The sequence below is a fragment of the Ferdinandcohnia salidurans genome (genome assembly GCF_042680725.1).
GTDB classification, from domain to species: Bacteria; Bacillota; Bacilli; order Bacillales; family Bacillaceae_L; genus Ferdinandcohnia; species Ferdinandcohnia salidurans.
In genome coordinates this window covers 230,686-288,356 of record NZ_JBHUEK010000025.1, presented here as the reverse complement: position 1 = coordinate 288,356, position 57,671 = coordinate 230,686, and the positions used below count along the sequence as shown (strand labels likewise).

The 57,671-nt window shown below is 37.7% G+C and carries 50 protein-coding genes, 1 pseudogene and 2 riboswitches (1 of these 53 running past the window's edge); of the genes and pseudogenes, 37 read left to right on the top strand and 14 right to left on the bottom strand.

Features of this window, described 5'->3' with window-relative positions; all coding sequences use genetic code 11:
• The 3 genes from ACFSFW_RS15810 to ptsP form a co-directional block, all read left to right on the top strand.
• On the top strand, positions 1 to 645 hold the 3' portion of the coding sequence (locus tag ACFSFW_RS15810; RefSeq protein WP_388039677.1) for a BtpA/SgcQ family protein. Its footprint begins 162 nt before the window's first position; 645 of the gene's 807 nt are visible here — the last part of the coding sequence; its start codon lies off the left edge, out of view; its stop codon occupies positions 643 to 645.
• A gap of 165 nt (positions 646 to 810) precedes the next feature.
• Positions 811 to 1,077 (top strand): phosphocarrier protein HPr, encoded by a 267-nt coding sequence (locus ACFSFW_RS15805; protein ID WP_388039675.1) that lies wholly within the window; start codon positions 811 to 813, stop codon positions 1,075 to 1,077.
• On the top strand, positions 1,077 to 2,807 hold the full coding sequence (gene ptsP / locus ACFSFW_RS15800) for a phosphoenolpyruvate--protein phosphotransferase (RefSeq protein WP_388039673.1): 1,731 nt from the start codon (positions 1,077 to 1,079) through the stop codon (positions 2,805 to 2,807). The genes ACFSFW_RS15805 and ptsP overlap by 1 nt, the downstream gene beginning before the upstream one ends.
• A gap of 254 nt (positions 2,808 to 3,061) precedes the next feature.
• Here the strand turns inward: ptsP and ACFSFW_RS15795 are convergent, their stop codons facing one another.
• Positions 3,062 to 3,502, bottom strand: coding sequence for an SRPBCC family protein (locus ACFSFW_RS15795; RefSeq protein ID WP_388039671.1), 441 nt, complete (start codon positions 3,500 to 3,502; stop codon positions 3,062 to 3,064).
• A gap of 854 nt (positions 3,503 to 4,356) precedes the next feature.
• Here ACFSFW_RS15795 and ACFSFW_RS15790 point away from each other — a divergent pair.
• Both ACFSFW_RS15790 and ACFSFW_RS15785 read left to right on the top strand, forming a co-directional pair.
• A complete protein-coding gene (locus ACFSFW_RS15790; protein WP_388039670.1) occupies positions 4,357 to 4,848 on the top strand; it encodes a hypothetical protein in 492 nt (163 codons plus the stop codon).
• A gap of 282 nt (positions 4,849 to 5,130) precedes the next feature.
• Positions 5,131 to 6,318 carry a M14 family zinc carboxypeptidase gene (locus ACFSFW_RS15785; protein ID WP_388039668.1) on the top strand — a complete coding sequence of 396 codons (1,188 nt, stop codon included), beginning with the start codon at positions 5,131 to 5,133 and terminating at the stop codon, positions 6,316 to 6,318.
• Between the two features lie 329 nt (positions 6,319 to 6,647).
• Here the strand turns inward: ACFSFW_RS15785 and ACFSFW_RS15780 are convergent, their stop codons facing one another.
• Positions 6,648 to 8,711, bottom strand: coding sequence for a sigma-54 interaction domain-containing protein (locus ACFSFW_RS15780; protein ID WP_388039666.1), 2,064 nt, complete (start codon positions 8,709 to 8,711; stop codon positions 6,648 to 6,650).
• Between the two features lie 148 nt (positions 8,712 to 8,859).
• Here ACFSFW_RS15780 and speB point away from each other — a divergent pair, with 148 nt between their 5' ends.
• The 7 genes and pseudogenes from speB to ACFSFW_RS15745 all read left to right on the top strand — a co-directional run.
• Entirely contained in the window at positions 8,860 to 9,852 is a 993-nt protein-coding gene (gene speB, locus ACFSFW_RS15775; protein WP_388039664.1) for an agmatinase, read from the top strand.
• Between the two features lie 118 nt (positions 9,853 to 9,970).
• Positions 9,971 to 10,723, top strand: coding sequence for a creatininase (locus ACFSFW_RS15770; RefSeq protein ID WP_388039662.1), 753 nt, complete (start codon positions 9,971 to 9,973; stop codon positions 10,721 to 10,723).
• A 127-nt stretch (positions 10,724 to 10,850) separates the two neighbouring features.
• A complete protein-coding gene (locus tag ACFSFW_RS15765; protein WP_388039660.1) occupies positions 10,851 to 12,278 on the top strand; it encodes a cytosine permease in 1,428 nt (475 codons plus the stop codon).
• An 18-nt stretch (positions 12,279 to 12,296) separates the two neighbouring features.
• On the top strand, positions 12,297 to 13,019 hold the full coding sequence (locus ACFSFW_RS15760; protein WP_388039658.1) for an aspartate/glutamate racemase family protein: 723 nt from the start codon (positions 12,297 to 12,299) through the stop codon (positions 13,017 to 13,019).
• Between the two features lie 83 nt (positions 13,020 to 13,102).
• Complete coding sequence (gene codA, locus ACFSFW_RS15755; RefSeq protein ID WP_388039656.1) at positions 13,103 to 14,374, top strand: cytosine deaminase; 1,272 nt, start codon at positions 13,103 to 13,105, stop codon at positions 14,372 to 14,374.
• 179 nt (positions 14,375 to 14,553) lie between these two features.
• Positions 14,554 to 15,690: an alanine dehydrogenase gene (gene ald / locus ACFSFW_RS15750; protein ID WP_388039654.1), complete on the top strand. Its 1,137-nt coding sequence runs from the start codon at positions 14,554 to 14,556 to the stop codon at positions 15,688 to 15,690.
• Positions 15,691 to 15,900: 210 nt separating this feature from the next.
• A pseudogene (locus tag ACFSFW_RS15745) lies at positions 15,901 to 16,041 on the top strand (transposase); the annotation flags it as partial.
• Between the two features lie 61 nt (positions 16,042 to 16,102).
• Here ACFSFW_RS15745 and ACFSFW_RS15740 read toward each other — a convergent pair.
• A complete protein-coding gene (locus ACFSFW_RS15740) occupies positions 16,103 to 16,393 on the bottom strand; it encodes a triple tyrosine motif-containing protein (RefSeq protein WP_388039652.1) in 291 nt (96 codons plus the stop codon).
• 361 nt (positions 16,394 to 16,754) lie between these two features.
• On the opposite strand from ACFSFW_RS15740, the gene ACFSFW_RS15735 reads away from it, so the two are divergent.
• The 5 genes from ACFSFW_RS15735 to ACFSFW_RS15715 all read left to right on the top strand — a co-directional run bounded on the left by ACFSFW_RS15735 (position 16,755) and on the right by ACFSFW_RS15715 (position 22,046).
• Entirely contained in the window at positions 16,755 to 16,904 is a 150-nt protein-coding gene (locus tag ACFSFW_RS15735; protein WP_388039650.1) for a hypothetical protein, read from the top strand.
• A 129-nt stretch (positions 16,905 to 17,033) separates the two neighbouring features.
• On the top strand, positions 17,034 to 17,756 hold the full coding sequence (locus ACFSFW_RS15730) for a sulfite exporter TauE/SafE family protein (RefSeq protein WP_388039648.1): 723 nt from the start codon (positions 17,034 to 17,036) through the stop codon (positions 17,754 to 17,756).
• A gap of 400 nt (positions 17,757 to 18,156) precedes the next feature.
• A riboswitch (SAM riboswitch) is annotated at positions 18,157 to 18,269 on the top strand.
• Positions 18,270 to 18,414: 145 nt separating this feature from the next.
• Positions 18,415 to 20,025 carry a sodium:solute symporter family protein gene (locus tag ACFSFW_RS15725; RefSeq protein ID WP_388039646.1) on the top strand — a complete coding sequence of 537 codons (1,611 nt, stop codon included), beginning with the start codon at positions 18,415 to 18,417 and terminating at the stop codon, positions 20,023 to 20,025.
• Between the two features lie 11 nt (positions 20,026 to 20,036).
• Complete coding sequence (locus ACFSFW_RS15720) at positions 20,037 to 20,492, top strand: OsmC family protein (protein ID WP_388039644.1); 456 nt, start codon at positions 20,037 to 20,039, stop codon at positions 20,490 to 20,492.
• Between the two features lie 363 nt (positions 20,493 to 20,855).
• Positions 20,856 to 22,046, top strand: coding sequence for a M14 family zinc carboxypeptidase (locus ACFSFW_RS15715; protein ID WP_388040334.1), 1,191 nt, complete (start codon positions 20,856 to 20,858; stop codon positions 22,044 to 22,046).
• 165 nt (positions 22,047 to 22,211) lie between these two features.
• On the opposite strand, the gene ACFSFW_RS15710 is transcribed toward ACFSFW_RS15715, so the two are convergent.
• The 7 genes from ACFSFW_RS15710 to ACFSFW_RS15680 all read right to left on the bottom strand — a co-directional run bounded on the left by ACFSFW_RS15710 (position 22,212) and on the right by ACFSFW_RS15680 (position 29,831).
• Positions 22,212 to 22,757: a PilZ domain-containing protein gene (locus ACFSFW_RS15710; protein ID WP_388039642.1), complete on the bottom strand. Its 546-nt coding sequence runs from the start codon at positions 22,755 to 22,757 to the stop codon at positions 22,212 to 22,214.
• A gap of 12 nt (positions 22,758 to 22,769) precedes the next feature.
• The gene (locus tag ACFSFW_RS15705; RefSeq protein ID WP_388039640.1) at positions 22,770 to 23,480 is read right to left on the bottom strand and encodes an EAL domain-containing protein; all 711 of its coding nucleotides are present in this window, start codon (positions 23,478 to 23,480) and stop codon (positions 22,770 to 22,772) included.
• 94 nt (positions 23,481 to 23,574) lie between these two features.
• Positions 23,575 to 23,661: riboswitch (cyclic di-GMP riboswitch) on the bottom strand.
• Positions 23,662 to 23,883: 222 nt separating this feature from the next.
• Complete coding sequence (locus ACFSFW_RS15700; protein ID WP_388039638.1) at positions 23,884 to 24,678, bottom strand: LytTR family transcriptional regulator DNA-binding domain-containing protein; 795 nt, start codon at positions 24,676 to 24,678, stop codon at positions 23,884 to 23,886.
• A 622-nt stretch (positions 24,679 to 25,300) separates the two neighbouring features.
• Positions 25,301 to 25,831 (bottom strand): ABC transporter permease, encoded by a 531-nt coding sequence (locus tag ACFSFW_RS15695; protein WP_388040333.1) that lies wholly within the window; start codon positions 25,829 to 25,831, stop codon positions 25,301 to 25,303.
• Between the two features lie 367 nt (positions 25,832 to 26,198).
• Positions 26,199 to 27,614 (bottom strand): PcsB-like coiled-coil domain-containing protein, encoded by a 1,416-nt coding sequence (locus ACFSFW_RS15690; RefSeq protein ID WP_388039637.1) that lies wholly within the window; start codon positions 27,612 to 27,614, stop codon positions 26,199 to 26,201.
• A 217-nt stretch (positions 27,615 to 27,831) separates the two neighbouring features.
• Complete coding sequence (locus tag ACFSFW_RS15685; RefSeq protein ID WP_388040331.1) at positions 27,832 to 28,707, bottom strand: M15 family metallopeptidase; 876 nt, start codon at positions 28,705 to 28,707, stop codon at positions 27,832 to 27,834.
• A 641-nt stretch (positions 28,708 to 29,348) separates the two neighbouring features.
• A complete protein-coding gene (locus tag ACFSFW_RS15680) occupies positions 29,349 to 29,831 on the bottom strand; it encodes a DUF2062 domain-containing protein (RefSeq protein ID WP_388039635.1) in 483 nt (160 codons plus the stop codon).
• Between the two features lie 263 nt (positions 29,832 to 30,094).
• Between ACFSFW_RS15680 and ACFSFW_RS15675 the strand changes: the two genes are divergently transcribed.
• The 7 genes from ACFSFW_RS15675 (at position 30,095) to ACFSFW_RS15645 (ending at position 37,076) form a co-directional block, all read left to right on the top strand.
• Positions 30,095 to 31,069 carry an SIS domain-containing protein gene (locus tag ACFSFW_RS15675; protein WP_388039633.1) on the top strand — a complete coding sequence of 325 codons (975 nt, stop codon included), beginning with the start codon at positions 30,095 to 30,097 and terminating at the stop codon, positions 31,067 to 31,069.
• Positions 31,070 to 31,280: 211 nt separating this feature from the next.
• Positions 31,281 to 32,552, top strand: a complete 1,272-nt coding sequence (locus ACFSFW_RS15670; protein ID WP_388039631.1) for an ABC transporter substrate-binding protein — start codon at positions 31,281 to 31,283, stop codon at positions 32,550 to 32,552.
• A 128-nt stretch (positions 32,553 to 32,680) separates the two neighbouring features.
• Positions 32,681 to 33,565, top strand: coding sequence for a carbohydrate ABC transporter permease (locus tag ACFSFW_RS15665; RefSeq protein ID WP_388039630.1), 885 nt, complete (start codon positions 32,681 to 32,683; stop codon positions 33,563 to 33,565).
• A gap of 1 nt (position 33,566) precedes the next feature.
• Positions 33,567 to 34,421 carry a carbohydrate ABC transporter permease gene (locus ACFSFW_RS15660; protein WP_388039628.1) on the top strand — a complete coding sequence of 285 codons (855 nt, stop codon included), beginning with the start codon at positions 33,567 to 33,569 and terminating at the stop codon, positions 34,419 to 34,421.
• 17 nt (positions 34,422 to 34,438) lie between these two features.
• Positions 34,439 to 35,257: a PfkB family carbohydrate kinase gene (locus tag ACFSFW_RS15655; protein WP_099354768.1), complete on the top strand. Its 819-nt coding sequence runs from the start codon at positions 34,439 to 34,441 to the stop codon at positions 35,255 to 35,257.
• 124 nt (positions 35,258 to 35,381) lie between these two features.
• A complete protein-coding gene (locus ACFSFW_RS15650) occupies positions 35,382 to 36,128 on the top strand; it encodes a GntR family transcriptional regulator (protein WP_388039626.1) in 747 nt (248 codons plus the stop codon).
• 423 nt (positions 36,129 to 36,551) lie between these two features.
• The gene (locus tag ACFSFW_RS15645; protein WP_388039624.1) at positions 36,552 to 37,076 is read left to right on the top strand and encodes a type 1 glutamine amidotransferase domain-containing protein; all 525 of its coding nucleotides are present in this window, start codon (positions 36,552 to 36,554) and stop codon (positions 37,074 to 37,076) included.
• A gap of 340 nt (positions 37,077 to 37,416) precedes the next feature.
• Here ACFSFW_RS15645 and ACFSFW_RS15640 read toward each other — a convergent pair whose 3' ends face one another.
• Positions 37,417 to 37,731, bottom strand: coding sequence for a hypothetical protein (locus ACFSFW_RS15640; protein WP_388039622.1), 315 nt, complete (start codon positions 37,729 to 37,731; stop codon positions 37,417 to 37,419).
• Between the two features lie 389 nt (positions 37,732 to 38,120).
• On the opposite strand from ACFSFW_RS15640, the gene ACFSFW_RS15635 reads away from it, so the two are divergent.
• The 3 genes from ACFSFW_RS15635 to ACFSFW_RS15625 all read left to right on the top strand — a co-directional run bounded on the left by ACFSFW_RS15635 (position 38,121) and on the right by ACFSFW_RS15625 (position 42,044).
• Complete coding sequence (locus ACFSFW_RS15635) at positions 38,121 to 39,491, top strand: phenylacetate--CoA ligase family protein (protein ID WP_388039621.1); 1,371 nt, start codon at positions 38,121 to 38,123, stop codon at positions 39,489 to 39,491.
• Between the two features lie 38 nt (positions 39,492 to 39,529).
• Positions 39,530 to 40,507: an amidohydrolase family protein gene (locus tag ACFSFW_RS15630; RefSeq protein WP_388039619.1), complete on the top strand. Its 978-nt coding sequence runs from the start codon at positions 39,530 to 39,532 to the stop codon at positions 40,505 to 40,507.
• Between the two features lie 82 nt (positions 40,508 to 40,589).
• Positions 40,590 to 42,044 (top strand): APC family permease, encoded by a 1,455-nt coding sequence (locus ACFSFW_RS15625; protein WP_388039618.1) that lies wholly within the window; start codon positions 40,590 to 40,592, stop codon positions 42,042 to 42,044.
• Positions 42,045 to 42,066: 22 nt separating this feature from the next.
• Here ACFSFW_RS15625 and ACFSFW_RS15620 read toward each other — a convergent pair whose 3' ends face one another.
• Positions 42,067 to 43,023, bottom strand: a complete 957-nt coding sequence (locus ACFSFW_RS15620; RefSeq protein WP_388039616.1) for a LysR family transcriptional regulator — start codon at positions 43,021 to 43,023, stop codon at positions 42,067 to 42,069.
• Positions 43,024 to 44,091: 1,068 nt separating this feature from the next.
• Here ACFSFW_RS15620 and ACFSFW_RS15615 point away from each other — a divergent pair.
• Positions 44,092 to 44,685 carry a DUF5317 domain-containing protein gene (locus tag ACFSFW_RS15615; protein WP_388039614.1) on the top strand — a complete coding sequence of 198 codons (594 nt, stop codon included), beginning with the start codon at positions 44,092 to 44,094 and terminating at the stop codon, positions 44,683 to 44,685.
• Between the two features lie 162 nt (positions 44,686 to 44,847).
• A complete protein-coding gene (locus ACFSFW_RS15610) occupies positions 44,848 to 46,686 on the top strand; it encodes a diguanylate cyclase (protein ID WP_388039612.1) in 1,839 nt (612 codons plus the stop codon).
• A gap of 387 nt (positions 46,687 to 47,073) precedes the next feature.
• Here ACFSFW_RS15610 and ACFSFW_RS15605 read toward each other — a convergent pair whose 3' ends face one another.
• Positions 47,074 to 47,910: an isocitrate lyase/PEP mutase family protein gene (locus tag ACFSFW_RS15605; RefSeq protein ID WP_388039611.1), complete on the bottom strand. Its 837-nt coding sequence runs from the start codon at positions 47,908 to 47,910 to the stop codon at positions 47,074 to 47,076.
• Between the two features lie 269 nt (positions 47,911 to 48,179).
• Here ACFSFW_RS15605 and ACFSFW_RS15600 point away from each other — a divergent pair, with 269 nt between their 5' ends.
• From ACFSFW_RS15600 to ACFSFW_RS15565, 8 genes are all read left to right on the top strand, one after another.
• Positions 48,180 to 48,953, top strand: coding sequence for an IclR family transcriptional regulator (locus ACFSFW_RS15600; protein WP_388039609.1), 774 nt, complete (start codon positions 48,180 to 48,182; stop codon positions 48,951 to 48,953).
• 15 nt (positions 48,954 to 48,968) lie between these two features.
• Entirely contained in the window at positions 48,969 to 49,742 is a 774-nt protein-coding gene (locus tag ACFSFW_RS15595; protein ID WP_388039608.1) for an SDR family NAD(P)-dependent oxidoreductase, read from the top strand.
• Between the two features lie 14 nt (positions 49,743 to 49,756).
• Positions 49,757 to 50,659, top strand: coding sequence for a fumarylacetoacetate hydrolase family protein (locus tag ACFSFW_RS15590; RefSeq protein WP_388039606.1), 903 nt, complete (start codon positions 49,757 to 49,759; stop codon positions 50,657 to 50,659).
• A 194-nt stretch (positions 50,660 to 50,853) separates the two neighbouring features.
• Positions 50,854 to 51,849: a 2-keto-3-deoxygluconate transporter gene (gene kdgT / locus ACFSFW_RS15585; RefSeq protein ID WP_304216669.1), complete on the top strand. Its 996-nt coding sequence runs from the start codon at positions 50,854 to 50,856 to the stop codon at positions 51,847 to 51,849.
• A 271-nt stretch (positions 51,850 to 52,120) separates the two neighbouring features.
• On the top strand, positions 52,121 to 53,023 hold the full coding sequence (locus ACFSFW_RS15580) for a fumarylacetoacetate hydrolase family protein (protein ID WP_388039604.1): 903 nt from the start codon (positions 52,121 to 52,123) through the stop codon (positions 53,021 to 53,023).
• A 33-nt stretch (positions 53,024 to 53,056) separates the two neighbouring features.
• The gene (gene gucD / locus ACFSFW_RS15575; RefSeq protein WP_388039602.1) at positions 53,057 to 54,526 is read left to right on the top strand and encodes an alpha-ketoglutaric semialdehyde dehydrogenase GucD; all 1,470 of its coding nucleotides are present in this window, start codon (positions 53,057 to 53,059) and stop codon (positions 54,524 to 54,526) included.
• Between the two features lie 316 nt (positions 54,527 to 54,842).
• Positions 54,843 to 55,745 carry an AEC family transporter gene (locus tag ACFSFW_RS15570; protein WP_388039600.1) on the top strand — a complete coding sequence of 301 codons (903 nt, stop codon included), beginning with the start codon at positions 54,843 to 54,845 and terminating at the stop codon, positions 55,743 to 55,745.
• 307 nt (positions 55,746 to 56,052) lie between these two features.
• Positions 56,053 to 56,307: a hypothetical protein gene (locus ACFSFW_RS15565; protein WP_388039598.1), complete on the top strand. Its 255-nt coding sequence runs from the start codon at positions 56,053 to 56,055 to the stop codon at positions 56,305 to 56,307.
• A gap of 288 nt (positions 56,308 to 56,595) precedes the next feature.
• Here ACFSFW_RS15565 and ACFSFW_RS15560 read toward each other — a convergent pair whose 3' ends face one another.
• Positions 56,596 to 57,294, bottom strand: a complete 699-nt coding sequence (locus tag ACFSFW_RS15560) for a FadR/GntR family transcriptional regulator (protein WP_304216680.1) — start codon at positions 57,292 to 57,294, stop codon at positions 56,596 to 56,598.
• Positions 57,295 to 57,671 lie beyond the last annotated feature (377 nt).

Below are 57,671 nucleotides of genomic sequence, written 5' to 3'. Positions count from 1 at the left end.
CAGAATATGAATGACATGCCAATCAAGCAGCATGCCGAGCCAGAAGCAATTGCCTATATGACTAGGATTGCTTATGAAATTAGAAAAGAATTTCCTTCCATAGCGATGGGTATTTTGATGAATTGGGATGGTGTTGCCGGATTATCTGTAGCCGATGCTGTGGGTGCAGACTTTGTGAGGGTAGAGCATCTTTTTACGGGGGCAAATGTAACGAGCGCTGGCATACTTGAAGCGCAATGCGTTGATATTGCTAGACTCAGAAAAAGAATTAGAACCAAAGTACCAGTTTATGCCGATGTATACGAAGTACATGGGGTGCCGCTTGGTCGTAAACCAATTGAAAATGCCGCATGGGAGGCTGTTCATGAGGCATTTGCAGATGGATTATTTATTGCAGGAAATAGTCCGGCTGAAAGTATTGAAATGATTGAAAAGGTAAGAACGAAATTGCCTGATACTCCTATCTTCTTAGGTGGAGGAGCAACTGGAGATAATATTTATGAGTTGCTAAAATACTATGATGGCGTATCGGTGGCTACATGGGTAAAAAAAGGTGATATGAAAAATCCGATTGATCCTGAACGAGCTCGCATTTTTATGGAAGAAGCGAACAAGGCGAAGGAGTTTAGAAAAAACAAACTTTAAATTTTAGGGTCTGACCTCCACTGATTTTAGGGTTACCGGTGGGGGTCAGGCTATATAAAGATATATATTTTTTGATTGAAAGAGTTTTAGGTGAATAGATTCGGTGTTAATGCCAGTCTTTATTATTTTGAAGTATAGATAGATAGAAAAGGAGCAGGAAAGAATATGATAGAAAAACAATATAGGGTTATTGAAGAAACTGGAATTCATGCTCGCCCCGCGACTATTTTAATACAGGCTGCAGGAAAATTTGATTCAAATATTCAGCTAGAATATAACGAAAAGAGAGTAAATTTAAAATCGATAATGGGCGTTATGTCTCTAGGAATCGGCCAAGGCGGAGAAATTAAAATTATTGTTGATGGTACCGATGAAAAAGAAGCATTACAAAGTATAGAAGAAACGTTAATGAAGGAAGGTTTAGCCGTATAATGAATTCTTTAACTGATAGAACACCTTTACTTAACGGTATTGCGGCTTCAAGCGGTATTGCAATAGCAAAAGCATATCTTTTAATAGAACCGGATCTCTCGTTTGAAGAAAAAAAGATTGAAGACATCGAAAAAGAAATAAAACGTTTTCAATCAGCTATTGGGAAGGCGATAAAGGATCTTGAGGAAATACGGGACAGTGCTAAAAAAGAACTAGGCGATGACGAATCAGCTATTTTTGATGCACACATACTGATTCTAAGTGACCCAGACTTATTAAATCAGGTTAGCGATAACATTAAGGCAACAAGGAATAGTGCTGAATCTGCTCTTAAAAGTACTTCAGATATGTTTATTACAATGTTTGAACAAATGGATAATGAGTATATGAAGGAACGTGCTGCTGATATTCGTGATGTGAGAAAAAGAGTACTTTCATACCTTTTAGGTGTAGAAATTGTAAATCCCAGCATGATTAAGGATGAGGTAATTATTGTTGCCGAAGATTTAACTCCTTCGGATACAGCACAATTAAATCGTGCTTATGTAAAAGGGTTTATAACGGATATTGGCGGCAGGACATCTCATTCTTCTATTATGGCTCGTTCAATGGAAATTCCTGCTGTTGTAGGCACTAAAACTGCAACTAAGGCTATTAATAACGGAGATATTGTGATTGTGGATGGTTCAAGTGGGGAAATACTTATTAATCCTTCTCAAGAAATGGTTTCAAAGTATAAGAAGAAACAAGCAGATTTTGAAATACAAAAAGAAGAATTGGTTAAGCTTGTGAATGAAAAGACTGTAACTATAGATGGCCATCATGTGGAATTAGCCGCCAATATCGGAACACCTAAGGATTTAGATAGTGTTGTTCAAAATGGCTCTGAAGCAATCGGTTTATATCGGACAGAATTTCTATACATGGACAAAGACCAGCTTCCCTCTGAAGAAGAGCAATATCAGGCATATAAGGAAGTTTTAGAAGGAATGAATGGAAAGACTGTAGTGCTACGGACTCTTGATATCGGTGGAGATAAAGAATTGCCATATTTAAACCTCTCAAAAGAAATGAATCCGTTCCTTGGCAACCGGGCAATTCGACTTTGCCTTGAAGAACAAGGGATGTTTCGAACCCAATTAAGAGCTCTCCTAAGAGCTAGCTTATATGGTAGCTTAAAAATCATGTTCCCGATGATAGCGACACTTGATGAATTCCGTCAAGCTAAAGCAGTTTTAGAAGAGGAAAAGCAAAAATTAGTTTCTGAGGGGATTTCGGCCTCTGATTCTATTGAAGTTGGAATTATGGTGGAGATTCCTTCAACGGCGATTATTGCTGATCAATTCGCTAAAGAGGTCGACTTCTTTAGTATTGGAACGAATGATTTAATTCAATACACAATGGCAGCTGATCGTATGAACGAACGGGTTTCTTATTTATATCAACCATATCACCCAGCTATTTTACGACTTGTTAAGATGGTGATTGACTCAGCGCATAGAGAAGGAAAATGGGTAGGAATGTGCGGAGAAATGGCAGGAGATGAAACTGCTATTCCGTTATTACTGGGGCTTGGTCTTGATGAGTTTTCTATGAGTCCCACATCTATTTTAAAAGCACGTTCACAAATTCTTCGCCTTTCCAAAAAGGAAATGGAAGGTTTAGTAGAAAAGGCATTACAAATGAGCACAACTTCTGATGTGGTGGAAGCAATGGTGGACGTAAAGTAAGGTCACAGTGACGCCTAGAAGTTTGTCGAAAGTGGGTCTGTTCATTTCACACATATGAAATATATAAAACATTATCTAACCTCTCATATGCCTGGTTTTATTCTTAGGGGGATCTTCCTCAAAGGGTATGGGACAGAGGGACAGGTCCCTCGTCCCAACATTCAAGACCTGAAAATGCATCAGTCTATCATACTCTTTCCCCAACAGTGAGGGATATGTATGGTAGGGACTAAAGCGATTTTCAACTTCGTAGTCTATGAGAATACTGGGATTTTACGAGCAATCGATTCTGTTAAACGAGTTGCTACTTTTGGAACAGCCCATTTAATAATGGGATTTAGCACCGCACCCGATAATCCGCCTGCATGGACTTCCACGGTACAAGTCATAATTGTTTTCCCACTCACAACTTCCGCAGTAAAGTTACCGCTTCCTGTAAAGTTATCTGTTAACCCTTTTAGTTCAAACTTAATATTAGAAGGTTCATTCCATTCAGTAATATCTACCTGCGCTTTTATCGTTTTTTTAATCCCTTTCACACTACCCTCAAATGTCCAAATCGATTGCTTGTCATTTATGATTTCATGTTCTTTATACGCTGGTACTGTCATTGCCCATTTTTCAAGATCACTGACATAATCCCAAACTGCTTGTACATCTACTGGAATTACTACTGTATGAGTTCCTGTCGCCATTCTGATTCCTACTTTCACTATGTATGAATTGTAGATTTAGATATCTACCAGAATATTATTACATAATAGACATGAACTTACATTACTTTTGTAGGAGCCTAACCCTCACTGATAAAGTATCACAGTGTTGCTGGACAAAGAGACAGTTCCCGTGTCCCAGATCGAAGGGTCACTGGGGCGTTTCAAGTTTGTCGAAGATGGTACAGCTTGTCGTAATGTGTTGGAATAAAATGTTGCCTGGTTTTTCAGCTTTCATCTGGAGCTCCGATAGTAAAGAATATATTAGTTTGCCATGTTAAGTGAAATATACACCGTGTATTTTCCACATTTTATGTGAAAAATAACCGTATATGAAATTAAGATGGTGACTACTATGAAAACGGTGGGGCTGTTTCTATTTTTAGCAATTATATCTTTTGCTTCTTTATACATTTTGATGAAGAAGAAGAATGTAGCTTATGTTCTGGGTTGCTATTTTTTATCTAATATTCTTATTACGAATACAGGTGTCATCATTAATTTAAATTTAGAATTGACAAAGCAAGACCCCTCAAGTCAATTAATTTTTTGGACGCAGAAAATTCCCGAACTGTCACTCAAGCCAACATTACTTTTATGGTTCATTTATATTCTGTTCTCTAAGAGAACGATTTATAGTAAACTGATCTATCTTTTTATTTTCCTAACAGTACTTGTTTCGATTGAAATCTATTTTGTTCATATTAACTATTTGGAATGGGTACATTGGAATGTTTTTTATGGATATATAAGATACTTTTTCATTATCTTACTATTGGCTCTCTACTCATTTTATTTTAAAAGACTAATTTATAGAGATAAAAAGGTGAATACACATGATCCTACCTCTTCCTGAGAAATTTGATGCAAATGAAGTATTTATAATCATTTCCACAGTGCTATCTCTGTCCCTTTTGTTTCTAATACCTAGACGCTTGTCGGTTGTAACCATCCATGTTATTTGGACATTTAATGTATTTGTGGCTTTGTTAGCTGATATTACAATTGGTGTAAAACCAAATCAGTTTTATTTTACAATTGACCATAAAACGCATGAGCTATTTGATGTAATCCTACACTTTATCACGTACCCTACACTTCCTTATTTTGTAGTAAACATCTATCAACGATACAAACCAAAAAATATAAAGCTTATATTTTATCTTATTTTTTGGGCAGGGGCTGCGATTGCTTTAGAATGGTTTTCGGTGAAGTTTCATGTTTTTACCTATACGGGGTGGAAATTGTCTTTATCCTTTATGGTTTATTTGGTTGTATTTGCTGCTAACATTTGGCTTGTGAACATTGTAGAAAAGAAACACCCTTAGGTCACAGTGACCTCGAAGTTTGTCGAAGTTTAGACCGCAAGCAACATCTAAAACCCCATAATCCAAAAGTTACAAATCTACCTGAAAAACTAGGTATTTCCTCATTTTCAAGAGATAGGACCATCTATTCATTTTTAATAAATACTTCGGTTTTCGAAGGATTTTGATAGAGATAGCCAAAACTAGTACTTTTTCGACAGCGAAAAGCGACAAAGCTAAATCTACTAAACTCATACAATCTACTTGTATTCATAGAAAAAATAGTAGAGTGGAGTGGTGGTAGTGAAGAAGAAAAAGGTTATTTCGACGTTAGGGGTTATTGCATTGTCGGCAAGTTTGGTAACGCCGGTGTTTGCACAACAACCGGAAACATCGCCTGGTACACCTGAGCAACAAGTTTTATCTGTAGAGGGATTCACGAATCATGAGCAGCTAGGGAAAAGACTGCAGCAAATTGCAAAGAGCAGCCAAGGAAAGGTTCAGGTTGAGGTAGCGGGCTACTCAAACCGTGGTAGAGAAATCTACAAGGCGACTGCTGGCCATGGAGACAAGGTAATTTTAATGGAAAGTGAAATTCACGGAAATGAACCGACTGGAACGGAGGCACTACTCAATATTTTACAATTTTTAGGTTCAAATTCTCCGGAGGCTCAAAAGATTCGTGAGGAGGTTACGTTTGTAGCGTTACCGAAAATGAACCCAGACTCGTCTGAGTTAAATCGTCGTGGAAATGATTTAACATGGGAAGAGGTAGTAGAGGACTTCCCACAATTAGCAGACGCATCACCAACATGGAACTACTATACATATCAGAATCGCACATTTGATTATGCTTCACAGCCAGGTTTTGATGTAAACCGGGACTTTAATCCAAACCTTGATTATGTCCCGCAGCCTGAGGACTTCCCAGGGAATTCATCTCAACCAGGATGGTTCATTACACCTGAATCCCAGGTCGTTCGTGACGTATATAAGGACCTTCAAGCTGAGTTTGGCAAGGTGGATGTATTTGTAGATTTACACCATCAAGCGCCATACTATGAGGTCGATGGAACAGATGATCTAGTCACGTTCTCAATCAGCGGCCAATTCGTTCCGCATCCATCAACACCGGAAGGTCAAAAATATGCGGAATATGCGGATACATATGACTATGACTTTGCACGCCAACTGAATGTTGCGGTATTTGATGCATTACAAGAAAAAGGCAATTCAAACATTACCCTATATCCACAAGGCCTTGACTTACCTGGAACAGCGTTAGGAACATTTGCGTTAAATGGAAGTGGATCCGTATTGTTTGAAGTAAGAGGGCAAACACACAGCATGGGCCAAAAGAAAAAGGGTGAATTAGTCAAAGCAGTGGAAAGAGGTCTATACGGAATTATCAATGGCGTAGCTAATGGGACTGTTTACGATATTGATCCTGAAAAATACGAATCTATTCCGTTGACTGAGGGGAGACAATAGTTGGGTCACAGGGACAGGTCCCTTGTCCCACCACTAAACTAAACCACTTTCAAATTCATAAATCCATAAAGGGTACTTTTTCGAAACTAATAAACGCTTGAATTGAAGTAATGTGTCCAATTTCAGGGATTACATGATTCTTGTAGATTTGTATGGAAAATGCTAGTTCTAACATTCAGCTTAATGTAGCAATTTTAAAGCCTAATTTCTGAAAAATTTTGAGAAATTAGGCTTTTTTATATTGACATTCCTAAACTTGTATATCTCCCTGTTTCTAACGCCATTACTTGATGCATTATGCCATTAAAAAATGCGAAAAAACATTATATTTAAATATTGTATTTTTGCATTTTCCTTACGATTGTAGATTGATTTACCTGAAGAACTTTTGCTGCTTCATACGTAGTTTTATAGTCTGCCAATGCTTTTTTAATCAATTGACTTTCAAGTTTTTCTATAGCCTCTTTTAATGGAGGAATATCTTCAATCAAGATGTCAATATTTTCATTTGAAGTTACCCCAGTTGGAGTTGGGTGAAGTTCGAAATCAGATGCTGAAATAATGTTGTTTTGTGAAGTTACCATAATTCGTTCAATTGTGTTTTCAAGTTCTCTTATATTACCTGGCCAATGGCAATCCGTTAATTTTGTCATAGCTTCTCTACTAAGCGATTTTTCCAGATGGAACTGCTGATTAAATTTATGGATAAAATTTTGCACCAATGAAGGGATTTCTTCCTTACGGTTTCTTAGTGGAGGAACATGGATAGGAATAACATTTAAACGATAATATAAATCCTCCCTAAACAATCCTTCCTTTACCATTTCGATTAAATTGCGATTGGTTGCTGCTATGATACGACAATCAACATGTATTGTCTTTTTTCCACCTACACGCATGATCTCCTTTTCTTGAATGGCTTGTAAAAGTTTTGTTTGTACGTGAAGTGGAATTTCACCAATTTCGTCCAAAAAAATTGTTCCTTCATGTGCCAGCTCAAATAACCCTTCTTTACCCTCCTTAACTGCTCCAGTAAATGCTCCTTTCTCATACCCAAATAACTCTGATTCAATAAGAGTTTCAGGGATGGAACCACAGTTTATTTTAATAATCTTCGCTTTGTTACGCGGGCTTAGTTCGTGAATGAGTTTGGCAATGACTCCTTTACCTACACCAGATTCCCCTAAGATTAGGACATTGGAATTTACTTGGGAAACTCTTTGTGCTGTATTAATGACATCATGCATAGCGGGAGAATCTATCGTTATTCCTTCCGTCATTAATTTAATTTTAGTTAGGTGATCTAGATCTGATTTATTAAAACTTGGTGAAGAATCTTCGAGTCTGTTCATTATATTACTTAGTTCTGTTAATCCACGAGCGTTTATAATAACATTCTTAACTTGATTTTGATTATTAAAAATAGGATTCCCAGTGACAATAATTTTTCTACCTGTACTGGTTGATTGTATGCTGGTAATTCTTCTTTTTTCTTTAATTACCTTATGACTTATGCTTGATGATACTATTCCTTCGCTTTCAAGCTGTTGCGCTGTTTTTCCAATTAGTTGTTCTTTGGATAATCCATAAAATCGTTCACAAGCTTTATTCACAAGGGTACAGACACCTTCTTTATTAGTTACAAATATTTCATCATAAGAATGATCTATTACATCATATAACTCCTTTATTTTACTTTCCATCTCTAGTAAGTTAATTCTATACTGTTCTGCTTTTGTTATATCAAAGATACAAATTGCGATGTTTTTTACTTTCCCATCTGACTCTATAGAATAAAAGGTCCATTCTAGGGTTCTGTCTTTAAACAATTTCTTTACCTTTTTTTTTTTGAAGTCTTCTAAATAATTTCCAGGATAGCAGTTGTTAATATGCTTTCCAAGGATATTACTTCCAATCATAGATTGACAGAGTTTATTGTGATGTAGAATTATTCCCTCTGAGGTTACAAGAAGATAACCGAAATCGGCATTTTGAATAAATGTATCACTTGTTTTAAACATATCTGGTGTTTTTTTTCCTAGTTGTTCATGTAAGTATACCAATTTATTAAACAAGCCCAATGGCTTATTCTTACTGTCTACTACAATGATTGGGATATTTTCCTTTATTGAATTTGCAAAACTATTTTCATTCAATCTTACAGTGATAAAGTTTTCCTCCATTATTGATTCTAAAGTCCATCCTAACTGTGCTCCCAAGTTTATTACCTTTAGTAAGTAGGTCATTTTAACACAACCAAAGAACTTATCATTTTGGTCTACAAGAATTAGATAATCGGCATAATCAAACTTTTCGTATATTTGCTCCGTTATATTTCGAATTTTTACTTCCTTGTTAAAGATGGGTAATGGAATAATTAATTCTTCTTTCATTTTTATCACCATTACAATTGGAATTGACAGTATTTTTTAAATTATACAACGATTTAAAACAAAATGTAAAATTGCATTAAATTTTTTCTTTTATATTGGCACGGATATTGCATTTATAAAAAGCGAATACAAAAAGGAGGAATGTTAAATGGTTAATAAAGATGAAAGAGAAATACTAAATTTACCTTTTGTGGGGATTTGCTCCTTCGGGAAATATCCGATCTGTGAAGATTTAGAACAGTTAGAGGCAGATGTTGCAATTTTAGGTGCTCCGTATGATATGGGAACTCAATGGCGGTCCGGAACTAAAATGGGGCCAAGGGGGATTAGGGAGGCTTCTACTCTCTATAGTTTTGGATTAAAAGGTTCATATGATTCAGAAAGGGATGAAATGTATCTCGCTCCGCCAACACGTATTGCTGACTGTGGAGATGTAGATATGGTCCACGGAGATTTGGAACAGTGCTTTGAAAATATTGAAACAACTGTTAGAAAAATAATTTCCAAAGGGGCTATGCCAGTGGTTTTGGGTGGTGACCATTCTATTACTATTCCATTTGCCCGTGGGCTAGAGACGCTTGGCCCATTTCATGTTGTTCATATCGATGCCCACTTGGACTGGGCAGACCACCGGTCAGGTCAAAGGTTAGGGCAAGGAAGTCCAATTCGTAGGATGTCTGAAATGAGCCATGTAAAAGGTATCACTTCCTTAGGAATAAGAGGGGTTGGAAGCAGTCGTAAACAAGATTTTGAAGATGCTAGAAATTACGGAAACGCTATTATGTCACCTAGAGTAATGAGAGAGATAGGCATAAAAGAAGTAATTAACCAGCTTCCTAAAGGTGAACGCTTTTTTGTAACCATTGATATAGATGGTTTAGATCCCTCCGTTTCCCATGGAACTGGCACACCTTCACCTGGGGGACTATTCTATGACGAAGTCAATGAAATTCTTGAGGGGATTGCCAAACGTGGGGATGTTATCGGCTTTGATTTGGTAGAAGTTGCTCCACCATATGATCCAACAGGTGTAACCTGTATAACAGCTGCAAGGTTAATTATGGACTTTATAATGTTTATCACGAAGGAAAGGGAAAGAAAAGGGCAGTTAATTGGCCAAAGCCAATCATTAGTAAAATAAGGTTTAATAAATTTAAAAGGAAAAAATATAAAAAACTATGGGCTGCTTTGAATATAAGGGTATCAGACTAGTCTTCAAGCGGCCTATTCATATATAAAATACATTAGGGGGAATATCAATGACGGTATTAATGTCTGAAATGACCTGGGTGGAGTATGAAAAGAGAGTAAAGGATTCTGTTATATTTTTGCCGGTAGGGGCTACAGAACAACACGGCTATCATTTACCTTTAGGAGTGGACTTCTACCAAATACATGAGCTTTCAAAACTGGTTGCTCGTGAAGTAAATGGAATAGTTGCACCAGCTATTCCTTATGGATATAAGTCTCAACCACACAGTGGCGGGGGTCAAATCTTCCCAGGTACCACCAGTCTAAGTGCTCAGACTCTAATATTATTAGTTAAGGATATTCTTTTGGAACTTGTTAGACATGGGGCTACGAGAATTGCAGTAATGGATGGTCATTATGAAAATAAAATGTTTTTGGCCGAAGCAATTGATCTAGCATTAAAGGAGACTGGGCGGAGTGACATAAAAGTGGTTAAATGTTGCTTTACGGATATGCTAGACGAAGAAGTAGTTGAAGAGTTATTTCCGAATGGATTTCCAGGCTACGATCTTGAACACGCCGCACTCATCGAAACGGCAATGATGTCATATTTTTATCCAAATCTAGTACAAAGAGAAAAAATCGTATCGGAACAGGCAGATAATTTACCTCGCTACGAAGTGTTCCCTCAACCAGATGGAATCGTTACAAAATCTGGTGCACTTGCTGATCCTACTCATGGCAATGCTGAAGGCGGGAAAATTATCATCGAGAATCTAATAAAGAATTATGTTCAAATGATAAGAACAGAGTTTCAGTGAACGTAATAAAAAGTCTAATAAGCTGGCAAAAAACTTAATTAATCTAATAGAAGAATCAAAGTAATTGGAAGAAAAAAATTGCCCGACACTTTGATGAAATAAAATTATGAATAAAGGATGTGTGTCTATGACCGAATTTAAAGGTTCTTCTGAACATGACCTCTTAAGTCCAGCTCTAGCTCCAATAGATATAAAAAATAGGGATGTAACAGCCAGAGGATTGGGGATTATTTGGTTTGGTATGGCTGTTCAAATCACGGTTTTTGCTGCATTAGCCCAAATGACAAATTATTTTACCATAGGTGAACTGATTTTGATTTATATAATTGGTTCTATCATATTGGCAATTTCCTGCCTTATAGCCCAGGATATTGGTTTAAAGTACGGGATTAGTTTTGCGGCTTCTATTGTTGCTTCCTTTGGCTATCAAGGTGGGAAAATCGTGAGTGTAATCCGAACGCTACCTAGTTTGATATTCTTTGCACTTAACGGATATATCGGTGCCCAAGCTATTAATGAGATTTTTAAGATAATTTTCGGGTTTGATAATATTTACCTAAGTCTTTTAATAAATGTTATAGCATTGATTGCAGTAACGATAAAAGGCGTCAAGGGAATTGAAAGGTTCAGTACATTCATTGCACCTTTATTAGTAGCAGTCGGAGTCTACATGATGTACATCGTTTTGTCTGCATATAACGTTTCACTTAGTGATACGTTTAGCATGGGAAAGACAATGGAAACTAGCAAACCCTGGATCTTTGGCTTTGCAGTTGTTGTTGGTCTTTTTTTCAGCGTGGTGATGGGTATAAACGATATCACTAAAAATTGCAGAGTTGAAAGCACTAGCAACACCTGGGTGAGAACCAATAAACGATACTTTACTGTCAGTGTAATAGGCATTGTTCCATTTTTGGTGTTTTTTACAATACTCGGGAATATTACAGTCGTCCTCTCTGGACGATTAGATGTACTTGTCGTTATATCCGAGTTAATCCAGAAACAATCTATTATTCTTGCGGTACTTATTCAACTGTTTATTGTAGTAGCGCAAATGTCTACCAATACTGCTGCTAATTTATTACCTTCTGCTTATGTGGCTTGTAGTCTATTTCCGAAAAGGCTTAATTTTAAAGTGGCAACCATCTTAGTTGCATTTCTTGCATGTATTATTCAGCCCTGGAATCATATGGATAAACTTGACTTGGTTGTTTCACTATTTAGTACAACTGCCGGTCCGGCACTGGCTATCATCGGGATGGACTATTATGTTTTTAGGAAAAGACAGTTAAGTCTCGATGATTTGTTTAATTCCAAAGGAAAGTACAAATATTTTAAAGGTTATAATCCTGCGGCATTGATTGTATATGTAGTAGCTACTGCTATCGGCTTCTTCTTCTTTATAGATTATAGCTTTTTTGTCTCTACTGGGTTAGCTGTTGTATTGTATTATATTGCGGCAAAAGCATTTGGAAAAATGTTTCCAGTATTAGTTACTGAGGAGTCAGTTATTCCCCCAGTTACTGAGTCGGAGAGTCATGTACAAGTAAATTAATAAGGATGGTGTTCTCTTATGGTTCCTAAAAGAATCTTAGCTTTAGGGGCAGATGTTATATTTCCGGAACATCTGCGAGTTGAGCGTGAAGAATATTTAAATAGCTTGGTTAGTCCTGATTTTAAAGTGGAAGTTAAATCGATTAAAAGTGGTGCAGATTATTTAGAATCTTATTATGATCAATGTATTTCTAGCCCCAGTATTTTATCTGAGGTTATCGAGGCTGAACAAGAAGGATACTCAGCAGTTCTTCTACTTTGTATGAGCGACCCAGCTATAGATTCTTGTAGAGAGGCAGTTGATATCCCGGTTATTGGTACGGGGCAGGCTTCTATTCTAAATGCTGCTTCATTAGGAATGAAATTTTCCATGATTACGATTTTGGATGATATTATTCCGTTAATAGATAAGGTAATCAGAACTTCGGGATGCGATTATTCTAGTGCTGCTTCGGTAAGGGCCATCAACCTTACGATTGCAGAAATGACTGATAATAAAGAAAAAGTAATAGAAAAATTTGTTGAAGTTGGCCAAAGGGCTATTACTGACGACGGTGCTCACGTACTAATTATGGGTTGCACTGAAATGGGCGTAGGTGTGAAAGAAAGGCTAGAAAGTGAACTAAATGTTCCAGTGGTAGAGCCAAATGCTGCTGCGTTAATGATGGCTATTCATCAGGTTAAGTGCAATCTAAAACATAGCCGTAAAACCTATCCAAAGAAAAAATGTATTAACGTTTAGTGGGTATTGAAATAAAGGGGTCACTTTTAGCGGACCTCTTCTATGTGTTAAATTAGCTCGATTTTAAAAGTGGAGGTGAACCAATGATTATTAAAGATGCACTATTAAGGGAAAAAGAGGGTTTATGGAATATTGTAATCGAGAACGGGGAGATTACGGAGATTACAAAGGAGTTTTTACCACAAAATGGGGTTGAGGTAGTTGATGCTAAAGGAAACCTGGTTATTCCTCCATTTATTGAACCTCATACTCATTTGGATTACGCTTTAACAGCTGGAGATCCAAGTTGGAATATTAGTGGCACACTTTCAGAGGGACTTGATATTTGTAAAAAAAGAAGAGAAAAGTTATCAAAACATGAAATTAAGGAACGAACACGCACAGCCTTAAAATGGCTCATAGCTAATGGTGTTCAGTACGTTCGTACACATACCAATATTTCCGATCAACAGTTAGTAGGGTTGCAAGCCATGCTAGAGATTAAAGAAGAGTTTGCTAATTTCCTTGAATTACAAATTGTTGCGTTTCCACAGCAAGGGATATATACAGATTCCGTGATGCTTTCACGTTTAGAGGAGGCTCTTAAAGAAGGAGCAGATATAGTAGGTGGGGCACCTCACTTTGAATTTACAAGGGAAGACAGTGTGAAATCTGTTAAAAAGATTTTTGAACTTAGTCAAAAATATAATTGTATGATTGATATCCATTGTGATGAAACCGATGATGACCATTCAAGGGCATTAGAGGTAGTCGCTTCAGAAGCATATCATATGGGAATAGGCCATTTAGTGACTGCAAGCCATACAACTGCCTTCGGATCGTATAATAATGCATATGCGTTTAAGTTGTTAGATTTAGCAGAGAAGTCAAGGATTAATTTTATAGCAAACCCGCTAGTAAATATTAATCTGCAGGGTCGTTATGATAGTTATCCAATCCGTAGAGGAATAACAAGAGTAAAAGAATTATTAGCAGTTGGTATAAATGTATGTTTCGGTCATGACGATTTACTTGATCCTATTTATCCTCTTGGTACAGGAAATATGTTACAAGTTCTATTAATGGGTGTACATGTCTGTCACTTAACAGGATATGAACAAATGAGGAGATCCTTGGATTTAATTACCTATAATAGCGCTATAACTCTTCAAATTGAAGATAAATATGGAATAGAAGTCGGGAATCCTGCTAATTTAATCATTTTACAAGCAACAGGAGATTATGATGCTCTTAGAAGACAATCGCCAGTCCTTTATTCGATTCGATTTGGTAAAGTAATCGCTGAGAATAATATGTTACAAGCTACGTTACATTTAGGTAACCAAGCTGAAAAGACAAGTTTTTCATTTAATTGAATAATGTTGTTACTATTAAGTCTGATGAATGACAGCTTAACGAGTTGGAAAACGAGACAAGAGAATTCAATATGAAATAGGGTATTAAAGTTGGTTGTGAAATTGCTGAAAATAACATATCAAATGCAGAAATAAATAACGATTCTACTGTTTAATAAAAACATTAGGAGGAGAAACGAATGATTATTGGAGTGCCAAAAGAGAATAAAAATAATGAAAATCGTGTGGCAATAACACCAGCAGGAGTTATGCAATTTATAAATGCTGGGCATCGTGTTTTAGTTGAAAAGGATGCTGGTGTCGGAAGTGGATTTACTGATGAAGATTATCTTCATGCTGGTGCAGAAATTGTTATAAAAGCACAGGAAGTATGGAATAATGCACAAATGATTATGAAAGTAAAAGAACCACTGGAGAGTGAATACAGCTATTTCCGTGAGGGATTAATCTTATTTTCCTATTTACACTTAGCTGCTGAGCCACTCCTAACTCAAGCCCTTAAAGATAAAGGGGTTAATGCTATAGCTTGTGAAACTATCTCAGTCAATCATACATTTCCACTACTTACACCAATGAGTGAGGTTGCTGGCCGTATGTCTGTACAAATCGGAGCTCAGTTCCTTCAAAAGTCAAACGGTGGCCGAGGAATATTACTAGCCGGTGTACCAGGAGTTAGCGGTGGAAAAGTTACCATAATCGGTGGTGGTGGTGTCGGAACGAATGCTGCGAAAATGGCTGTTGGTCTCGGTGCAGACGTTACCATTTTAGATTTAAGTGCTGAACGCTTGAGAGAATTAGATGATATCTTTGGAAATCAAATCAAAACGTTAATTTCAAATCCATTTAATATTGCAGAATCGGTTAAAGAAGCAGACCTATTAATTGGTGCAGTATTAATTCCAGGTTCTAGAGCCCCTAAGCTCGTTACAGAAAACATGGTTAAAACAATGAAAAAAGGCTCAGTAATAGTTGACGTAGCTATCGACCAAGGGGGTATTGTAGAAACAATTGATCGTGTTACTACACATGATAATCCAATATTTGAAAAACACGGTGTTATCCATTATGCTGTTTCAAATATGCCAGGTGCAGTTCCTAGAACATCGACAATCGCTTTAACAAACGTATCTGTTCCTTACGCTTTACAGATTGCCAACAAAGGGTTTAAAGGAGCAATCTGGGAAAACCAGGCTCTAAAAGTAGGTGTCAACACTGCAAACTATGAAATCACTTACGAAGCAGTGGCAAAGGACCTTGGTTATGAATATAAGAAAATTGAAAGTTTATTTGAAAAAGAATTTTCTTTACAGAAATAAAGCTAATCTATTAGGACACTATGTACTTAGATTAAAATATCTTTTCAATTTTAAGGGAGTAAATCATTCAATGGGGATGATTTACTCCCTTATTGTATCTTTTGAAAACCCCTGGCTATGCCGGGGGTTCCAGAGAGCTTATAGCGAGGTATCAAAAAAAGCCTCACTTCGTGATAAGTTATAGTTGGTTTCCCGACCACTACATCCAATATACGAAGGAGGCATGTCCAAAAGCAGGACAAGAACAGTTTAGCACATACAACATGGAAATGTAAGTATCACATAGTGTTTGCACCAAAGTACAGAAGACAAATTATCTATGGAAAATACAAACAAAGTATAGGGAAAATTTAAAAATAGAGGGTCGGAGGGATAGGTCCCATGACCCACTTTTTTTGCTGACATTTTGGTCCTATAGTATTTTCTTTATCATGATTGTACCCGTTTTTTTGATTCTCACTGATGATGGTAGAACAGCATCAAGTGGTATTGACCGGAATACGATGTATGGGATTTCGTGTGCGTCATCGAATTGGTTGCTTGATAACCTGTGTTTTATTTGTACTTTAATTTTGTATGAACCAGGTTCAGTAGGGTTCCAGGTTATATTGTTCAAGTTTGAGTAGCTTTGACTTTTAATTAAGTGTGTTCCTTTGAATATTAAAAACCGATATTCGAGATCTTCTTGGTTTTGTGCTAACATTTTTTTGGGGCCTGACCCCCGCCAAGGTAAAGTTTTACAGGGGTAAAGTGAATGGGGTTTCGTAAAACAAGGGGACGGTTCCGCTGTTTCCCTATTTTTTTCCTGTGATTTAGAAGTGAGCCTAAATTTCGGGGCCTGCCCCCCAGTCAATTCTCTTGTTTTATCTTAGTAGTAATCCTTTTCTTTTTAGGGGTTGCCCTTTGGCAAAGTTTATGTCGTTTCAAATATGACCTTTATTCTTATTCAAGGAACGCTCCTTTACTTCAAAAAACTATTCCATCTTCTTCCACAAAAAAGGGTAACTGATGTAAAATTAAAGTAGATGTTGATAATTCCCAATAGGAGGAAGGAGAGGATTTTAATGGTTGTCGGCTTAATTGTAGGGGGAATTATTCTGTTGATTTTAGGATTTTTAACCCCTATTGCTTCGGGAACAACTATTTTGATTTCTGTAATTTTATTTATTTTAGCCATCGTTCTTTCATTCAAAAAAGAAGGATCAAATACCTGATTATTAAACAAACGGGTAGCTTTACCTCCAACGAGGGTAAGCCCCTTTCTTGTTCAACGATAGGGGTAGGATTGTTTAATTAGAAGGGATAATATAATAACTAATTGCATTTAATATAGGGAGGTAAAATTGGGTACTGCATTATCGTTTTTATGTATTATATTAGTGGCTTCCGTTCTACAAACAAGTACAGGTTTCGGATTTTCTATAATGGCGACACCTTTCTTACTAATGTTATTTTTTCCGCATGAAGCCATACAAATAAACATAATTTTATCTTTATTAATTTCAGTTTCATTAATATGGAAAATAAGGGCAGACATTGATTTTACCGTTATAAAGAGGTTTATTATCGGAAGTATAGTGGGGGTTCCTTTTGGAATATTTATCTTTATTTCCATTAACATTAACGCTTTTAAAATGGTAGTTAGTGTATTACTCATAGTATTAACACTGCTATTAATATTTAACTTTAGGGTAAAGCCAACTCCTATTAGAGATTTCGTAGTTGGTGGGTTATCGGGTCTCTTAACAACAAGTATTGGTATGCCAGGACCTCCGTTATTACTTTATTTTACAGGAACTGATACTGAAAAAGGGAAGCTAAGAGCAACTACTTTAGCTTTTTATTTGTTTATATATTTTATCAGTCTAATAACTCAAATAATCTTTACCGGTACTAATAAATTAATATGGGAATCAAGTCTTTATGCAATTCCAATCGTATTTTTTGGTTTGTTTTTAGGTCAAATTATTTTCAAATGGCTTAATCAACTGATTTTTAGAATATTTACATATATCCTTTTAAGTTTTGCAGGTATTTATCTTCTTATAGAAACTTTAAATTCATAAAATAGTCATTCTTAAACAAAACGGTGCAGGTTTGTTTAAGAAAGATAGTAAAACTTGACGTGGGAAAAGTGAGGGATAAATTAATGAATTTACGTTAAGTAATTTAAGGGGTGGTTAAATGGCTTATTTCTATACTTTATTCGTTATCTCTGTAATTGGATTTGTAATTTATCGAATGATTAAGAAGAAATCAATACCATCTAACAGATATGTGAAACAAGGGGACGGTTCCGTCGTTTCCCTATTTTTTAGGAGAACAGGAGAACCGTCCCTATGTTTTCTTCTATGTTTTCTTTGGAAAATAAATATTTCTATTAAGAAATTTATTTTATAAAATTAAAAAAATATTGACTTTTCGAAACTCAGGCTGTAAATTAATATTTAATATAATACGGAATAATCCTTATCAAGAGTCAGGGGAGGAAATTGGTCCTGCGATCCTGCGGCAACCTGTTATTTTTATGAGAATAACAAGGTGCTAATTCCAACAGACAAAAGTCTGATAGATGAGGAAGAGAGTAAAAAACCTCTTCCTTTTGGGAGAGGTTTTTGTTTTAATACCTCCACCTCCTTTAATGGAAAATTGATTTGGGTTAAACCGACTAAATTTATTGGTTTAGTTATATTATCAAATTCGCATTAAATAGGAGGCATTAAAATGACAAGTGTTGGATATTGGTTTATTGGTTTTGCATTGATTTATACGTTTTATCTTATCTTTGTTAGTCAAATTGTAAAGCGTAGGGCTGTTGATGGGAACGGTTTTTTTGTTGGGGGTCGAGGGTTTAATACATTATTGGTTACCGTTTGTATTACTGGTTTGTTTTCTGGTTCCTCCTATATCGCGATATTGGAGCTTAGCTATCTAACTGGTATATCAGCCATCTGGTATGGAGTAGCGGAAACCATCCATGTTTTAATAATCGCGCTAGTTCTGATTGCTCCTTTTCGTAAAAAAGCGTTGGTCACGATTTCCGGATTATTAGGAGATCGGTACGGTGAGAAAGTACGAGGAGTTGCAGGTGCGATTACAGCATTTACATTTCCGATGTGGTCCGTCGCCACTGCCCTTGCCTTTGCTTCGGCTCTATCCGTTTTCACTGGAATCTCTCTAATTTGGTCGGTTGCATTAACCGCATTGCTCCTCTTAATCTATTTGCAATTTGGTGGAATGTGGTCAATTGGTATCACCCAGTTAAGTAATGTCATTGTCTTTTTCATTATGTTAGCAATAGGGACCTATGCATTTTTCCTGAACCCTGGAATTGATGGATTGAAAACATTATTTGAAGAAAAGCCACAACTGGCCTCGCCAGGAAATGCTGGCATTCAAACGATACTTGCTTGGTTTGGAACCTTTTTATTTAATGTCATACTCGCTCAGGCTGCTTTTCAAATGGCGTTATCCTGTAAAACACCAAGGCAAGGTCGAAATGGATTACTTTATGCAGCTTTACTTGGGATTCCTCTAATTATTGGAGCTGTAGTATTTGGGCTTGCGGCGGCTCAGGTGGTCCCAAATGAAACAAGAGGTCTTGTTGCGGTTCCACTTTACCTAATGGATACTTTGCCAGCACCGCTCGTCGGGTTGTTTTTCTTAGGATTTTGGGCGGCTGCATTAAGCTGGGGTGCTCCTTGCCAATTCTCTGGTGCCACAAGTCTAGGGCGTGATGTCGGAAGTGCTTTGAATCAGAAGGCTACTGAGGCACAGCTCATCAAATATACGAAATGGTCACTTGTATTTTTAACCATCCTTATGGTCGGATTTACCCTATTACGTTCCGAACAATCTGCATGGTGGAATGTTTTAGCTTGGGTGACACGAAATTCAGCAACCTTCGCACCAGTTGTCGCTGCCCTGTTTTGGCCGGTTGTAACAAGAAAGGCAGCCCTTATTTCTCTGTTTACCGGATCATTTTCAGGTTTACTCTGGTACCACCTAAGTGATTGGTCGGTGAATGAATTTTATCTAAATATTCATCCGGTTTGGATTGGAATGATTTTTAACATCATCACGATTATTGTTGCGAGCTTGATTGACAATGTTGGAAAGTGGGAATGGAAAGTTTCCTTTAATAGTGTTGGGCTTTATACGTTTTTAGCTTCACTACTATTACTCTCGATTCTTCCGATTGCTTTTTCATTCCTTCATCAAAATGGGCTAACAGGACTTGTCTATATGCTCATTACTTCGGGTATATTTGTAACTTGCATGAGTTTTATTAAGGAAAAAACACCAGTAAAGACGGTTCAAAGAAAAATTATTTAGGAGGAACTAATATGACAGTTACATCTGATTTACGAAAAATTGAGGTGCAAACAAAGTGGAAGAAGAATGTTCAAACCGAACATTTTGTACGTGGGTTTCAGTTTTTAGTGGATGAACCATCAAAAATCGGAGGAGATAATGAAGCCCCTACTCCTCTTGAATATGTTTTGGGTTCGTTTAACGGCTGTTTGCTAGTTGTGATTGATTTGGTCGCAAAGGAATTAGATTTCCAGTACCAAGATATTCACATCAATAGTTTTGCTATCGTGGACAGACGTGGTCTATTCGGAACCGCTGATGTTTCACCCTACTACCAAACTGTCGTCAACGAAATTAAATTCGAAACAACACAAACCACCGAAAAACTAGAAGCTGTAAAAGAACTTGTCATTAAGCGTTGCCCTTTATACAACCTTCTCAAAAACGCAGGAGTTGAAATCAACTTAAACTGGTCAATTGGGGCCTGACCCCCGCTAAGGTAAAGTTTTACAGGATTAAAATAAAACACGGGGACGGTTCCGCAGTTTTCCTATATTTTAGGAGAACAGGAGAACCGTCCCTATGTTTCTATTGCCGTATTAATATGTGTGTAACTAGAATCCCATAATCCAAAAGTTACAACCCCACCTGAAAAACTAGGTATATCCTCATTTTTTATCGATAGGACCTACTATTCATTTTTAATAGAAACTTCGGTTTTCGAAGGTTTTTGATAGAAATGGCCAAAACTATTACAGTTTCGACAGCGAAAAACGACAATGCTAAATCTACTAAACTCATACAATCTAGTTGTATTCAAAGTAAAATTAGTAGAGAGTGGCGTGGTGGTTGTGAAGAAGAAAAAGGTTATTTTGACGTTAGGGGTTATTGCATTGTCGGCAAGTTTGGTAACGGCGGTGTTTGCACAACAACCGGAAACATCGCCTGGTACACCTGAGCAACAAGTTTTATCTGTAGAGGGGTTCACGAATCATGAGCAACTAGGGAAAAAACTGCAGCAGATTGCAAAGAGCAGCCAAGGAAAGGTTCAGGTTGAGGTAGCGGGTTACTCAAACCGTGGTAGAGAAATCTACAAGGCGACTGTTGGCCACGGAGATAAGGTCATTTTAATGGAAAGTGAAATTCACGGAAATGAACCAACTGGAACGGAGGCACTCCTAAACATTTTAAAATTTTTAGGTTCAAATTCTCCTGAGGCTCAAAAGATTCGTGAGGAGGTTACGTTTGTAGCGTTACCGAAAATGAACCCAGACTCGTCTGAGTTAAATCGTCGTGGAAATGATTTAACATGGGAAGAGGTAGTAGAGGACTTTCCGCAATTAGCGGGCGGAGAACCAACTTGGAACTACTATACATACCAGAATCGCTTTTTTGATTATGCATCACAGCCAGGTTTTGATGTAAATCGTGACTTTAATCCAAACCTTGATTATGTGCCACAGCCTGAGGACTTCCCAGGGAATTCATCCCAACCAGGATGGTTCATTACACCTGAATCCCAGGTCGTTCGTGACGTATATAAGGACCTTCAAGCTGAGTTTGGTAAGGTGGATGTATTTGTAGACTTGCACCATCAAGCACCATACTATGAGGTGGATGGCACAGATGATCTCGTAACATTCTCAATCAGCGGCCAATTCGTTCCACATCCATCAACACCTGAAGGCCAAAAATATGCGGAATATGCGGATACATATGACTATGACTTTGCGCGCCAACTCAATGTAGCAGTATATGATGCACTACAAGAAAAAGGTAATTCAAACATTAACCTCTATCCACAAGGCCTTGACTTACCTGGAACAGCGTTAGGAACTTTTGCACTAAATGGAAGTGGCTCCGTGTTGTTTGAAGTAAGAGGCCAAACACACAGCATGGGCCAAAAGAAAAAGGGTGAATTAGTAAAGGCGGTTGAAAGAGGTCTATACGGAATTATCAACGGCGTAGCTGATGGGACAGTGTATGATATTGATCCGGAAGAATACGAATCTATTCCGTTGACGGAGGGGAGACGGCTTTAGGGGCCTGACCCCCACCGAGGTAAAGTGTTAAAGGATAAAAAGATTCTGACCAACTAATTTTTATCTGGTCAGAATCCTTTTAAAATTAGAGCTTACGTCCCTTTTTATAAGTGCCTAAAAATAAGGTGAAGAGTTCTCTATCCGCAGTACCAGTATTAATCAACACTAGCTAATTTTGTGTCGGTTTTTGGCTTGATAGTTGTGCAATGCTATGTTTAGTCTTGTGATGTCTCGGACAGTTAAATCGACAAACTCAACACCATACGATGTGGCTTGGCCTTTAACGTGATCTTCTCTTCTAATAATCTTTCCCTTTAAATTAAATTCTTCCCCGAAGAAGTTAAAACTAATTTTTAACATAATGTTGTATTTCACCGGGAATTCGTATGATGAAAAAAACTTTAGACCACCGATACTAATATCTACGATTTCCCCAGTAAAATTCTTATCTCGTAGTTTGCCTAAAGAATGATTACTGAAGTCTTTTAGGGTAAAAATACTTTCAATGGGAGGTAGATTTAATCTATAGGTATTTCTTTTTTCCTTGGGACTGGTTTTTTTCACAATCGTGAGTTCGTTCTTTAGTTTTTTATTGTTACTATGTAAAGTCTCTATGTGTTTACTTTGCTTTACGATTCGTCGTTGCTCTTTAATAAATAAAAAGAGTAAAAAAATGATTATTATAGATTGAAATACTACTATATAGTTCAATACGCTTCACCTCTATACAACTAACAGGTTTTTTGGTCTACCCAATATATAGCCTTGGCCATAAGTAACCCCGATATTTCTTGCAATAGTCACATCCATTTCATTCTCTAATCCTTCTAACACCAATTGAATACCATGGTTATTGGTGTAGTCGATAATCCGTTGGATGTATTGCTGTTTTTTTGGATACCTATATAAATTATTGGAAAAACACTTATCTAACTTTATAAAGTCTGGTTTCAACTTAATTATTGATTGAATACTAGCATTTCCTTTTCCAACATCATCGATTGCAAATCGAAAGCCATAGTGTTTTAATTCGGCCATCTTTTTCTTTAGGTATTCAAAATCATTAATTGCTTCCATTTCATTGATTTCAAAAATAACATGTTGACTAATATAGTTATTTACGGTGATAATCTTTCTTATAAAAGGCAGGAAATTTGTATTTGTAAGGGTAGATGGAAATACATTCAAAAACAAATAGCCGTCCTTTTTGGAGTACCCTGCTGAATGGTAGGTTAAAGCAGCCCTATGGATAGACCGCGAATCTAATTCATAGAGCTGTTTTTCTTTTTTTGCCAGATGGAAAGTATCCTCGGGATTTTGAAAATGTGAAGTTCTAAGAAGTCCCTCGAATCCAACCCTTTGCCATGTCTGGAGATCAATAATAGGTTGGAAAAAGTGAGAAAAAAGTTCATTTCTAATTATATGTTGTATCATTTTGCTTTCACCTCCTTTATCTAAGATCAAATAATAAAATAAAAAAAGATGACTGCACCGAAATAGAAACGGAAGTCATCTTAGTCTCACTAATTTCGGAAACCCGACTACCATTGCCAAAAGTTGCATTAGGTTCGTAGCTTTGCGTCCTTACCTTTCGATAAGTTTGCCATTATCATGTTATGTGTTGGATTAGTACTATTTCCTTAGTGATATACGTAGAAAGTACTAGATAATATGCCTATCGTATTATCTTTGTAGAAAACTGTCAATTTATGTTCGGACGCCAGTTTAGCTGTTTTCATACACTTTTAGCATGATTTCATGCGGATTAATAGTAGTTTCAAGCAGAAAATTTGATAATTTACAGCAAAATTCGACAAATTTAAACAATTTGTTTTTATTAGTTGTTAAAGAATGTTTTATAGTCTTGAATCAATTTAATTTTATTTTTTGTTATCTTTGCTTTTTCCTTATAATCCTTGAAAGAGCCGATGCATATTTGGCCAATAGTCTCTATTTTATAAAGTAGGTCCATATTAATAATATTTGAACGATGTGATGTCAGAAAGCGCTCATCCACTTTTTTCTCAAGATTAGATAATGGCTCATTTGTTTCGTATTGACCAGTGACGGTATGAACTATGGACTTGCGATCATTTTTCTCGATAAAATAGACGTCACCCATAGGAATAAAGATATGACTATTATGATGCTTAATCATTAAGTCTCTCTTTTCTGTTCGATCGATTGATAGAGAAGCTTCTATCCTTTCAAGTGAAACGCCCTCTGACATTGGGAGTAAGGGCATAGATAAGTTTTCAATTTGTTGATTTGCCTCTTCGAAAGCTTTTCTGTCTGAAATGTTTATACTTGTACCAATTACCTCAATTACCTTTCCATTCTTAAATAAGGGCCTTAGAGTCGTGATATAACTAAAACCATCTATATTACATTCAAACGCACAAAAGTTTCCATTCCATGCTATTTGGTAATACTTCTGTTTCTCAGCAGCGTAGTCTTCGGGATAAAAGTCGAATAGAGTATACTCCATAATATCGTCAGGTTTAAAACCTAATTTATATAATAATTCCCCGTCACAAAACGTGTGGAAAAATCCACTCTCCTTCTTGACAAACTTAAAAACCATACCAGTATCATTAAAGGTATGTTGAACTTTTCTCAAATACTTACTCATGATTCTCATTCTCCTTACTTTTGGATCAGTAGGGTCAGGTTCTATTCCGAAGTTTCCCCTTGGCCAGATGCAGAGCTTTAAACGGCCCGGGTTTAGATGAAAGGAAGATACGATGGCTATAGGATGGATGGAGTGATGGATTTCATGCGCCAATTAACCTTGCTTTGAGTAGTACGGTTGGCAAAAATGAAAGACCAGCAACATCTTTGGGAAGCAACAATTTTGATATGAAGTGTAGTTTTCGTGCCCTAATTTTATTTTTCTAGGGTATCTTCTGTAGCGTCTCGAACTCTTCCTATGAATTGCAGAATAGAAAGTAGGCAACCTCCTATCCAGCTCCACGCCATGAATAGAAAAGTTACCATCTAATGTAATTCTTTTAGTTTCGTATAAGGGTAGCTGTTCATTTGAGAGTTGGCTTGATAGCTTGGTGTATCAGACCTGTATATTACTATTATAAAGCTTTTTTTATTATACATAATACTCTTTAGAAAATGAATTGTAAAAAATTAGGTGGGGTATAAAAATGGTGGGTATTATTAAGGGGCCTGACCCCCGCCGAGGTAAAGTGTTAAAGTAATAGTAAAAAGGGGCGATCGTATCGCCCTTTTTCATTATCATTTTACCTCGTTGATACAATTGACTGTCTTTTATATAACAAGGAACCCAAGATAAAGGCAACTCCACCCCAAAGGAGCATGTTCCCAAAACCAAGCCAAAGAGGGGATGAAAGAATAGGAGTATTGTAGACCATACTGTCTCTTAGGCCGTCTGCAAAATAGGTGAGCGGGAGAATGTTTGAGATAGGCTGCAGCCATTCAGGCATCGTTTCAATTGGAAAGAAAATGCCACTTACAAACATCATGAGAAAGCTGGTAATGTTTGCAACTCCCATATAGGCCTCATTTGTATTGCTAAAAGAAGAAATAAAATAGTCAATTGCATTGAAGGCGAGAGCGCCCATTAAGAAGACTAGCAGTAGACTAGGAAAGTTAATAAACAGATTAGCCCCGAATACAAATACGCCAATTAAGGATAAGAGAGTGATTTGGATGATGCTAAATACCAGGCGCATGATCATATCACTAAGGCCGAAGATACCCATTTTTGCGGGGGTCATACGCAACCTTTTTATTACTCCTTTTCTGCGCATATCCACTAATTCCGAACTTCTAACACACTCATACTCACATCACCTTTCCCTTTAAACCGTACATTTTTCGCAAATGCCCTACACCGAAAGTAGTACCACGTTTATTCCTATGATGTGAGCAAGGGGAAAATTCGTAAACTTTAGGTGGAAATTATGGATGGAATAGGGAAACATAGGGACGGTTCCATTGTTCCCTTGTTTTTTCCAAATGAGTTGATTAGGAAAAGGAGGTGGCAAGTAGGGAAATATTTTCAATCTTTTTAGATTATAAATAAAAAAAAGAGATTAACCCTATGAATGATAGGTAATCTCATTTTGCTTTAGTGGTAAGCTTGTGCTCCTACTTTATTTGGTAGTAGGTCGATATTTATTGAATTCTGATTACACGGCCGTTAAATTTTTCCTTCCAATACCCTACAGTCATATCAGCAATAGCGACACCTGTGGAGCTTTGCGATCCTAAAAACTTTCCTCCACCTAAATAAATTCCAACATGCCCATCTATTTTGTATGTATCAAAGAATACTAAATCACCAAATTGCATTTGAGTTGATGGAATTCTAATGCCTTCATTTCTTAAGGTATCTGTAGTTGATCCGACTTGGATACCTGCTTCTGAAAAAACATGGTTAACAAATCCAGAGCAATCAAATCTCCCATTTTCGATATCAAATGGATTCCTTCCCGCGCCGAATATGTAAACGGAATTACCGATGTAGCTATAAGAGTTAATAATTGCCTCTACTAAGCTATCACTAGTAGTTGATGTGTTCAGTTGACTAATATACTCAAGACTTTCTAGGGTTGATTCAGATGTAATTTCAAATTGACCGTCTTGCTCATTTAAGAATTTATCCTTCATTGCTTCTGCTTCTAATGCAAGTTCTCGATTATTTTTATATAGTTCTGCCATGAAATCTAGACTTTCTTGTTCCTTCCGTTTCACGGTTTCCTTTAGTACTTCTTGTTGCTTTTGTTGCTCTAAAATATTAGTTTGCATTCCCTCATATTCAACTTTCAATGCAGTTAATTCTTCTAGTTTTGCTTCAACGGTAGCTTGCTTTTCTTCTAACTTTTTTAAATCTGTCTTTTGCTGTTCAATCAAGCTTTCATCGGCTTTCATTAATGTTGTGACTCCAATTACACGGTCAACGAAGTTACTAAAGCTTGTTGATCCAAATAATACATTCAAATATTCTACCTTCCCACCCGTTCTTTGAAGGGTCCTTACTCTATTATGTAAAATTTCAAGGCGTTTTTGGATACCCTTATTTAAGGAATGTATTTCTTTCTCTAGCCTTTGAATCTCTTGATTGCTTTTGTTGATTTTTTCCTTTGTCTCATCGATCACCTTATTATTTTCTGTGATTGCTTGCTCAAATTGTTCAATTTGTTTATTAAAATGTGCAATTTCGGTTTGGATTTTTAAGAGCTCTTGAACGGTTTTTTCAATCTCTGTTCGAATCTCTTCGTGTTCCTCTTTAATCTTATTGGTGACTTCTTCAAACTCATTCATTGAATCCACCTGGGCTTTTTGCTCAGATTCCTTTATGGGTTCGGTTTTTGTATCGTCTTGTAATTCTGTGTGATTATTCGTTGCTTCTGTGGGAGACTTTTCACTTTCGGTCTTCGTATCATGAAGTGGATTTGTTGAAGGTGTGTTTGGCAACACAGTTTCACTTTTTTGATTTTCACTTGTTTCCGCAAAAACTACCGGGCCAGAAGAAATACTTCCTATACTAACAACAATTACCGTATTTAAGATCATGAACCTCTTTTTCAATCTCTTACCTCCTTTCTTTGAACGAGGGGACGGTTTCGCTGTTCCCCTAATTTTTTCCACCTAGTGTAAACGTTAAACTAGAATTCGCAATTTTTCAATAAATAGAGTTCAACAGAAATCTACAAAAAAAACAGAAGACAAGAAACATTAGAAGCGTCACAGTGACGCACCGAATTTTGTCGAAGATTAAGAATTCTAGGTCATAGTGGGGCTTGAACTACTGATACCTTGTCACGATGACTCCATCTACGTTATTCCCAGAAATCTCATATTCAGAAAGGATAGGTTCTACAATTTCCAGCGTTTCTGAAACAGGGTGGTAGGAGATGTAATAATTTATTCCGTCAACCGTTGTCTTCACGGTCTTTTCTTTTTTCAGAAATTCTATGTATTCTTCTAACACGAGGTTCTTTTCCTTCATAAGCGCACTATGGGGCAAACCTACATAGCGAAAGTGCCAAGGCTCGTATTCAATTCCGGTGATATCTGTTTTGTCCTTTGGGTATCGGAGGATAAACCCGTATTCCCAAGCGTTTTCTGCCATCCATTTTCCTTCAGGGGCATTTTGCATTTTCATCAATGTCGAACCAACATCGAGTGATAAACCTAAGTGATGTTCACTATATCCCGGTGGCAAGGCGTAACTAGATCCCATCTCTTTATAGAGTTTTGCTTGTTCCTCAAAGTCACGAAACCCACTATTCACCGAAAAGTGAACCAATCCGTCCTTTTTAGCAGCCTCCATCATCTTAGAGAATTCCAGTCCCGCCTCTTTTGATAGAAAAATAGTATCAATACTAGTCCCGAATTGTTCGCCAAGCTCCCCGATTGACGATAAGGGTACAATATCTTCTTTTATACTCATTTGTTCAATCGGATAGGTATTGTTAGCTAACAGCAAGTCACCTTGGTAAATCTGGTTCTCATTGATATTAATGGTTTTGATTTTCTTTACCGGAGGCTCTCTTGTAATCAGGTTAGAAACAATTATTGACTCAGAATGTGTGTTTTCATGTTGCTGAAGAAACGGAATCGAAATCACAAAGGCAGCAACAATCGTAATCAAGACCGCCGGCAATATCCACTTTTTCATCCGCTGCATTTTTTCTCCTCCTAAAATAGTCACAGTGACGCCCCGAAATTCCCGAAGTTTGTCGAAGACTCGTTGGGCAGACGCCTCCTTATCAATTGTACAAATATCTTACTCTTTTATTATATTCGTTACTGTGGTATTCAAGCTTATTTAACATTTTCTCTCAAGCTTTGGATCCCTGGCGTCCCTGGTTAAATGGGCGTAATACCTCATCATAAGAAAATGCCAATATTTAAGAATCATTTTCTTTCCACCTTACACTATACTTTTAAACATTATATCGACAAAAACCGACATTGTTTTAATGGGACAGAGGGACAGGTCTCTCGTCCCAGAACCATCGTAAGAAAAAGAAATTATTACGGTACTATTAATTTACTGCAACCTGTACTAATCGCAAAATTTTATTTCAAACAAACGTTTGATTAGCGGTCTAATGTTACAGTACCAAGTTTTTTCAATTTCAATCAAACGCTTGATTGGACGACTTTTTGGGTGGAGAAAAACTGTTGTTATAGTGGTGGGATGAGGTGGATTGCTATTCTAAATCTAGGGTGCATACACCAAAGAGGCGTATGTGAGGCGTTGGAGGGAGGGAAACCTGGCTTTTTAGAACAACAGGAGTAGGCATAGATATGTTCTTATAACTTCCCTCTGATCCTACGTAATAAACCTTTACGGTACATTTTAAAGAGAAATTTGACGATAAAGTAAATGAATATAGAGAAGAGAATGGTGTTAATCAAAGCCCCTTCTAGAAATGTAAAACCTTTTGAAAAAAAGCTATTTACTCCATCTAACGTATGTTCCAGAGCATCTGCGTAGTCAACTTCCTCAAGCTCATCTACTTTTGTACTCTTATCAAATAGAAGACTACCAACTTTATAATTTAACAAGAATAACACTGGCCACAATGGAGCTCCAAGAACACCACTTACAAGGGCTGCCACTGTATTACTCTTAACTAATTTTGCTAGGCCGACCGAGAGAATCACACCAAGTCCAAAGGTAGGATACCAATTTGGTATAAACCCCAATGTAAACCCAAGTGCCACCTGATGAGGGCTATCGTTAACTCTAAGTATACGCACAAGATTATATTTAAACTTTCGACCTAAATTCATATCGGTCACGCCTCCAAATGTTCAAGACAAGCACTTTATCCAGCTATGTATCTAGTGTATCATACGCTAAAAACTTAAATGAGGAAAAGTACAAAAGGGAAAAAGACGATTGGGGAGAAGTGGGACAAGGGACCTGTCCCCGTGCCCCATCTCAATAAAAAAAAAGTAACAGAAAATTTAAAAAGTATTTGACATTCGATAATGAAGGTTATATATTTTTATTAAGACATCATATGATGTTATATAAAACGGAGGTGCTAGAAATGAAACAAGAACATGTTAAGCAAATTTCTGATGTGGTAAAAGCAGTAAAGGAAATCGAGGTTAAGAATTTTTATTTTGTAGCCTGTGGAGGTTCAATGGCCTCATTAGGAACGGGAGATTACTTCGTAGATCGTGAACTTGATATACCAACTAGACTCTATACATCAAATGAATTTGTTCACAGTGCTCCTAAAGGACTAGGAAAAGGTAGTGTGGTTATCCTACGTTCGCATTCTGGTACTACACCTGAAACAGTAGAAGCTGCGAGATTTGCAAGGGAACAAGGTGCATTAACAATTGCTATTTCTATGGATGTTGAATCTCCACTTTGTAAAGCGGCTGAATACACCGTACATTACAACTACAAAGATGGTTCAAATGCAATTGATGGGGAAGTTGGAATCTATTTCAGTCTTATTTTTCAACTTTTACAAGCGCTTTCTCCGAATGAAAAATATGAAAGAGTGTTAAAACAGTTAGAGAATTTAGAAACACTTTTAGATACAAATAAAAAACAAACGATTGATCGTGCATTTGAGTGGGGCAAGGAAAATAAGAGAGAAAAACTAATCTATACCATGGGAAGTGGTGTATACTTTCACCAAGCCTATTCCTTTACTAGCTGCTTATTAATGGAGATGCTCTGGATTCATTCAAATGCTATTCACACTGGGGAGTTCTTCCATGGACCATTCGAAATCACGGATGATAATGTTCCGTTCCTAATTGTGAAAGGTGAAGGAGCCAATCGCCCATTGGATGAAAGAGCGATTACGTTTGCTCAAAAGTTTAGTAAAAATGTAGAAGTCGTGGATGTGGCCGAACTGGATTTCACTGGGATAGATAAGGATCTTAAAGAATACTTTGGACCAGCCATTGTAGGTGCCGTATTACGCCAATATGCGGACGGTCTAGCTGAACATACAGGTCACCCACTTTCAGTACGTAGATATATGTGGAAAATGGAATATTAATTAGTGCGGTATTAGAGTTTTCTAGAATAATAGATTGCTAGCATTATGATTCAATACACTTGTGATTCATAGGAGTAGTTCCTTGTGAGACATTACAATCGTGGTCATACATACCGAGTGACGATGGGTATGACTGGAATAGACAGCTAATGAACTCACTCCTGCCTAGAATTATCTGAATAGATAAATAATTTAAAGGGAGTGAATATAGATGAAAAGGTTTCTGTCGCTTTTAGCCATTTTGCTAATACTAGTTCCGGTAGTAACAGCTTGCTCTGATTCATCATCTACAAAAGAAGCAGAAGGAGATAAGGTTGTGATAGACTTTTTTCACAGATGGCCAAACGAACCTCGTAAATCTTTTTATGATGAAAAAATTAAAGAGTTTGAAGCTGCTCATCCAAATGTCAAAATCAATGTTGATGCCGTCTTAAATGATTCCTATAAGGAAAAAATTAGAGTCCTAGTTTCAAACGATGACCTTCCAGATATTTTCACATCTTGGTCTGATTCATTTGCTATGAATCTTGTATCTTCCGAACGTATTATGGCTTTGGACGAAATCATTAATGAGGATACGGAGTGGTCGGGAAAGATTATTGAATCTCAATTTTCTGGTTTCACTTTTGATGATAAAACGTATGGTATTCCATTTACAATTGATGGGAAAGCATTTTTCTACAATACCAAGATTTTTGAGGAACATAATCTCAAAGCACCTACAACCTATGATGAACTAATTGATGTATTAGATGCCCTTCAAGCTGCTGGTTATGAAACACCACTTGTTGAGGGATTAACAAATGGTTGGGCAATCTCTCATTATCTAGGAACGATTTTCCAACGGGTATTAGACCCTACTGTAACCGCTACTGATTATGTGGACGGTTCAGGCGAATTTACTGATCCTGGTTATATCCGTGGGTTAGAAATCTTTAAAGAACTCACATCTTACATGGGCGACGTTTCAACTGCGATTGATCATGAAGCTGCACGTAATATGTTTGGTAATGAAGAAGTTCCAATTGTATACATGCAATTTGCTGAAATCAAAATGGTAGAAGAAATGGGTCTAACGAACATTGGTTTCTTTGATTTCCCGGCGATTGATGGTGGAAAAGGAGATTCTAAAGCATTAACAGGTGCACCAGAAGGTTGGATGTTAAGTAAAAACGCGCCAAAAGAGGCAGTGGAATTCTTGAAATTCCTCACATCTGAGGAAACGGCGTACGATTTTACAAAAACAGATGGTCAGTTGAATGCCATTAAAGGAGCCGTGGATGCTGAAAATACATCCGAGACAAGGATGGCAGCATATGATATCGTCCTAAACGCAAGTGCAACTGCTCCATGGTTTGATAATGCAGTGAATATTAATATAGCGGATATCTTTATGAGAGGCGGACAATCGTTAGCAACTGGAGATGCAACACCTGAAGATATCATGAAAGAAGTTCAAGCTGAAGCAGCTAAATTAAAATAGTGACCGCTTTTATATCGAAACTTAAGATTCAGTATCGCACTCTGAATCTTAAGTTTCACTTCAAATAGTAGATAAAATGATTCTTAAGAGAATATTCCAGGCTAATTTGATTGTTGGGGGTGAAGCGTATGTTAAGAAAGAGAAGTATATTGATCCCTGTACTCTTCTTACTACCGAGTATTGTTTTTCTTACCACTTTTGTCTATTTTCCTCTCGTTCAAAATTTCTACAATAGCTTCTTCGATTTTTCTGTTTTTTCACAAGAGAAGACTTTTGTAGGGTTTGAGAACTTTAAAAATTTAATAGGTGACAAAGTCGTTCTTACCGCTATTGGTAACAACTTCAAATATATGATCATTTCCGTTATTCTACAGGTCGGGTTTGCACTAGTGTTGGCGTATATCTTAGAGGATAAAATCTTTCGAAAAGCTGCTCCAATTTTGAGAGTCATCTATTTTATGCCGGTTATGGTGTCTATTTCTGTAATCGCATTGCTATTCGGGTTTATCTATAATCCACAAATGGGTATTTTAAATAGTTTTTTAGAATTAATTGGTTTAGAAGAATGGGCCAAGCCTTGGTTGGGTAATTCTAGTACGGCGATATATGCAGTAATTGCAATGTCACAATGGCAAAGTATTGGTTTTATCATGATGCTATTCATCGTGGCAATTCAGAAAATACCTCAAGAATTATATGAAGCCGCTGATATTGATGGGGCGGGGAAAATTCGCAAGTTTATAAGTGTTACGGTTCCCCAAGTCAGAGAGACTATTTTCGTTAACACCCTCATCACGGTAACAGGGTCGATGCTCGTGTTCAATGAACCATACATTTTGACAAACGGTGGTCCTGGTTTTAGTTCTATCACGATGTCTGTTCATATGTATCAACAAGGTTTTGTGAAGGATAATATGGGGTACGCCTCGACGATTGCGATTGTTATTTTTATGATTACGGCCATGCTTGCAGTTATCCAAATACGATTGTCGCGTACAGGAAAGGGTGATTAATATGGGGAATTTAGTAAAGTCCACTCGTAGATACCAGAGATTCGGTCTTGGTGAACTTTTTATCACGATCGGATTAATTGTATATGCGGTTATTATCCTTTATCCTCTTTTCTGGATGGTTATTTCCTCCATGAAAAGCTATAAAGAAATCTATAATAATGTCTGGGGATTTCCAAGTACGTGGCTCGTTGAAAACTATGCAACCGCTTGGTCGAAGGGAATATCAAGCTATTTCGTAAATAGCTTATTTGTTACAGCCATAACAGTGATTTCCGTTGTATTGATTGGGTCAATGGCGGCATTTGTATTAGCAAGATATCGGACAAAACTGATCGATTTTGCCTTGATTTTTATCATTGGTGGCATGATGATGAACCCAGAGGTTGCCTTGATACCGTTGTTTAATATACTTAGTAGTTTGGAATTAATCAATACGCACTGGGCACTCATTTTTACGTATATTTCCTACCGACTTCCCTTGGCGGTTTTACTACTGCGTGCTTATTTCTTGAGTATACCTCGTGAACTAGAAGAATCAGCGATTATCGATGGATGCAGTGAATTTGGAATCTATCGCAGAATCTATCTTCCAATGTCTGTACCAATTATCATTACTGTTATAGTATTAACTTCATACTATGCTTGGAATGAGTTCTTATTTGCTACCATTTTTATCGAATCAAACGACTTAAAGACGATTCCATCAGGATTGATGAACTTCCGAGATGCGTTACGTACGGATTGGGGTGTTCTTCTAGCAGGTATGGTTATGTCTGCTGCTCCAATGGTTTTACTGCTTATTTTTCTTCAGAAATATCTAGTAAGAGGGCTATCAGAGGGTTCTGTAAAAGGTTAATAGAAAGGTGAGGTATGATGAAACTAATTGCAATTGGTGATAATGTAGTAGATTGTTATTTGGATCAGGGGTTATACTACCCAGGTGGAAATGCTGTTAATGTTGCGGTAAATGGCAAGCGCTCAGGTGCAGAAGAGGTAGGCTATATTGGTGTGTTTGCAACAGATGATAAAGCCCAGCATCTTAAAGCAGTTCTTACGAAGGAGGGTATTCGTTACCACCGCTCAAGAGTGGTAGAGGGTAAAAGTGGGCAACCACGTGTCAACCTAACAGAAGAAGGCGACCGAGTTTTTGTATTTAGCCCGAAGGATACTGTTCAACATCTCGTTAAAATGAGGCTAGTAGAGGGAGATTATGACTATATAAAATCCTTTGATGTATGCCATACAAGCTGCTATTCATGGCTTGAGGACGAGTTACCAACCCTTTCAAAACAAATCGATGTCTCGTTTGACTTCTCGGAAAATAGAGACCCAGAATACTTGCAAAAGGTCTGCCCGCACATTTCCATCGGCTTCTTCTCAGGAGCAGACTTACGTGATGAAGAAATCGAGAATCTTCTTGCAACACTAGAAGGGTATAATCTGAAAGTAGTTGGAATCACGAGAGGTTCCAAACCAGCGATCTTCGCGCATAATGGCAAGCTCTATAAACAAGAGGTACTAAAGACAGAAGTTGTGGACACAATGGGAGCGGGTGACAGCTTTATCGGTGCATTCTTAACTTCCTTTTACAATCATAATAGTATGGAAGACTCATTATATGCAGCAGCCCAAAGTGCAAGTACTACCTGTACATTTTACGGTGGTTTCGGTTATCCGAATAAATTGGAGTAGGTAGAGGGTACAAACAAACTGAAAGGTCTTGGTTTGGTCAAAAAGTCTAAAGAGGATATGTTTGAAAGACAGTAAAACATTAGGTATATTTAAATTGTAGGAATATTTGTAAAAGAGGTAGCTTATGAAAAATGACAAATCCGTTAGTTCAGAGAGTCGCGTCCTATTATATGAACAAGTCATGCTTGGAATCAAAGATATGATCGCTAATGGAGAGATCAAGCCAGGACAAAAATTACCCAATGAACAAGAACTATGTACTCTGTTTGATACAAGCAGAATTACCGTCCGTAGAGCTTTAAAAGAGCTTGAGAACGAAGGAGTCATTGAAATTCTGCATGGAAAGGGCACCTTTGTCAAAAGTATCAAGCAATCCCTTCATATCTTAAATCTAAAAGGATTTACAGAAGGGCTTTCGGCAGGGGAAGAGAACAATTTTTCAAAAAAGATTATCTCCAATAAAATCATCACCGCAGATCGTCATTTGATGGAAATCTTCAATCGGAACGAGGCCTTTGAAGTCGTCGAGTTAGTACGTATCGTACATGATGTAAACGGTGTCTTTAGTCTTGATTATGCATATCTTCCAAACGACATCTATAAAGGAATTTCTGAAAAAATTAAAGATAACGTCTCAACTTTTCAGCTCATTCATAACGACTATGGCATCGAATTCAAACGCGTACAGAAAAACATAGAAGTCGTCATGCCAACAAGCGAATTAAGCAATTTAATGGACATCACAAGAATTGATCCATTAGTTCAAATCACCAAAGTAATACAAGGCGAAAACGACGAACCCGTGCACTACTCCAAATACTACCTACTCGCCAGCCGGGTCAACTTCTACATCGACATCGGCATGGACTAGAGAGACACGGGTGTGTGACAGAGTACTGGTGGGACACAGGGACAGGTCCCTTGTCCCAGAGTAAAGGATTAAACGACATGTTATATTAGAATACCATTAGCCTGATTGTACAGTAACCTGTACTAATCTGGCCATTTTTGATTTTTGCGATTTCAAACAAACGCTTGTTTAACCACCTATCTCATTGATGGCGGAGAACTGTTAAATCAATCAATCGTTTGTTTGAATGGGATTGATAGGGAAAAAGGGGTTATTGAAAAGAGCTGTTATACTGTGGATTTAGTATCCTAAAATAGGGACGGAGGGACAGGTCCCGTGTCCCAGAGAAAAAATGATGGGACTATATTCAAACAAACAGCTGTTTAAGAACCCTCTAGGAAATGATACTATTAATAATACTATAAATGAAAGGATGATTATGTAATGCGTTTAAAGGGAAAAAAGATTATCGGTCTTGTTCATCACGACTTTGAAGATCTAGAGCTATGGTACCCAGTGATGAGGCTTAGAGAAGAAGGAGCTATTGTTGACCTCGTTGGTGAAGAAGCGAATCAGAAATACATAGGGAAGTACGGAGTGCCTGCCGTTTCCGAATTTGCGTATGGTGATATAAAAGCAGAAGATTACGATGCCATCTTAGTGCCGGGAGGATGGGCACCAGATAAAATCCGTAGGTTTCCTGAAGTATTAACTATGCTTCAGCAAATGAACGATGCCGAAAAGCCTATCGGACAAATTTGTCACGCAGGTTGGGTATTAATTTCAGCTAAGATTCTTGAAGGGAAAAAAGTAACGAGTACTCCAGGAATTAAAGATGACATGGAAAATGCAGGAGCAATTTGGTATGACGAACCTGTTGTCACCGATGGACATCTCGTCTCAAGTCGCCGTCCACCAGACCTACCAGACTACATGAGAGAATTCATTAACGTCATGGAACAAAAATAATGGGACAGAGGGACAGGTCCCTCGTCCTAGAGAATAAGGCTAACTGACATATTATATCCAAATACCAATAGCCCGATTGTACATAAACCTGTACTAATCGGGCTATTTTTGTGACTACCGATTCCAGACAAACGTTTGTTTAACGGTTAAGATCAAAGGTCGTAAATCCATTAATTTAATCAATCGTTTGTATAAATTATTCTTGTTAGGTGAAGGGGCATGTAAGTTAAATTGTTACACTTTAATATTGGTATTCTAATATAGGGTCGGAGGGACAGGTCCCTTGTCTCAGGGAAAATATTGTAGGTCAAAGAACCTCTTGACCCACAACAAATTACAGTTATCCACACATCTCAGTAGCTCTACTTATTTTCCGCCAAACATCTGGAATAATTTCGTTTGTTAGCTTATTGAAATCCGGGCCAGAAACACTTACAACTTCGTAATATTTATATGGATCATTATCAAATTTCAAATGGAGAATAACAACTGTATGACCATCAGGGGTTAAGGCCGTAACTGCTCTAGAATGGTTATTTATATTTGTATATCTATTAGGATAATACCCTAACTCCCTCGCTATGCACGCTTTATGGCGTTCAATGTCAGAATACCTGTTTATTAATGCATGATAATTGACCGATGGATAAGCCATGAATCTTCCTCCTCAGAACAAATTTATCCTTATCATATTCATAAGATGGGCATTTGTTACTCTGGAGAAATGTTACACATCCGTTGGATAGGCTGAATTCAACTTAATTTGTTTGGGTAGGGTCAGAGTGCCAGGTTCCTTTCTGTATGGAAAAAAATGGTGGGACAAGGGACCTGTCCCCGTGTCCCGAGGGATGAGCCCCGCGACCCGCTCCGGACGACAAGCCATTCCTTAGATATAAGCAACCCTTATACCTGCATTACTTTCATTAATTTTACATAAAGCTTGTTTGAGTTTAGAATTTTAATTATAAATATTCTGAATAATTAGAAATGAGGTGCTGATGACAATTATGATCTATGCACTAATTCGCCAAAGGAGGTACACATGTGAACATTACTGAGAGTAAAACAAAAAAGGTCACGTATACCAATCCACTTTTCCGCTCTATGTCTGAGGAGGAAATCTATGTATACCAAGAGAACTTATTAAAAAAGCAGTTACGATACATTTATCGCAATTCGGAATTCTATCGAAACAAGTTTAATCAAATCGGTGTATTTCCAGAGGACATTAAAACAATTGAGGAGTTTCGTCAGTTACCGGTATTTATGAACAAAACGATAGAGAGGGAAAATCAAAAAGAATCAAGGGAACGATATGGACATCCGTTTGGTACGCATTTATGCTGTTCACCAGATGAAATTGAATTCACTGGAACCACAAGCGGGACCTCTGGAAACCCAACATTTACGTATACTTTTACGAAGGAAGATTTGAATTTTTTAAATCGGTATATTGCCCACATGTTGGAGTACGGGGGAGTGTATCCTGGTGATCGAGTACTCTTCAGCCATTCGTTAGGTATTTATGCAACCTCATCCATTTTGTGGGGAATCAGGTCCCATGGTGTTTTGCCGATTGATGTAGATGTTCGAGCAGGTAGCAAGATGATTTTAAAATACGCAGAAATGACAAAACCAAGTGCGGCCATGATGACCCCGTCACTTGCTGAATACTTAATTGATAAGGCTCCAGAAATCATAGGGAAGGGTGTCGGTGAATTAGGGTTGTCGGCATTATTCACTGTCGGAGAGTTAGGAATCGGAATACCTGAAATTAAGGAGAGAATTGAAAACGCTTACGGTTGTAGAGTGTATGATTATTTAGGAGAATTGGGCTTTTCCTGCGATTCCGATGAATATTATGGGATCCATTGCGTTGCTCCTGATTTCGGTCTATTTCCAATAGACTTGGTTGATCCTGAAACCAAAAAACCAATCGAAGTGACGGATGGAGTGATTGGGGAGGTTATTGATACCGAGATTAATTTAAAAGCCCTACCAAGAGTCCGTTATGCGAGTGGCGATGTGGTCCAAGTATTCACAAAAGAATGTCCGGGATGTGGATTTAAGGGTAAGCGGATAAGAGTCGTGGGTCGTTCCGATGACATGTTGATTATCAAAGGAGCAAACGTCTATCCCGCATCCATTAAAAAGGTCATTGCAAAATTTGCCCCAGATGTTACCGGAGAAATCCGAATTGTGCTGGATACCCCTCCGCCAAGAGTGGTCCCGCCTTTGAAGGTAAAGGTTGAATATGGATATCATGTTGATCAACGATATTTGCAGGATTTAGAGCAAAGGATGAAAAATGCTCTCCATACGGAGGCGAGAGTAACCCCAGAGATCATTTGGTGTGAACCGGGTTCTTTAGAAAAGGCGATGACGAAAACACCTCTGTTTGAAAAAAATTACTAAATGAGAATCAAGACCCTATGATGTTAGGAGGAATACGAATGATCATTGATTGTTCCAATACGTTACCGGAGTTTGCTTTTATGGAAGGATCGGAATCGAACACAAAAAACGAGAACTATGTGAAACTATTTAGTCCTCGTTGGGCACAACTTGTCGGTTGGTCAAGGGAAGAATTTAATAGAAAACTAGAGAGACAGTCATCAAAGGATGTCATGGATGAGTTGTATGGCGTATTAAAAGAACGCTATTCTATGGATAACTTTTTAAGGATGTTACAAGAATCCAATATTGCCTATCATGCCATTCATAATATGGATTATGGTCGGGATGGTTCTGAACCTCCGGCAGATCATGACTACATTGCTACTATTCTAAAGCAGTACCCGAATCGCTTTATTGGTTTTGCCGGCTTTAATCCTCATAAAGGGACTGAAAGTTTAAAAGTGGTACGTAAGGCAATTACGGAACAGGGTTTTAAAGGAGTCGTGTTGCCACCATACGAGCATGGAGTAAAGGCTGATGACCGAAAATATTATCCGCTTTACGCCCTTTGCGATGAACTGGGAATTCCTATCTGGATTCATTCATCAATCAATTATTATAAAGAAACATCCGTGTATATCGACCATCCTTCAAACTTAGAAGCACCATTAATGGATTTTAAAAACTTAAAAATTATTGCTGGACACGGAGGCTGGCCGTGGATACCAGACATGATGGCAATGCTATTAAAATATAAGAATTTATATGTAGATACTTCTGCCTTCCGACCAAAATATATTGCGGAGCCAAATACAGGCTGGGATATGTTTATGCACTATGCAAATAGCTTAATCCAGGATCAGATTGTATTTGCAGCAGATTGGCTGACGATTGGAATGCCAATTAAAGAGTATCTAAGGGAAGTAGAAGACTGGCCACTAAAAAAGGAAGTACGAGAAAAGTTTTACTGGAAGAATGCCAACAAATTATTTAAGTTGGGCATTGAAGAAGAATCGCCAATCATGTCTAAGTAATAGCTACGTGAGTAGTCGATAGAGTTCCGCCTAAAACGTTTTTTGAATAACCATTTATTCTATGACCTGAGGAGTTGTTGGGATGAAATTAGAAAGAAATGATACTACTGTAACCATCGCTTCAAACCCAAATACACAATTAAAGAAAGCTCTCAACAAGTGGGATTTACTAACGATTGGCGTTGGGGCCGTTATTGGATGGTCTTGGGTTATTTATGCAGGTGTATGGTCAACCACTGCCGGTAGTTTAGGGGGAGTTCTTGCTTTCCTAATTGGCGGAATACTTTGTTCCTTTGTCGGGCTCGCCTATGCAGAGCTTGCCTCTTCCATGCCAAGGGCTGGTGGAGATATCGTTTATACCTTCAAGGGGTTGGGTGATAGGTGGGCTTTTATTGCTGGTGCGTGTGTTGGCTATAGCTTTCTTACATTGCTTGTTGTGGAAACGATATTGCTACCGGTTATTCTGGAAGCTCTGGGATTCCCAATACCCAAAATTGGTGCCATTTACACCATTGGTGGGGAAACCGTGTATGTATCCTATATAGTGGTTTCCATTCTTATGAATTTATTCTTTGCTATCTTGAACATAAAGGGTGTTGAATTTTCAAAGGTATTCCAAACCATTACTGTGGCTGTAATATTAGTAGCGGCTGTTTTTTATGTAGTGGTCGGTGTGAGCTTAGGTGAAGTTTCGAATGCTATGCCATTCTTCACTTCTTTGTCCGGACTTTCCTTAACCTTATTATTAGTTCCTGGGTTTATGTCAGGGTTTAATGTTGTGGCACAGGCGGCAGAGGAGGCTAATGTTAATCCTAAACTTATTGGCAAGCTTGTGGTAATTACGGTCTGGGCAAGCGCTATATTTTACATTTTGATTATCATTGGCACGGCTTTTGCAGCGGATTTGGGTACTAGAGAAACGGCTTCAATTGTAGTCTTGGAATCTCTTACTCAGTTATTTAATGGATCAAAGGCGGCTATGATATTTGTGGCAATCGCCTCCCTAATTGGAATGTTAACTACTTGGAATGCTGCTTATATTGCGGGTAGCCGGGTCCTATTTGCTTTAGGAAGAGCTAAATATATTCCGAAAGGCTTTTCGGAACTTCATGCTAAGAATCGAACTCCGATGAAAGCCATTTTGTTTTTATTTGCGCTGAGTAGTCTAGCTGCTTTTCTGGGAACTAGCCAGATGATTTTTATCAATATCGTGAATATTTCTGGCTTTATGATGATTTGTGCGTGGTTACTTGTTGTTCTATCCTTTATGGTTTTAAGACAGAAGGCACCTAACCTCAATCGCCCATACTATGTGGCGTATGGCCGATTTGTGGGAGTATTAGCAATTGTTTCACTGATTTTCTTCTTGTTTTTATATACGCCATTCAATCCCTTAGGTGGTTTAACGGTACCTGAATTAAGTGTTTTAGGGGTAATCATTGTTACCATTCTTGTCGTCTACTTTAAAAATGTCCACCATAGTAAAATTAGCAAAGAGGAAAGGGGAAAATTACTTTTCGAAAATACAGGTGAATAGTATAAAGGTAAAGCCGGTTTCGTTAGGATAACCGGCTTTTGTTATGTTCCTTAGCTTTGGCCAATCCTTGATTTAACGTGTTTTGAAAATGGTGTTTAAATAGTTTCATAAACTCTTTAACAACAGGTGGATTATTTGCCCTTTTAACTCGTACGAAACCTAAATAACTTTCGACGGCTATTGTATCAGCTAATGGGATAGGGACGATTTCCCCTTTATCTATATATGGATTATTAATCAGATCAACTTGAGTGTCGATGGTAATGGCAATACCCTCGCGGATGGCTTCTCTTATGGTTTCTGTATTATTTGACGAAAACAGTAGTTCAACCTTTCCATTCTCATTGACAAACTTTTTGAAGTACCAATTTAAAAATTCACCATTGAACATGATGAAGGTTTGATTTATTAATTGGTCATAGGAGACGCAATCATATGCAGTAAGCGTTGAATCCTTATGAGTAAAAACAAACATATCAATGTCGGTTAAATATTCCAAATGAATTTTATCTTTTTTCTTTAATGTATTTTCATAGACAGCAATTACACCAATATGAAGTTCTTTATTGATTACAGCCTCTGTAATGTCCACGGAACTCTTTTCTATAATGTTAATCGTCTGATGGGGATATTCCTTTTTTAATTGCGAAATAATAGAAGGAAGGAATGGTAAATGTAAGCCTGAAATGACTCCAATATTGATGTCATCTTGGTCGGTTTCACTTAATTCAATTACCTTATTTTTTAATTGTTCCCACTGTTTTAGTACCTCTTCAGCATGATCAATTATTTCTTTCCCTTTCTCTGTCGGGATAACACCATAGCGGGTGCGGTGAAATATTTCGAAACCCAACTCCTCTTCCAGCTTTTTAATGGATTGACTAATAGCCGATTGCGAGACAAATAATTTTTCTGCTGTTTTTGAAAAGGATAGGGTTGTTGCGACAGACACAATAAACTCCAATTGTTCAATATGCACACAGAATTCCCCCTTTCTTAAAAATAGAGTTACGCTTCTATTAATCTATTCAACACAACTAGGTTTAATCCCTTTGAGACCCGGTCACAGTGACGCCCCGAAGTTTGTCGAAATTGTGCTGCTCGTCGCGTTCCACCAAAATGTAGAATCACAATCTATTAAGAGATTTAACACATTACAATATGGGAATAAGGCCATACTAAAACTAAAAAAATCCAGTCTATTTACTGGATTCAGGGTTCGTTAATTCCGAGTTATTTTTTTCGAAGAATTTCTGAAAAGCATAATTCAACAGAGATAGTGAGTAGGAAATAAGGAAGATTGTTTTAGAATTAAACTTTTTTAATTTATAATGACCGATCTTTTGAAAGAGTGCACTTAAGGGAAAGGCAAAAATTAAATCCATGATTAAATTACATAATGCATATAACGAGAATTTCCCATAAGTAAAGTGAAACACCCACAAATTAATTGTAAAAAAAGGACCAAATATAAAGGCTAGAGAATCAAATACCATGTATTTGGTACCTCCTTTAACCTTCCACCAGTTGAAAATGGGATTCAGAAGTGTCTCTATTAACAAGAGACACGAACAAAATAAAGTAACTGGCAAAAATCTTTTAAAGGATTGTTTTGGAAGGAAGTATATAACAATAGCCCATAACACAACTGCATTTGCAATTCTAAAAAAGTTTGCCATGAAAGTAACCACCCTAAAATTTTTTATTAGGGTGTGTTATTTATAAACTTTATATTCCGAAAAAGAGTAAAAGTTTAATTGAAATTTGATATGCGATGGTCTGGCTGCTTGGTTAAGGTAATCAACCAAGCCCTGGTTCAAGGGACCTGTCCCTGTGACCCAAGGACACGTCTTGACTGAACCGCCGTGACCCAACCACGTTTCGGCGCACACCCACGCCCAAATTTCGTCAAATTTTTCCCGTAAAAGTTGAAACTTTCTGATATAATTTGTAGTATATTGTTGAAATATGTACCTGCTCCGCTTTTAAGTAGTAGGAAAGTATAACATATGAAATCTTAATTCTAATAAAATGGTGGGTTAAAAAGATGGTTTTTGATGGTATTCTCATTGCGATAATTGTAGGTTTTTTTCGAAAAGGTAGTTTGCGAGGATTAGCTGATTTACAGTTAAAATACGGATGGATTTTTCCTATCCTTGTGCTACTTCAGCTCTCGGTCTATTTTTTGCAGAATAAGTATGAAATGCTAGGATTCCTTAGTGGCTATATTTATATGTTTGTCTATGTGATTGGGATGGCGTTTCTTTGGGTGAACCGGCATAATTCAGGTTTTACTCTTATTTTAATCGGGACATTCCTAAACTTTATTGTCATGGCTTTGAATGGTGGAAGAATGCCAGTATTAGAATCTGCAGCAACTCTGCTAGATCCACATTACTTAGATACATTAAAGAGTGAACTTTATGCGAAGCATACACTACTCACAGAGAGTAGTAGATTAGGATTTTTAGGTGATATAATACCTTTAACAGATCCATATCCTCGTTCTCAAGTCATTAGTATTGGAGATGTTGTGATGAACATTGGCGTCTTCCAATTTATCCAATATTTAATGGTACATAAAAATAGAGATACGTCACTAGAAGGCGAGACCTCCTCATTGAAGGAGGTGAAATCATGAAAACAAAAGTAACTCGTATTCTATTAAACGCAATTATCCTTGGATCTGTAGTACTTGCTTTTACTTCTGGTTGGAAACTAGTATAATCGACTAATCTAGGAGGAGGATGTTGCATATCCAACGTATTCCTCCTCTACCTTTTAACCTGAGGAATGATAAAATATGAAATCAAACTTTAAACCATTACATATATACACGGGAATTACCGTTCTAGTAGGGGGCTTTTCATTCCTCTATTTTTATGATTATAAAAATATTACCCTATCAGATTGGGTAATCATATTTGTATTAATCGGTTCTATTACTCTATTAAATTATCACGTTATCCATATCCCACCTAAGGATAATTCACTTTCATTAGATTCTTCTATATATCTCGCTAGTTTGTTTATGTATGGGCTAGACATAACCCTTTTTGTACTGGCATTATCCAGTATGGTGTATGTTTTTGTTCAACGGAAAATTGCTTGGTGGAAGCATTTATTTAATTTTTCGATGTACACGATTATGATTATTACCTCCTATTTTTCACTTGTTTTTGCTGGTGGAACAGTTGGAGAAATCGATACACATCATTTACTGCCATATATTTTATCTCTCTGTACTTATTTTATTTGCAATATGCTCTTTATCATTTCTTATTTCTTTCTTTATGGAAGTGGTAGTATTGAGAACGTCATTAAAGGGGTCACCTCTGATAAAACGTTTGTGATTAGTTATTTTACGACTCTGTTACTGCCTTTGATTCTCGGAATTTTGCTAAAAGCTGAAGGTATATTTGGACTCTTTTTATTCGTATGTATTGCTTTACTGTTATCAGCTGCATTTGATCAGCACTTTAAGCTCTATCAAGAGATTTCAGATAAGGCAAATAAGGATTTCTTAACAGGTCTAAATAATCATGGTTATTTTAAAGAATTATTTGATGCTGAAATATCAAGTGCTCGGGAAAATGGAACGCCTGTAAGCTTAGCGCTTTTAGATATAGACGATTTTAAAAAATATAATGATTTGTATGGTCACATTCAAGGAGACCATTTACTAACATTCTTCGGTTCAATCTTAGAAAATGAAGCGGACTCACATGACTATATCGTTGGGCGATACGGTGGGGAAGAATTTTCGATTGTTATGCCGAACACAACGGTGGACGACGGATTGGCTTTCGTCAATTTATTGCGAAAAAAAGTCAATAACAGCTATTTCAAAGGTGTTGAGGCACTTCCATATAGCTGCCTATCTTTTTCAGCAGGCGTTGTAGAGTGGGAAAAAGGTATGTATGACGCATCCGAATTATTGAATAAAGCCGACCAAGCGATGTATTATGCGAAAGCACAAGGAAAAAACATTGTTCAGGTATTCGATGAGAACTCTGAATACTTTGCAAAAAATGCGATTAATCTCGATCATGAGTTAAACGAAGCTGAACAACAACTAAAGATCTTCTTATCGAAAGATGTGTATACCTATCGTCATAGTAAACGCGTGTTCCAATATGCGGTTGATTTCAGTAGTAGACTAGATTTAAGTGAATCTGAAAAGAGGACGTTAATATTAGGAGCCCTTATTCATGACATCGGTAAACTTGAGATTCCTCGAGACATTATCAATAAAAAAGGAAAACTCGAACCTCATGAATGGGAAATGATGAAGAAACACGTAACCTGGGGGAAAGAAATTATCTCAACCAATAAAAAATTGGAGCCTTTGATCCCATTGGTCGAGCTGCACCATGAACGTTTCGATGGAAAAGGCTATCCACATGGTTTACAAGGTGAAAAAATTCCGAAACTGGCTCGAATTCTATGTGTCTGCGATTCCTTTGACGCGATGACAACAGAGCGCCCATACCAAAAGACAAAAACCTTCACCGAAGCCATCGAAGAACTAAGGAAATGCTCAGGAAGTCAATTTGATCCAACATTAGTCGAACCCTTTATCGGCATGATTGAAGAGAAGTATGCAAACCAAATAAAAGAAGAACTTGTAGTAAGTTCGTGAAAACCAGTGGTCGGTGGCCGCTGGTTTTGTTTCGGTCACAGTGACGCCCCGAAGTTTGTCGAATGGGACAACTTAACCTTCGAGGAATAGGATTAAAATAAAAATTATACTAAAATATCAAAAGCCCAATTAGCAGAAATCTGTACTAATCGGGCTTTTTTTGAATTTGTCGATTTCAAACAAACGTTTGTTTAATGGTCTTAATCAGCTATCGCGTGAAACAATCAATTCAATCAAACGTTTGTTTGAATTGGTTTTGTTAGTGAGGCGGGTTTGTGAGCCAAACTGTTATACTGCGAATTTAGTATGCTAGCATAGGGACGGAGGGACAGGTCCCTCGTCCCAGATGAAAATATGTTGGGTCAAGGGACCTGTCCCCTTGCCACACTATTTCACCAAACTGGATACCTCACCATAAGAAAGGACATCTTCTGTCATTTTGCTAAATGTACGTTGGTTAACGATTTCGTCGCCGATCAGTTTCAAAAGGGATACACTGGCTCGGAATGGACTTGATCCGGTGCTTACTCTTTCAATACCAATTTCAGATAACTCTTCTATCGAAGGAAGACCAGGAACTGCTAGTAAATTGATTGGACAATTGACCGCATTTCGTAGTTTTTTGATTTCGTCTATATTTTTCAAAGCAGGTACAAAAACACAATCTGCGCCAGCTTCCTCATAAAGCTTTACGCGATGAATAGCTTCGTCAATACGAGATTCTGGTTTTCCTACATTCAGCCAAAAAATATCCGTACGTGCATTTATAAACAACGGAAACCCAATTGAATCACAGTACTCTCTAATGGTTGAAATTTTTTCCTGCTGCAGTACTGGATTATAAATTGGTGAGTTAATATCACCAGTCCCATCCTCAAGATTAATACCAACTACTCCTGCAGATATAACTTGTTCTATTGTATGTAAAACTTCCTTTGCAGATTTTCCATAACCTGATTCAATGTCGGCTGATACTGGTACGTCAACCGACTCAACCATATTCTTAATTACACTTAACATCGTCTCAAATGGTATCTCTTGTCCATCAGGATACCCCAGTGACATTGCAATCCCTGCGCTTGTTGTCCCAATTGCCTTACATCCACATTCCTCGAACATTTTTGCGCTGATTACATCCCACGCATTCGGCAAAATGAAGGTATTCGACTCCTTGTGAAGAGTACGAAATCGATCCGCTTTAGCTAGTAACTGTACACTTATCATTGCTAATCCCCTCTCTAACTTTTGGATTCAACTCATATATTTTAATTTTAACTCATTTTTGGGACAGAGGGACAGGTCCCTCGTCCCAAAAGGGAAAATTAGGTGGGACAAGGGACCTGTCCCCTTGACCCACTACGAAGGCTAATGCAAGATTAGTTGAATTATCTAAAATAAAAGAAATTATTGACTATTTAAAATAATAATGATAAATTGGGTTTTGGATACAAAATCAGGTTTATTATAATAAACCAACAAAAGGGGGGACTAGATTGGAAAAGAAATATTGGGTTCCAGCTTTAGAGCGAGCAGATAAAGTACTCGACCTGATTGCGTATCGTCCACACAAGTATAGATTAATAGATTTGTCCAAGGAATTAGATATGAACAAGAGCTCACTCTTTTCATTGTTGAACACTTTGGAGAGCCTGGGTTGGGTCAAAAAAGATAAGGATGATACCTATTCATTGGGCATGAGATTCGGCTTATTTAGTACGTTGTATGTCAGTCAGTTTGATTTTGTTGATACATTTTTGGTTGAGTCAGAGATTACAGTGTCAAACCTAGGCGAAACTGTGCAGCTTTCAGTTCTGGACGGAACGGAAATTCTTTACGTCGCCAAAAAGGAAGGATCCTCTCCGATTCGGGTTGTATCAGGTCCTGGAATGAGATTTCCTGCCCATGCAACCGCAATGGGAAAGGTACTGCTGTCCAAGTATGAGTATCATGAACTTGAGGAGTTATATGCCGGGAAGAAGATGGAAGCTAAAACTCCATATACAATCCAAACCTTGGATGAGCTTTGGCAACAGATCAGGTCCTTCAAGGAAAACGGATATATAAGGGAATTTCAAGAGGCTGTTGAGGGTTTCACTTGTATCAGCGTTCCAATCAGAAACAGTAAGGGAGAAATGATTGCAGCAGTTAGCGTAACGATGTTGCCGGTGAACTGGGAACGGAAGCAAAAGCAGGTGGAGCAGGAGATTCTGGATCTAGCCCGCAGGATTTCACTAAAGGCAGGATACAGTATAACTCAAAATACTTAAAAAAGGAGTGGTTAGATGAGACTTCAAGGAAAAGTAGCACTGATTACTGGAGCAGGTTCAGGTATTGGAAGAGAAACTGCACAACTATTCGCCAAAGAAGGGGCTTTGGTAGTTGTTAATGATTATTCCGAAGAAGGCGGTTTGGAGACGCTAGAGCTTATAAAGAACAATGGTGGAGAGGCAATATTCATTCAAGCTGATGTGACAAAAGCGGATGAGGTTCAGCGAATGGTTGAGGAAATTATCAGCCGAACAGGGAAGATTGATGTTCTCTTCAATAACGCTGGTATCTCAGGAGTTGGCATGTTACATGAAACGAGTGAAGAACTCTGGGACAAAGTTGTAAACGTTAACATTAAGGGAGTCTACATGACGAGCAAGTATGTCATTCCGCACATGATCGAGAGAAATGAAGGTGCAATCATTAACATGTCTTCTTGTATCGCGGAAATTGGATTGAAGCTCAGAGCTGTTTATGCAACAACTAAAGGAGCTGTCTTGTCTTTGACCAAATCTATGCAGGTCGACTACGCTCCTTACAATATTCGGGTAAATGCTCTACTTCCAGGTACTATCCTAACACCTTTCGTGGAGAACTACCTTAAAAACTCGTACGATAATCCAGAAGAGGCTATTGAAGGGATTAAAAAGAGGCAGCTAAGTGGTAATCTAGGACGTCCAGATGATGTTGCAAAAGCAGCACTGTTTCTAGCATCTGATGAATCTTCGTTTATGATGGGCTCACCGCTATATATCGATGGTGGAGTCGTATTTGGAAAAAATGCTTAACTGGAGGGCTTAAAATGAAATTAGGAACATATCTATACAACCAGCAAGAAAGACTGGCTGTTAAATTAAATAATTCTTTAATTGATGTGGAAAAGACAGCGGAACAGAATAACTGGAATGAAGTACCTGACGATATTATGAGCGTAATTAGCTTGCCATCGGATAAGCTAGAGCAATTCGAAGAACAGATTAAACAAGCTGTACATACTGGGCAGGCCACAGTGGTCAACGAAGATGAGGTAACCTGGGGCCCATGTGTCACTCGACCACACAAAATTATCTGTGTTGGTTTGAATTACAAAAAACATGCAGATGAGACAAATGCACCTTACCCTGAAGTTCCAATTCTATTTAACAAATTCGACAACACACTGACCGGCCATAATGCCGAAATCGAAATTCCGGGAGTTACCAATGAATTAGATTATGAAGTTGAACTTGGTATTGTAATTGGCAAGGAAACGAAAAACGTATCACTGGAAGAAGCTCTTTCCCATGTATTCGGATATTGCGCGGTCAATGACTTATCCGCTCGGGACTTGCAAATGAGAACGCCGCAATGGCTGCTCGGGAAATCTTGTGATGGCTTTAGCCCAGCGGGACCCTACCTAGTCACATCAGATGAAGTTGGAAATCCAAACGATCTTTCACTTAAAACGTATGTGAATGGTGAACTTAGACAAAATTCAAACACATCGGATATGATTTTCTCATGTGCAGAAATTGTGAGCTATATCTCTAAACATATGACTCTAGTGCCAGGGGATATGATTTTAACAGGAACACCAGAAGGCGTAGTTCTCGGACTTCCGCAAGAAGAGAGAGTATACATCCAACCTGGTGACGTAGTCACAGTTGAAATCGAGAAGCTTGGAACACTAACCAATAAGTTTGTCGAAGAAAAAGTTCTCGTTTAATTGAAAACCCTTACTTAAAAAGTAGTTTAGTAAGTGATTGAAATGGATGGCACGCATCTACAGGAAAAGCAAACATTGAAAAGACCAACTAGAGTAAAACAGCTAAGAAGACTTACTGGACCATCATGTAAAGTTATGTGCACGAAAAGAAAAAGAACCTTAAATTATTAGCTGTTTAAAAAGGAGGTCAAATTATGAAAATTAAAAAAACGATTGATAGAATTCCTGGTGGTTTGATGGTCGTTCCGCTCTTTATAGGAGCATTGCTGAATACGTTCTTCCCTAACTTAAGTAAATCTTTGGGATCCTTTACGTTTGGTCTTACATCTGGAACGGTTCCAATCCTGGCTGTCTGGTTCGTCTGTCTAGGAGCATCCATTCGCTTGAAGTCTACTGGCGTTGTACTCAGAAAATCAGGGGTACTCTTGGTAACAAAACTGAGTGTTGCATGGGTTGTTGGTTTTGTAGCATCTCATTATCTCGGTAACGGGATGATTGAATCCGGATTCTTCGCGGGTGTTTCTGCTCTAGCCCTAGTGGCAGCGATGGACATGACGAATACAGGTCTTTACGCTTCTTTAATGGACCAATATGGAACAAAAGAAGAAGCGGGCGCATTCGTCCTCATGAACCTTGAATCTGGTCCACTGATGACTATGATCATTCTTGGTACTGCAGGGGTTGCAACATTCGAACCTCAAGTGCTTGTTGGTTTGATCTTGCCGTTCATAGTTGGTTATATCCTTGGGAATCTTGATGAGGACATACGTGAATTCCTCAGTCGTGCAATTCCAGTTCTGATACCTTTTTTCGCATTCTCGCTCGGTAACGGTATTAAATTGACAGTGCTCGCGGAAACAGGATTGTTTGGAATTATTCTCGGACTTTTGGTGATTGTTGTAACAGGTATACCTCTGATCTTGGCAGATATCTTCGTTGGCAAGGGTAATGGTACTGCAGGGATTGCGGCTTCAAGTACAGCAGGTGCAGCAGTCGCAACACCACTATTGGTAGCTGAAATGGTTCCAGAAATGGCACCAGTAGCGCCTGCGGCGACAGCATTAGTTGCAACTTCGCTGATTGTAACATCAATTGTAGTTCCAATCGTGACGGGTGTGTATCACAAGATTGCTAACAAGAATCCAATTCTTAACAAACGAATGGATGATATTTCAAAAAAGGCAGTGTGAAAAAATTGAATAATTGTTTTTTAATAGACACAAAAAATGGCATCAACAGAGGTCAGTAATCGTTTTGTGGGGCAAAGCGATTAATTGAATGACATCTATTGATACCAACAACACACATCTATTATACTACCAAACAACTAAAAATAAACAAAAGTGATTTGAAGAGGGGGGCACTGTGATGGATTTGATTCCTCATTCCAATCCCCCTTATTTTATAAAAATAGAAAACTAAATTTATCTGATAAAAAACATTCCGAAAGGGGTATTGTTAATGAAAATTATCCGTTACCGAAAAGAAGAAGAGCAGATTCTTGCTGCGGTTACATCAGATGGTGTGATTTATCCGCTTCCTTATGAAGGTTTTATCGAAATCACTCGTGATGCAAAAGCTCACCAAAAATCTGTCTTAGCTTTTGTTGAGGGTAAAGTGTCAACCCTTCTACCAGTAGACTATGCAATGGAAGAAGTTGAACTGCTAGTGCCAATCGAAGCTCCTGAAGTATGGGCAGCAGGGGTGACATACGAAAAGAGTAAAGAAGCAAGAAACTATGAAGCAACGAACGGAAAGCTGGATGCGCAAACATTTTACGATAAAGTGTACGATGCGCAACGTCCGGAAATCTTCTTGAAGTCAACTATTAATCGTACAGTAGGTCCAAATCAAGATGTATATATTAGAAGTGATTCGAACTGGCAGATCCCTGAGCCTGAACTCGGACTAGTAGTCAATGGAGATGGAGAAATCCTCGCTTACACCATCGGAAATGATATGAGTTGCCGTGATATTGAGGGAGAAAATCCGCTGTATCTACCGCAAGCGAAAATTTGGAAGCAATCCTGCTCAATTGGACCAGCATTGCTATTAGCGGAATCCGTTGAGGATGCCTATCAATTAGATATTATTTGCAGAATCTATAGAGATAATCAGTTAGTTTTTGAAGGCACTGCTAATACCCGCCAGTTAAAGCGAAAGTATGATGAGTTGGTTTCCTATTTAACTAGGGAAAATATCGTTTTTGATGGAACAGTTCTGTTGACTGGCACATGTATCGTTCCGCCGAATGAGTTTACCTTACAGGACGGAGACAAAGTTGAAATTGAGATTCCTGAAATCGGAATCCTAAGAAACCCAGTGAAAAAACAGCAATCGAGCAAAGTTCTCGTGGCTGAATAAATAAAATTACGAATTGATCAGGAGGTAATGAAAGTGAAAGTGGAAACAGAAACAATTACGTACAGCAATTTCATTAACAATGAATGGGTCAAATCGGATTCAAATGAATTGATCAAAAGTATTAATCCAGCAAACAAGTATGAAACTGTAGGGTATGTACAAAAGTCTACGGTTGAGGATCTTGAAAAAGCGGTGAAAGCAGCCCACGAAGCTAAGAAAGCATGGCGCCGGATTGGCCAGTCAGCACGAGGTCAATTCCTCTATAAAGTTGCAAATATTCTCGAAGAAAATCTGGAAGAAATTGCTGAAACGATGACTCGGGAAATGGGTAAAACATTTCCGGAAGCAAAGGGTGAAACAGCGCGTGGAGTTGCTATTCTTCGCTATTATGCAGGTGAAGGTATGCGAAAAGAAGGAGATGTCATTCCTTCGTCTGATAGTGAAGCCCTTATGTTCACGAAGAGAACACCACTTGGTGTCGTAGGAGTTATCACTCCGTGGAACTTTCCAGTTGCTATTCCAATTTGGAAGATTGCTCCTGCCCTAGTTTATGGCAATACAATTGTATTTAAGCCGGCATCAGAAGCTGCAGTGACGGCTGCTAAAGTGGTGGAGTGCTTTGAGAAAGCTGGACTTCCTGCAGGTGTTATGAACTTTATTACAGGTTCCGGTTCGGTTGTAGGGCAGGCCCTCATTGATCATCCGCTGCTTAACGGAATTACGTTTACTGGTTCCGAAGCCATTGGCAGAGGTGTTGCTAAGTCGGCATCTGCAAGAGGCATCAAGTTTCAGACTGAGATGGGCGGTAAGAACCCAGTTATCGTGTCGAAGGACGCAAACCTCGACCAAGCGGTGGAAGCCGTAATCAGTGGTGGATTCCGTTCCTCTGGCCAAAAATGTACAGCATCTAGCCGAGTGATCGTGGAAGCACCTGTATATGAGGCATTCAAAGCAAAGCTCATTCAGGAGACTGAGAAAATTAAAGTGGGCAACGGCTTACAGGAAGGCATTTGGATGGGTCCATCTGCTAGCGAAAGCCAATTAAATACCGTAAAAAGTTATATCGAAAAAGGCCAAGAGGAAGGTGCGTCTCTCATATTTGGAGGCAATGTTCCTGAAGGTGAAGAGTTCGAAAATGGATTCTACATTACTCCTGCAATCTTCGACGACGTGACTCCGGAAATGGCAATTGCGCAAGATGAAATCTTTGGACCTGTTATTGCCTTGATCAAAGTTGAGGGTATAGAGGAAGCGATTGATGTTGCGAACAATACGAAGTACGGCTTGAGTGCATCAATTTTCACTTCGAATATTAGTAATATCCTAGAATTTATCGATGAAATTGAAGCTGGTCTTGTAAGAATCAACGCAGAAAGTGCCGGTGTTGAGCTACAAGCACCATTTGGTGGAATGAAATCTTCTAGTTCTGGATCTCGTGAGCAGGGGGAAGCTGCGAAAGAATTTTACACAGCAATCAAAACAGTCTTCGTGAAAGGTTGCTAAAACAATTCTATTATATTAGATGAACAAAAAAAGAGGCACCTTCTTCTAATTATAGTGTGGTTGTATATCAACACTACTTTAGGAGGAAGGTGTCTCCTTAAGTTAGGGACAGGTCCCTCGTTCCAAAAAAAATGGGGTTCGAACAATATATTAGAATCTCAATGGCCCGATTATGGAGTAATCTCTACGAATCGGGCTATTTTTAATAGGGTCAGGTCTGCTGTTTCAGTAAACAACATGATGGGTCAAGGGACCTATCCCCTTGGCCCACTGTGATAGAATAAGATATTAGTTTAAATATGGAAGGAAATCTCAGATGGAGTTATTATTAATTGTCTTACCTGCATTTCTAATCTTCACTACCGGATTTATTGGGCAAAAGGCCCTCAAATTTGATATTAAATCGATTTCAAAGTTATCTCTATATTTGTTATTACCTTTTTTAACATTTGATACGTTTTATACGAATCAATTAAACGCTGATTATTTTTATATGTTTGTTTTTACAGTATTACTTACTGTTATGTTAGTCGGTTTTACCTTCTTGACTGGAAAGCTATTAAAGGTAGATCGACCACATATGTCTGCCTTGCAACTTGGGAGTATATTTCCGAACAGCGGGAATTATGGAGCGCCCGTAGCATTATTTGCATTTGGAGCGTTGGCTTTTGATTATGCAATCATTATTATGGTGATTCATGCATTTTTAATCAATTCATTGGGCATTTTTCTTGCATCCCTTGGTGGGGAAAACTCATCTGGACTAAAAGGGGCATTAATTCGGTTAATTCGTATGCCGGTCATGTACGGTGCTATACTAGGGATAATCTTTCAGATTGCTAATATACCATTACCATCCACAATCATAGATGGAATAAGTATGGTAGGGAGTGCATCCATTCCAGTCGTAATGTTAATCCTGGGGATGCAGTTGGCTGAAATTAAGCCGCAAAAATTCAATATAAAATATGTGAGTAGTATTACATTATTACGTATGGTCGTATCACCGCTTCTTGCTGTGGCTTTAGTTCAGATCATGCCTGTTAGCGAACTTATTAAACATGTTTTTATTCTCTTGGCTGCCATGCCAGTCGCAGCAAACACAACTATGTTAGCTGTCCAATTCGATTGCAAACCAGATTTAATCTCATTTACAACCCTAGTCACAACTTTGCTTAGCTTGATTTCAATTCCTTTCGTAATCTTTTTGCTTGGTTAAATGGTAATGAACTGTTATCTTATCAGGTTACATTGCTAGAAATGAGATAGATTCGAATATTTATTCTTTGAGCTGTATATTTAATGACATCTAAATTGTAATGTGTTGTGCGCTACAAGTGTCTTTTGGAATCGATTGCATATTGAAGATTATGAAATTTTATGCAGGAAAAATAACCCTTTTTGTAGAATATTGTAATTTATTGTTATTACCATTTAGTACGAAATCTTAAATCTATAAGACTTCCAACTGTGGTTTACGATATTCGAAAGAAGGTAAGGGAAAAGAAATGGAAAGAATACTAACTTTGAGTAACGATGAGAAATCAGACTTATTAAATCTGGTAAATGGGCGACTGGAAACAAAAAATAGACTATTAAAGTTAATTCTAATGAACCCAGACAAAAATATGGATGTTTTGGAGCGGCGTAAAAAGCAATCTCGATATGAAGAACAAATTTATCTACTTGAGGATATAAAAGGTAGGGTTATCTCCTGTACGAGTACAGAAGACATTCAAAGGATTAATACAATGATTGATTACTATAAATCAATAGATTGATGGAATGAGACGGAGGGACAGGTCCCTCTGTCCCAAAAGGAAAAAAATGGTGGGACAAGGGACCTGTCCCCGTGACCCACGTCCCAACAGAAGTACGGCAAAAAGACCAGAAGCCCTGGTATTATTCTTGGGTTTCGATTAATTGATTAGGTTCATTTTTTGAGGTTTTCGGTAACAATAAAGTTGAAATCGAGGAGATTAACAAGCTAACCGATTTGATTAAACGAGTAGTTTAATAGAATGTAAGAAGGGTCTAAACCAAACGGTTTAGACCTAATTTATGTGTGTTTATTTTAATTGTTTATAAAATTTCTTTGCCCCTGTAAAGTTTAAATCAATAGCTTCCTTTACCTCTTCAAGATTGCGTTGTTTAATGGCTTTAATTAATTTTGTACGAGAGTTAATACTGTTAACCCGTGCACCAGGGACATTTAAGATTTTTACCATAGATTGATGGCGAAGATGGACAATAGTCTGCATTAACTTGTTGTAGATTTTATTGCCGCTACATGCGCCCATATATAGATCAAAGTCATCTAATAACCGTTGAAATTCCTCATTATTATTTTTTGGTGAGTTCTTTAATTCTTTCATAATATTATCCAAAACTGAAATCTCATTTTCTGTCATTCGATCAGCAGCTTCTAAATAAACCTCAGACTCAATTAACTTCCTTGCAGCATAAACTTCCTCTAAATTATTCACTTCATTATGATACATCCAGAGAATAGTCTCAGCGGGCAGTACAGATTCTTTAGCGCTTACAAAACTGCCTTCACCTGGTTTGATTTCTATCAAGCCAATAAGTGCAAGGGCTCTTAGAGACTCCCGTATCCGTCCTCTATTTACCTGGAATTCTTCTGCTAATAATCGTTCATTTGGAAGCTTGTCTCCAGGTTTTAACTCATTTGAGATAATCCATGATGCAACTTGTTCTAAAATCTGCTCAGTTAAAGTTACTCTTTTAATTGGATTGATTTTTACCATATACAACACCCTTAGTGAATGAAATTTTTATTGGTACCACCAGAATACCATATTGTAAGCAAGAATAAAATTAAAATGATTAAGAAAACCATAGCTAATATTTCATGGGTAGCATGAAGGGAAGGAATTTATATTAATAAATTAATTAATTTTAAAAAGTTAGAAAATTTGTTGAAAACTAAAAAGTTACGTGGTAACATCTAGTTACTGGTACTACCACCGTATACTTTTCATATTTTATGAAAGCGGTTTATTAATAGTAACGCTTATAAAAATAATAGCCTAAGGAGGGTTTCGAATAAATAATCTGTAGTTATGTTTTTTGCGTTTTCTGGTACTACCATAGTACTACAAGTGTAACACACAAAATGCTACAT

Coding starts and splice junctions, on each gene's coding strand:
- ACFSFW_RS15805 (WP_388039675.1), top strand. CDS start 811: ATGATAGAAAAACAATATAGGGTTATTGAAGAAACTGGAATTCATGCT.
- ptsP (WP_388039673.1), top strand. CDS start 1,077: ATGAATTCTTTAACTGATAGAACACCTTTACTTAACGGTATTGCGGCT.
- ACFSFW_RS15795 (WP_388039671.1), bottom strand. CDS start 3,502: ATGGCGACAGGAACTCATACAGTAGTAATTCCAGTAGATGTACAAGCA.
- ACFSFW_RS15790 (WP_388039670.1), top strand. CDS start 4,357: ATGATCCTACCTCTTCCTGAGAAATTTGATGCAAATGAAGTATTTATA.
- ACFSFW_RS15780 (WP_388039666.1), bottom strand. CDS start 8,711: ATGAAAGAAGAATTAATTATTCCATTACCCATCTTTAACAAGGAAGTA.
- speB (WP_388039664.1), top strand. CDS start 8,860: ATGGTTAATAAAGATGAAAGAGAAATACTAAATTTACCTTTTGTGGGG.
- ACFSFW_RS15770 (WP_388039662.1), top strand. CDS start 9,971: ATGACGGTATTAATGTCTGAAATGACCTGGGTGGAGTATGAAAAGAGA.
- ACFSFW_RS15765 (WP_388039660.1), top strand. CDS start 10,851: ATGACCGAATTTAAAGGTTCTTCTGAACATGACCTCTTAAGTCCAGCT.
- ACFSFW_RS15760 (WP_388039658.1), top strand. CDS start 12,297: ATGGTTCCTAAAAGAATCTTAGCTTTAGGGGCAGATGTTATATTTCCG.
- codA (WP_388039656.1), top strand. CDS start 13,103: ATGATTATTAAAGATGCACTATTAAGGGAAAAAGAGGGTTTATGGAAT.
- ald (WP_388039654.1), top strand. CDS start 14,554: ATGATTATTGGAGTGCCAAAAGAGAATAAAAATAATGAAAATCGTGTG.
- ACFSFW_RS15740 (WP_388039652.1), bottom strand. CDS start 16,393: ATGTTAGCACAAAACCAAGAAGATCTCGAATATCGGTTTTTAATATTC.
- ACFSFW_RS15735 (WP_388039650.1), top strand. CDS start 16,755: ATGGTTGTCGGCTTAATTGTAGGGGGAATTATTCTGTTGATTTTAGGA.
- ACFSFW_RS15725 (WP_388039646.1), top strand. CDS start 18,415: ATGACAAGTGTTGGATATTGGTTTATTGGTTTTGCATTGATTTATACG.
- ACFSFW_RS15720 (WP_388039644.1), top strand. CDS start 20,037: ATGACAGTTACATCTGATTTACGAAAAATTGAGGTGCAAACAAAGTGG.
- ACFSFW_RS15705 (WP_388039640.1), bottom strand. CDS start 23,480: ATGATACAACATATAATTAGAAATGAACTTTTTTCTCACTTTTTCCAA.
- ACFSFW_RS15700 (WP_388039638.1), bottom strand. CDS start 24,678: ATGAGTAAGTATTTGAGAAAAGTTCAACATACCTTTAATGATACTGGT.
- ACFSFW_RS15695 (WP_388040333.1), bottom strand. CDS start 25,831: ATGCGCAGAAAAGGAGTAATAAAAAGGTTGCGTATGACCCCCGCAAAA.
- ACFSFW_RS15685 (WP_388040331.1), bottom strand. CDS start 28,707: ATGAAAAAGTGGATATTGCCGGCGGTCTTGATTACGATTGTTGCTGCC.
- ACFSFW_RS15680 (WP_388039635.1), bottom strand. CDS start 29,831: ATGAATTTAGGTCGAAAGTTTAAATATAATCTTGTGCGTATACTTAGA.
- ACFSFW_RS15675 (WP_388039633.1), top strand. CDS start 30,095: ATGAAACAAGAACATGTTAAGCAAATTTCTGATGTGGTAAAAGCAGTA.
- ACFSFW_RS15670 (WP_388039631.1), top strand. CDS start 31,281: ATGAAAAGGTTTCTGTCGCTTTTAGCCATTTTGCTAATACTAGTTCCG.
- ACFSFW_RS15665 (WP_388039630.1), top strand. CDS start 32,681: ATGTTAAGAAAGAGAAGTATATTGATCCCTGTACTCTTCTTACTACCG.
- ACFSFW_RS15660 (WP_388039628.1), top strand. CDS start 33,567: ATGGGGAATTTAGTAAAGTCCACTCGTAGATACCAGAGATTCGGTCTT.
- ACFSFW_RS15655 (WP_099354768.1), top strand. CDS start 34,439: ATGAAACTAATTGCAATTGGTGATAATGTAGTAGATTGTTATTTGGAT.
- ACFSFW_RS15650 (WP_388039626.1), top strand. CDS start 35,382: ATGAAAAATGACAAATCCGTTAGTTCAGAGAGTCGCGTCCTATTATAT.
- ACFSFW_RS15645 (WP_388039624.1), top strand. CDS start 36,552: ATGCGTTTAAAGGGAAAAAAGATTATCGGTCTTGTTCATCACGACTTT.
- ACFSFW_RS15640 (WP_388039622.1), bottom strand. CDS start 37,731: ATGGCTTATCCATCGGTCAATTATCATGCATTAATAAACAGGTATTCT.
- ACFSFW_RS15630 (WP_388039619.1), top strand. CDS start 39,530: ATGATCATTGATTGTTCCAATACGTTACCGGAGTTTGCTTTTATGGAA.
- ACFSFW_RS15625 (WP_388039618.1), top strand. CDS start 40,590: ATGAAATTAGAAAGAAATGATACTACTGTAACCATCGCTTCAAACCCA.
- ACFSFW_RS15615 (WP_388039614.1), top strand. CDS start 44,092: ATGGTTTTTGATGGTATTCTCATTGCGATAATTGTAGGTTTTTTTCGA.
- ACFSFW_RS15610 (WP_388039612.1), top strand. CDS start 44,848: ATGAAATCAAACTTTAAACCATTACATATATACACGGGAATTACCGTT.
- ACFSFW_RS15605 (WP_388039611.1), bottom strand. CDS start 47,910: ATGATAAGTGTACAGTTACTAGCTAAAGCGGATCGATTTCGTACTCTT.
- ACFSFW_RS15595 (WP_388039608.1), top strand. CDS start 48,969: ATGAGACTTCAAGGAAAAGTAGCACTGATTACTGGAGCAGGTTCAGGT.
- ACFSFW_RS15590 (WP_388039606.1), top strand. CDS start 49,757: ATGAAATTAGGAACATATCTATACAACCAGCAAGAAAGACTGGCTGTT.
- kdgT (WP_304216669.1), top strand. CDS start 50,854: ATGAAAATTAAAAAAACGATTGATAGAATTCCTGGTGGTTTGATGGTC.
- ACFSFW_RS15580 (WP_388039604.1), top strand. CDS start 52,121: ATGAAAATTATCCGTTACCGAAAAGAAGAAGAGCAGATTCTTGCTGCG.
- ACFSFW_RS15570 (WP_388039600.1), top strand. CDS start 54,843: ATGGAGTTATTATTAATTGTCTTACCTGCATTTCTAATCTTCACTACC.
- ACFSFW_RS15560 (WP_304216680.1), bottom strand. CDS start 57,294: ATGGTAAAAATCAATCCAATTAAAAGAGTAACTTTAACTGAGCAGATT.